We start from the raw sequence: 57,671 nt of genomic DNA, 5'->3' as shown, positions 1-57,671 counted from the left end.
AATCCAGCATATGCCAACTCACGCATTTCTTTGTAAGTCAACTCTGGAATAGAGTGCGGTTCATGTACTACACCTGGGTGGGCTGCGAAAATACCATCTACATCTGTAAAGTTTTCATATAGGTCGGCTTTAACACCTGCAGCTACGATAGAGCCTGTGATATCAGAGCCTCCTCGTGAGAATGTACAAATTTGATTATCAGAGGTGACCCCAAAGAATCCAGGAATAATCAGAACCTCATCTGATTCACGAAGTTCTTCTAACTTATCATATGAACCTGGAAGAATACGGGCGTTGCCTGGCTCACTTGAGACCAAGATACCAGCTTCGCGAGGATGAACGTAGCGTGCTTCAATATCGTTGTTGCGGAAATATTCAGCAATTAATTTTGCATTATTGTCCTCTCCAGCAGCTAGGAAGGTATCATAGAGGAAATTGTTATCTTCGATAGGAAGCGTAGCGAGGTCAGTAATAGCTTTAGAAATGTTTACTATCTCTTTTGATTTGAAACCTAGTTCATCAACCATAGCTTGGTAGCGGTTAATAATCCATTCTTGGTCAGCTTTAACATCAGCACCCTTTATATAGTGTTTGTAGTATTTAATTAGGGCGTCTGTAACTTTGGTATCCTCATCGTTACGTTTACCAGGGGCAGAGACAACGACAAAGCGGCGTTCAGGGTCAGATTTTACAATGTTTAAGACTTTTTCTAATTGTGTTGCTGAAGCGAGTGAGCTTCCGCCAAATTTGATGACTTTCATAGTTACTCCAAAAAATTATAAATTACTCTACAATTATAGCAAAATTCTGACAATTTGTCACATTGTTTTTAAAAACGACTAAGATTTAGTCTGATTATGATACAATAAAGGAAGAAAAGGAGGATATCCCGTGGTAGAGGCAATTATTTTTGATATGGATGGTGTCCTTTTTGACACTGAAAAATATTATTATGATCGACGGGCAAGTTTTTTAGGCCAAAAAGGTATTTCAATAGATCATTTACCCCCGTCTTTCTTTATAGGTGGAAATACTAAGCAGGTTTGGGAAAATATTCTCAGAGATGATTATGATAAGTGGGATGTGTCAACTTTACAAGAAGAGTACAATACTTATAAACAAAATAATCCCTTACCCTATAAAGAATTAATTTTTCCTGATGTTTTAAAGGTTTTAAATGAAGTGAAATCTCAAGGGTTGAAAATAGGCTTAGCCTCTAGCTCAGTGAAAGCAGATATCTTTAGAGCTTTGGAGGAAAATCGTTTGCAAGGTTTCTTTGATGTTGTTCTCTCAGGAGAGGAATTCAAAGATAGTAAACCCAATCCAGAGATTTATTTGACAGCGTTAAAGCAATTAAACGTGCAAGCAAATCGTGCTCTTATCATTGAAGATAGTGAAAAAGGAATTGCTGCTGGAGTAGCTGCAGGTGTAGAGGTCTGGGCGATTAAAGATAATCGGTTTGGTATGGATCAAAGTGCTGCAAAAGGTTTATTGGATAGTCTTACAGATGTTTTAGACTTAATAAATTAGAAAACAACACCGAGCTTTTCTTCTCGGTGTTTTGATGTGTGAAATTAAAAAAATCTAAGTTTATGTTGACCTTTAGGTGGACTATGGTATACTAGGAAATAACTAATAGATAATTTGATTATCAAATTATCTATTAGTCAAATGAAATTATGATAAGAAATCAAATAAGATGCGGTTTTGATATAGTAACTAGTTGTCGGAAGGAGTGCTAAAATGGCTTACGAAACGATTCTTTATAGTGTTGAGGAGGGAGTGGCAACATTAACTCTCAATCGCCCTGAAGTGCAAAATGGATTTAACATTCCAGTTTGTGATGAGATTATGGCTGCAATCGAGGAAGCAGGGCAAGATGCATCTGTGAAGTTCTTGGTTATCAATGCTAATGGGAAAGTCTTTTCTGTCGGTGGAGACCTTGATCAAATGAAAAAAGCTGTTGCTGTAGATGATGTACAATCTTTGGTTCGTATTGCTGAGCAAGTGAATGAAATTTCTTTTGCTCTTAAAAAATTGCCTAAGCCAGTCATCATGGTTGTTGATGGCCCCTGTGCAGGTGCTGCTGCTAACTTAGCAGTTGCAGCAGATTTTACAATTGCATCTGAAAAAGCTAAATTTATTCAAGCTTTCGTAGGTGTTGGTTTGGCCCCTGATGCTGGTGGTCTTTACCTTTTGACTCGTTCAATTGGTATTAATCGTGCTACTCAAATTACCATGACAGGAGAGCCTGTGTCAGCTGAGAAAGCTTTAGATTGGGGAATTGCTTACAAGGTAGTCGATTCAGAAAAGCTTGAGAAAACAGTGAGTCAGTTAATTAAGAAATTAAATCGTTCTTCAGTTAATTCATTCAAAGCAATTAAAGAAATGGTTTGGGAATCTGAATTTGCAGGTTGGGAAAATTATGCTAAGCTGGAGCTTGATTTGCAGAAATCTCTTGCATTTACAGAGGACTTTAAAGAAGGTGTACGTGCTTATAGTGAGCGTCGCCGTCCTAAATTCCAAGGGAAATAAACTTGTTTTCAGAAATTAAAACTAAAGCTTTCAAATTGGACTTGCTAAATTAGTTTGAGTCTGATATAATTTGAAAATCAAATCTTATTGAAAGGAGTCTGGTGTGAATTACGATAAAATTAATGGCTATCTTGTTGATATTTTTAATAACGTCGTTATTATCGAAGAAGCAAGTTTGAAAAATTCAAAGTTTAATGATGTTTCCCTCAAGGAAATGCATACCATTGATGTGATTGGTACACACTCAGATACGACCCCAAGTGCAGTTGCTAGAGAGCTTATGTTAACTCTTGGTACTGTAACAACTTCTCTCAATAAACTTGAAAAGAAAGGATATATTATTCGTACGCGATCATCTGTTGATCGTCGTGTGGTCCATCTATCACTTTCTAAAAAAGGTCGTCTGGTATATCGTCTTCACCGTGGTTTCCATAAATCAATGGTGATGCGGATTACAGAAGGCTTTAACGACGAGGAATTAAAGGTTATGAGCAAGGGCTTGGAAAATCTCCATGCCTTTCTTGAGGAGTTAAAATAATGGCATTTGCAAAAATTAGTCAGGTTGCCCATTATGCACCTGCTCAGGTCGTGACCAATGATGACCTATCTAAAATCATGGATACCAGTGATGAGTGGATTCGCTCACGTACAGGGATTCAAGAACGTCGCATTTCATTAAATGAGAATACCAGTGATTTAGCTACCAATGTTGCTTATCAGCTGTTGGAAAAGTCGGGATTATCTCCTGAAGAGCTAGACTTTGTTTTAGTTGCAACGATTTCTCCTGATAACTCAATGCCGTCAGTGGCAGCACGTGTTCAAGGAACAATTGGAGCAGTTAATGCCTTCGCTTTTGATATTACTGCGGCATGTAGTGGTTTTGTCTTTGCTTTAGCAACCGCAGAAAAATTGATAAAGTCAGGTGCTTACAAAAAAGGTTTAGTCATTGGTGCTGAAGTTCTTTCAAAAACTTTAGACTGGTCTGATCGTACAACAGCAGTTCTTTTTGGAGATGGTGCTGGCGGTGTTTTATTAGAAGAATCTGAAGAAGAACATTTTTTTGGTGAATCTTTAAATACCGACGGTAGCAAGGGCGGTCTTGAGTCAGGAGCCTCTGCAGTTATTTCGCCTTATTCTGATGGTACTGAGCAACCTAATCCCTATATGCAAATGGATGGTAAAGCAATTTTTGATTTTGCTGTGAAGACTGTTTCGAAGAGTATTAAAGCATTGGTTGAAGAAAAAGGTGATCCTGATTACTTCCTTCTTCATCAAGCTAATATTCGTATTTTGGATATTATGGCTAAGAAAATTGATGTCAGTCGTGATAAATTTCTGGCTAACATGATGTCTTATGGTAATACCAGTGCGGCAAGTATTCCAATCTTGCTTTCTGAAAATGTGTCGAATGGGACTCTCCAATTAGGCAGTGATCAAACAATTCTTCTCTCAGGTTTTGGCGGGGGTTTGACATGGGGCAGTCTAATTGTTAAAATCTAGTTATATAAATTATGCACCAGCATAGATTATAAGAAATATATTTATCTTAAAGGAGAAAATAAAATGGCAGTATTTGAAAAAGTACAAGAAATCATTGTTGAAGAACTTGGGAAAGATGCAGAAGAAGTAAAAGTAGAAACTACTTTTGACGAACTTGATGCTGATTCACTTGATGTATTCCAAGTTATTTCAGAAATCGAAGATGAATTCGATATTCAAATCGAAACTGAAGAAGGTCTTAACACTGTTGGTGACCTTGTTGCTTACGTAGAAGAGAAAACTAAATAAGCAGGTCATAGAGAATATTCTTATTAGGGATATTCTCCTTTGTTTATACAATTACTTTGATTATTAAACTATTTATTTGATTAGAAAATCGAAAAAAGGTGAAAAATGAAATCTCGTATTACAGAACTGTTAGGAATTAAATATCCAATCTTCCAAGGTGGTATGGCCTGGGTTGCTGATGGTGACTTGGCTGGAGCCGTTTCAAATGCTGGTGGACTCGGAATTATTGGTGGCGGTAATGCCCCTAAAGAAGTGGTAAAAGCTAATATTGACAGAGTAAAACAAATCACTGACAAGCCATTCGGTGTTAATATTATGCTTTTGTCGCCATTTGTTGACGATATTGTTGACCTTGTTATTGAAGAAGGTGTAAAAGTTGTTACAACTGGTGCAGGAAACCCAGGTAAATATATGGAACGTTTTCACGAAGCTGGAATTACAGTAATCCCAGTTGTTCCATCGGTTGCACTCGCTAAACGTATGGAAAAATTGGGAGCGGATGCTGTTGTCGCAGAAGGTATGGAAGCTGGTGGTCACATCGGTAAATTGACAACTATGGCTCTTGTTCGCCAAGTTGCAGACGCAGTTTCTATTCCTGTAATTGGTGCCGGTGGTGTTGCTGATGGACGTGGTATGGCTGCTGTTCTCATGCTTGGAGCAGAAGCTGTGCAGGTTGGTACGCGTTTCGCTGTTGCCAAGGAATCTAACGCTCACCAAAACTTCAAGGATAAGATTTTGAAGGCTAAAGATATCGATACTGTGATTTCTGCTTCTGTTGTAGGACACCCTGTTCGTGCCATTAAGAATAAGTTGGCTACAGAGTACAATCAGGCTGAAAAAGATTTCTTAGCTGGCAAGAAAACTCAAGAGGAAATTGAAGAGCTTGGTGCAGGTGCACTTCGTAATGCCGTTGTTGATGGAGATGTGGAATATGGTTCAGTTATGGCTGGACAAATTGCAGGTCTTGTTCGTAAAGAAGAAACGTGTGCAGAAATCTTGGAAGATTTGTACACAGGTGCTGCAAAGGTAATTAAAGAAGAAGCTGCTCGTTGGGCAGATGTAAACGTCTAAAAACGTCGAAAGGATTAGGATAGTGACAAAACGTGCGTTCTTATTTGCTGGTCAAGGGGCTCAGAAATTGGGCATGGCGAGCGATTTGTATGCGACTTATCCCGTTGCCAAAGAAACATTTGATACGGCTAGTCGTATTCTAGGTTATGATTTGCGTGAATTGATTGATTCTAACGAAGAAAAACTTAATCAGACACGCTATACTCAACCAGCTATTTTGACAACGTCAGTAGCCATTTATCGTCTCTTGACAGAAAATGGAATCACTCCTGATATTGTTGCTGGCCTGTCTTTGGGTGAATATTCTGCCCTAGTTGCGGCTGGTGCCCTCTCATTTGAGGATGCAGTAGCTTTGGTTGCTAAACGTGGAGAATTCATGGAAACAGCGGCTCCTGCTGGAGGTGGGAAGATGGTTGCTGTCATGAATACAGATTCAAGTTTGATTGAAGAAATCTGTCAAAAAGCATCTGAAAAGGGTGTAGTAACGCCTGCTAACTATAATACTCCAGCACAAATTGTTATTGGTGGTGAAATTGAGGCTGTTGATTATGCTGTGGAATTGCTTAAAGAAGCTGGTGCAAAACGCTTGATTCCTCTTAATGTATCAGGTCCATTCCATACAGCTTTACTTGAATCAGCTAGTCAAAAATTGGCAGAAGAACTGGAGAAAGTGTCATTTAATGACTTTGCTCTCCCTTTGGTAGGTAATACTGAGGCTCAAATTATGAAGTCAGAAGACGTCAAAACTCTTTTGGCTCGTCAGGTGATGGAACCTGTACGTTTTTATGATTCGATTGCCACTATCCAAGAATTTGGTGTAGATGAAGTAATTGAGATTGGTCCAGGAAAAGTTTTGTCAGGTTTCTTGAAGAAAATTGATAAAACCCTACCAACTCATAATGTTGAAGATCAAGCTAGTCTTGATGCCCTTCTTAATGCTTAAAACGAGGTAAACATGGAACTTAAGAATAAAAATGTTTTTGTAACAGGTTCAACACGTGGAATTGGATTAGCTGTGGCACACAAATTTGCTAGTCTTGGTGCCAATGTTGTTCTAAATGGACGTTCTGAAATCTCTGAGGACTTGCTTGCACAGTTTGCAGATTATGGTGTAACTGTTGTAGGTATCTCAGGTGATATTTCTAACGGTGAAGATGCTAAACGTATGGTAGCTGAAGCTATTGAAAATCTTGGTAGTGTTGATGTGCTAGTTAATAATGCTGGTATCACTAACGATAAGTTGATGTTGAAGATGAGTGAAGAAGATTTTGAACGTGTCTTGAAAATCAACTTGACTGGTGCTTTCAATATGACACAGGCTGTCTTAAAACCAATGTCTAAGGCTCGTCAAGGTGCCATCATCAATATGTCATCTGTTGTAGGTATCATGGGGAATATTGGTCAAGCTAACTATGCAGCTTCAAAAGCTGGTTTGATTGGTTTCACTAAATCAGTAGCTCGTGAAGTTGCGGCCCGTGGTGTCCGTGTCAATGCTATCGCTCCTGGTTTCATTGAATCAGATATGACTGACGCTATTCCAGAGAAAATGAAAGATGCTATGATTGCTCAAGTACCAATGAAACGTATTGGTCAAGCAGAAGAAGTAGCTGAAGTTGCAGCATTCTTGGCTAGTCAAGAATATCTCACAGGTCAAACAATCGCTATTGATGGTGGTATGACCATGCAATAATTGATTTTCAATATCAAAAAATCATTTACTAGAATATCCATCCGACAAAAGGAGAATATATATGTCTACAAATCGTGTTGTTGTTACAGGTTACGGTGTAACCTCGCCAATCGGTAATACACCAGAAGAATTTTGGAACAGTCTTCATGACGGTAAGATTGGTATTAAGCCAATCACTAAGTTTGATGCTTCTGAAATCCCGGTCTTTAACGCTGGTGAAATCCAAGACTTCCCATTCGACAAGTATTTTGTGAAAAAAGATACTAACCGTATGGACACTTATTCACTTTATGCGATTTATGCTGCTATGGAAGCTCTTGAAAATTCAGGACTTAACATGGAAGAAGTAAATCGTGATCGCGTTGGTGTTATCGTGTCATCTGGTATCGGTGGTTTGCAAGAACTTGAAGATCAAATTATCCGCATGCATGAACGTGGTATGAGACGTATCAAGCCAATGTTTATTCCTAAAGCTCTCTCAAACATGGGTGCAGGGAACATTGCTCTTAAGATTGGTGCTCAAGGGGTATGTAAATCAGTGACAACTGCCTGTGCCTCTGCCAATGATGCTATCGGTGAAGCCTTCCGTGAAATTAAATTCGGTTTGCACGATGTTGTCTTGGCTGGTGGTGCTGAAGCTTCAATCACTAAGATTGGTATCGGTGGTTTCAATGCCCTTACAGCCCTTTCAACAACAGAAGATCCAGAACGTTCTTCAATTCCATTTGATAAAGACCGTAATGGTTTTGTTATGGGTGAAGGTGCTGGGGTTCTTGTTATTGAAAGCTTGGAACATGCGCAAAAACGTGGTGCCAACATCTTGGTTGAGATTGTTGGTTACGGATCAAACTGTGATGCCTACCATATGACAACGCCAACTCCAGACGGTTCAGGAGCTGCTAAAGCAATTAAATTGGCTATCAATGAAGCTGGTATCAAACCTGAAGATGTTGACTATGTCAATGCTCACGGTACTTCAACACCTGCCAACGAAAAAGGAGAAAGTGGTGCTATTGTGTCTGTACTTGGTAAAGATGTTCCAGTTTCATCTACTAAATCATTTACAGGACACTTGCTTGGTGCTGCTGGTGCCGTTGAAGCGATTGCAACAATCGAAGCTATTCGTCATAGCTATGTACCGAAAACTGCTGGTACCAAAGAATTGTCTGACTACATCGAAGCGAATGTTGTCTACGGTCAAGGTCAAGAAGCTGATATCAAGTATGCCATCTCAAATACTTTTGGTTTCGGTGGACACAATGCTGTTCTTGCCTTCAAACGTTGGGAGGACTAATCTATGAATATTTCTGAAATTAAAGATTTGTTGGCTCAATTTGATGCATCAACTTTACGTGAATTTTCATACAAAAATAACGGTGAAGAATTGAACTTGAGCAAAAATCAAACAAGTTCAGTAACAGCTGCTCCAGTAGCTCCTACAGTTGAAGTAGTTGCGCCAGCTCCTCAAGCTCCAGTTGCTCCAGTAGCAGCACCTGCCGCTGTTGAAACTCCAGCAACACCAGTTGAAGAAGCTTCTGCTCCTGCTCAAGCTGCTGAAGGTGAAGTGGTTGAAAGTCCACTTGTTGGTGTGGCTTACTTGTCTCCATCACCTGAAAAACCAGCCTTTGTTTCTGTTGGTGATACTGTTAAGAAAGGTCAAACGCTTCTTATTGTTGAAGCTATGAAGGTCATGAATGAAGTGCCAGCACCTAAAGATGGTGTTATCACTGAAATCTTGGTAACAAACGAAGAAGTTGTTGACTACGGAAAGGGATTGGTACGCATCAAATGACAATTGATATTAATGCTATTCGTGAGGCTTTGCCACACCGTTACCCAATGCTTTTGGTTGACCGTGTTTTAGAAGTTTCAGAAGATGAAATCACAGCTATTAAAAATGTAACTATCAATGAACCTTTCTTCAATGGACATTTTCCTCAATACCCAGTTATGCCAGGTGTTCTCATCATGGAAGCACTTGCGCAAACTGCTGGTGTTCTTGAATTGTCAAAACCTGAAAATAAAGGTAAGTTAGTCTTTTACGCAGGTATGGATAAGGTTAAATTTAAAAAACAGGTTGTCCCAGGGGACCAACTTGTTATGACAGCTAAGTTTGTAAAACGTCGTGGAACAATTGCTGTTGTTGAAGCGAAAGCGGAAGTCGATGGTAAACTTGCTGCATCAGGTACTTTGACTTTTGCTATTGGAAGCTGATGTTTTGTGAAAATCCTTCTGGCGACAGTCGGAAAGGATTTTTCTTTAGACATTGGTCTATCACATAGAAAGGAAATCAACACAGACTCTTATAAAGATGTCTGATGTTATCTTGTTTTATGTTTAAAAAATTATTGATTGCCAATCGTGGTGAAATTGCAGTTCGTATTATCCGTGCAGCGCGTGAATTGGGAATCCAAACAGTTGCTATCTATTCTGAAGCGGATAGGGATTCTCTCCATACTATGCTTGCTGATGAAGCTATCTGTATTGGTCCAGCAAGATCAACTGATTCTTATTTGAATATGAATCGTGTCCTATCAGCTGCTATTGTGACTGAGGCTCAAGCTATTCACCCAGGGTTTGGTTTCTTGAGTGAAAACTCTAAATTTTCCACTCTCTGTGAAGAAATGAACATCAAGTTTATTGGTCCCTCAGGCAAAGTCATGGACAAGATGGGTGACAAAATCAATGCTCGTGCTGAAATGATTAGGGCCAATGTCCCTGTAATCCCTGGTTCAGATGGTGAAGTCTTTACGGCTGAAGAGGCTTTAGAAGTTGCCAAACGCCTTGGTTACCCAGTGATGCTTAAGGCTTCTGCAGGTGGTGGCGGTAAAGGAATTCGTAAGGTCAACACTGAAGAAGAATTGGCTCCGGCCTTCGAATCTGCGTCACAGGAAGCTAAAGCAGCCTTTGGTAATGGGGCAATGTATATCGAGAAAGTTATTTACCCAGCTCGTCATATTGAGGTTCAAATTTTGGGAGATAGCTATGGTAACATTGTTCACCTAGGTGAACGTGATTGCTCTCTTCAACGTAATAACCAAAAGGTTTTGGAAGAATCACCTTCAGTTGCTATTGGTAAGACACTTCGTCACGAAATTGGTTCAGCGGCTGTCCGTGCCGCTAAGGCTGTTAATTATGAAAATGCGGGTACTATCGAGTTTCTTCTTGATGAAAAATCAGGTCAGTTTTACTTTATGGAAATGAATACCCGTGTTCAAGTTGAGCACCCAGTTACTGAATTTGTAAGTGGTGTGGATATTGTTAAAGAACAAATCCGTATTGCTGCAGGTGAAAAATTATCTGTGACTCAAGACGACATTGAAATTAAGGGACATGCCATTGAGTGTCGTATCAATGCGGAAAATCCTAAGTTCAACTTTGCTCCTAGCCCAGGGAAAATTAGCAATCTCTACCTGCCTAGTGGTGGTGTTGGCCTTCGTGTGGACAGTGCTGTCTATCCAGGCTATACCATTCCACCTTACTATGATTCAATGATTGCAAAAATCATTGTTCATGGAGAAAATCGATTTGAGGCACTCATGAAGATGCAACGTGCTCTTTACGAACTTGAAATCGATGGAGTTGTGACAAATGCTGACTTCCAGTTGGATTTGATTTCAGATCGTAGCGTTATCGCTGGAGATTATGACACATCATTCTTGATGGAAACTTTCCTACCAGAATATCAGAATCGTGAGGAATAAAGTTTATGGGATTATTTGATCGAAAAGAAAAGTATATCCGTATCAATCCTAACCGTTCTGTACGTAATGGGGTTGATCAGCAGGTGCCAGAAGTACCAGATGAGCTTTTTGCCAAATGTCCTGGCTGTAAGCAAGCTATTTATCAAAAGGACTTGGGACAAGCTAAAATCTGTCCAAACTGTTCTTATACCTTTCGTATTTCAGCAAAAGAACGTCTTGATTTAACGGTTGATGAGGGAACTTTCCAAGAACTGTTTACAGGTATTAAAACTGAAAACCCATTAAATTTCCCAGGTTATATGGAGAAGCTAGCAGCTACCAAGGAAAAAACTGGTCTTGATGAAGCTGTTGTGACTGGTGTTGCAACTATCAAGGGGCAAAAAACAGCCTTGGCCATTATGGATTCTAACTTTATCATGGCTTCAATGGGAACTGTTGTTGGTGAAAAAATCACAAAACTCTTTGAGTATGCGATTTCTGAAAAACTTCCAGTTGTTATTTTTACAGCTTCTGGTGGTGCCCGTATGCAAGAGGGAATCATGAGTTTGATGCAAATGGCTAAGGTATCAGCAGCAGTAAAACGTCATTCGAACGCTGGCTTGTTGTACTTGACTGTCTTGACAGATCCAACCACTGGTGGGGTTACAGCAAGTTTTGCCATGGAAGGCGATATCATCTTGGCTGAGCCACAAACTTTGATTGGCTTTGCAGGTCGTCGTGTCATTGAAAATACAGTTCGAGAAACTTTGCCAGATGATTTTCAAAAGGCCGAGTTCCTTCAGGAACATGGTTTTGTTGATGCCATTGTCAAACGTACAGAGTTGGCTGATACTATTGCCACACTCTTATCATTCCATGGAGGTGTTCAATGAGCGACGTAGCACGTATTTTAAAAGAAGCGCGTGACCAAGGCCGTTTAACGGCTTTGGACTTTGCCCACGGAATCTTTGATGATTTCATCGAACTTCATGGTGACCGTAATTTCCGTGATGATGGTGCCGTTATCGGTGGTATTGGTCGCTTAAATGGCCAAGCCGTTACAGTAGTGGGTATCCAAAAAGGTAAAAACCTCCAAGATAATCTCAATCGAAACTTTGGTCAACCTCATCCAGAGGGCTACCGTAAGGCTCTTCGCCTCATGAAACAGGCTGAAAAGTTTGGTCGTCCAGTTGTTACCTTTATCAATACTGCAGGTGCTTATCCTGGTGTCGGAGCAGAGGAACGTGGACAGGGTGAGGCTATTGCTCGTAACCTTATGGAAATGAGTGACCTTAAGGTGCCAATTATTGCCATTATCATTGGTGAAGGTGGTTCTGGCGGTGCTCTTGCTTTGGCAGTAGCTGATAAGGTTTGGATGCTTGAAAATACCGTCTATTCTATCTTGAGTCCTGAAGGGTTTGCAACCATTCTCTGGAAAGATGGTTCGCGTTCAGAAGAGGCAGCAGAGTTGATGAAGATTACATCAGGCGAGCTGCTTAACATGGGAATCGTTGATAAGGTGATCCCAGAACGTGGTTACTTTACTAGTGAAATTATTGAAGCGATTAAGACAGCTATCATAGATGAATTGGCAGAATTAAGCCAATTATCAACAGAAGACTTGCTTGACGCGCGTTATCAACGTTTTAGAAAATATTAAAAAACATTGGGTTATTACTCCCAATGTTTTTTTAGACGGTATGACGTTCGAAGGCTTGGTCTGAGATGCCTTGTTCAAGGATAAGTTTAGCCCATTCCTTAGCTGAATGAAGGCTGTGATCCTTATAGTTACCACAAGATTCAATGGTGGTTCCTGGAACATCTTCCCAAGTAATTTCGTTTGCAATAGCTTCAAGACTAGATTTGATAACTTTGGCAATTTCTGTAGGATCTTGTTTACCCCACATAATCATATGGAAACCTGTACGGCAACCAAATGGTGAGCAATCAATAAGTCCATCGATACGTTGACGAATTAGTTTAGCGAGCAGGTGTTCGATAGTATGAAGACCACCTGTATCGATACTATTTTCGTTAGGTTGGATCAAACGGATATCGAAGTTTGTAATGATATCTCCTTTAGGTCCAACTTCCTCTGAAATAAGACGGACATAAGGTGCTTTAACAATAGTGTGATCAAGTTCAAAACTTTCAACAGTAACGTCCTTTGGCATGATAATACCTCCCTATTCTAATAAAGTTATCATACCATAAAATCAACTTAAAGTTCTAGTATTTATTTGAGTAATAGATGCAAATATGATACACTAGAAGGTGGTTTTCTTTAAGAAAACCTTAGAAAAGTTGAGGTAAAGACATGATAAACATGATAATTTTAGTTGTCTTTGCACTCATTGGTTTAGTCGTTGGATATTTAGCAATTTCTATTAAACTTAGCAAAGCTAAGGAACAAGCAGAAACTACCTTGCTAAAGGCAGAACAAGACGCTGTGAACCTTCGTAGTCAGGCAGAACATGATGCAGACCACCTGCGTGTAACTGCTGAACGCGAAAGTAAGGCTCAACGTAAAGAGTTCTTGTTAGAGGCAAAAGAGGAAGCTAGAAAATATCGAGAAGATATTGAAAAAGAATTCAAATCTGAACGTCAAGAGCTTAAACAAATGGAGAATCGTTTAACAGAACGTGCAACCAGCCTTGATCGTAAGGATGAAAATCTATCAAGTAAAGAACTCGCCCTCGAGAAAAAAGAGCAGAGTCTTGCTGACAAATCTAAACATCTTAATGAGCGTGAAGAGAATGTGACTCAGTTGGAGGCTGAGAAGCAAGCTGAACTTGAACGTGTTGGTCAGATGACCATTGCAGAGGCGCGTGAGGTAATCTTAACGGAGACTGAGAATAATCTGACTCATGAGATTGCAACACGTATCAAAGATGCAGAAGCACAGGTTAAAGATACTGTTGATAAGAAGGCCAAAAACTTGTTGGCTCAAGCTATGCAACGCTTGGCTGGAGATTATGTTACTGAACAAACAGTAACCACTGTTCACCTTCCAGATGACAATATGAAAGGTCGTATCATTGGACGTGAGGGGCGTAATATCCGTACGCTTGAAAGTCTAACAGGTATTGACGTTATTATTGACGATACTCCAGAAGTGGTTGTTCTTTCTGGTTTTGATCCAGTCCGTCGTGAGATTGCTCGCATGACTCTCGAAGCCTTGATTAAAGATGGACGTATCCACCCAGCTCGGATTGAGGAGTTGGTTGAGAAGAGTCGTCAGGAAATGGATAACCGTATCCGTGAATATGGTGAAGAGGCAGCCTACGAAATTGGCGCTATGAATCTTCATCCTGATTTGATTAAGATTATGGGACGCTTGCAGTTCCGTACTTCGTATGGTCAAAATGTCCTTCGTCACTCAGTTGAAGTTGGTAAATTAGCAGGTATCATGGCTGGTGAATTGGGTGAAAATGTGGCTCTCGCTCGTCGTGCTGGTTTCCTTCATGATATGGGGAAAGCTATTGACAAAGAGGTCGAAGGTAGTCACGTTGAGATTGGTACTGAGTTTGCACGTAAGTATAAAGAGCATCCAGTCGTGGTTAATGCCATTGCCAGCCACCATGGAGATGTGGAACCTGAGAGTGTGATTGCAGTTATTGTAGCTGCAGCAGATGCTTTGAGTTCGGCTCGCCCAGGAGCTCGTAATGAATCCGTTGAAAATTATGTCAAACGTCTTCGTGATCTGGAAGAGATTGCATCAAGCTTTGACGGTGTTCAAACAAGCTTTGCCCTTCAGGCTGGTCGTGAAATTCGTATTATGGTTCATCCAAATAAAATCTCAGATGATGAAGTTACAATCTTGTCTCACAAGGTACGTGAACAAATTGAGAAAAACTTGGATTACCCAGGAAATATTAAGGTTACAGTCATTCGTGAATTCCGTGCGGTTGATTATGCCAAATAAGATAAGAGAGCCGAAAGGCTTTTTTATTTTGCACTTGATACTGAAATGTTGTATTCTTTTTGAAAATGTAAGAACTTTCTTATCAAATCGCCTTATTTTGGAAGATTAGTGTTTTATAATGAAATATTTTGATTTTTTTTGACTGTTTTTAGTTGACAGTTATTAAAAATTTAGTATAATAGACATTGTAAACGATTACAAAAGGAGAGATTATGATAAAGTCTGAACGTAAGCAGATTATCTTGTCTCAGTTGAAACAAGATGGTTTTGTCACTTTGGAAAACCTAACTGTTTTGTTAAGTGATACTTCCGAGTCGACGATTCGTCGCGACTTAGACGAGTTAGCGGCAGATGGCCAACTTAAACGTGTTCATGGTGGTGCTGAAAGCATTCATGGTCTAAAGGAAGAAATTGCCAATAGTCAAAAAGCTATTAGAAACGTTAAAGAAAAGGCTCAGTTAGCTGGTTATGCTGCCGATTTAATTAAGGAAGGTGATGTCGTCTTTCTTGAGGCTAGTACAACAAATGAACTTTTGATTTCACATTTGTCTAATCGTCAGGTAACAGTTGTGACTAATTCTATCCATCATGCGGTTAAGCTGGTAGATCTTGGTGTTAGCACTAGGATTGTTGGAGGAAAGGTTAAACATTCAACGGATGCCTCTATTGGAAGTACTGCTCAAGAGCAAATCAGACAACTGAATTTTGATTGTGCTTTCATTGGTGCTAATGGCGTTGATGCTAATTATTTCACCACACCAGACATGGAAGAGGCAGTTATCAAACGGACGGTTATAGCTAATTCGCAAAAAGCCTATGTTCTAGCTGATGCCTCTAAACTTGGTCAGATTACCTATGCTAAGGTAGCCGAGGTTGAGAAAGTAACCATAATTACAAATGCTTCGGAAGAAGAGCTCCTAAAAGAATTAAAAGAGAAAACGAGGGTTATTGAAGTATGATTTATACTGTAACGCTAAATCCATCAATCGATTTCATTGTTCGTATCGATAAAGTAGAGATTGGTGAAGTTAACCGTATGGAGAGTGATGATAAGTTCGCTGGCGGTAAGGGGATTAATGTCAGTCGTATTCTACAACGTTTAGGAATTGACAACACTGCTACGGGCTTCATCGGTGGTTTTACAGGACGTTTTGTGACAGATGGTTTGGATGCAGAAGGCATTAAAACTAAGTTTGTAGCTGTGGATCAAGATACACGTATCAATGTTAAAATCAAGGCTGACCAAGAAACTGAAATTAACGGTACTGGGCCTGTCATCAATGATTATCAGTTGGCTGAGCTTGAAGCTATCCTTTCAAGTGTAAGTGCCGATGATGTGGTTGTTTTTGCTGGATCAGCACCAAGCAATCTTGGAAACAAGGTCTATAACAAATTGATTCCACTAGTGCGTGAAACGGGTGCACAGGTTGTCTGTGACTTTGAAGGTCAAACCTTGCTTGATTCCTTGGCTTACCAACCACTCTTGGTTAAGCCAAATAACCATGAGTTAGAAGCTATTTTCAATGTCAAACTTAATGGTTTGGCTGATGTTGAAAAATATGCGCGTGAACTCCTTGCTAAGGGTGCACAGAACGTTATCATCTCAATGGCGGGTGATGGAGCTCTGCTGGTCACACCAGAGGCTGCTTACTTTGCTAAACCAATCAAGGGAACAGTTAAAAACTCTGTTGGTGCGGGTGACTCGATGGTTGCTGGTTTCACTGGTGAGTTTGTTAAATCAGGTGATCCGATTGAGGCTCTCAAGTGGGGAGTAGCCTGCGGAACATCTACAGCTTTCTCAGATGACTTGGCAACAATTGAATTTATTGAAGAAACATACAATAAAGTTGAGGTAGAAAAACTATGAAAATTCAGGATTTACTGAACAAAAAAGTCATGTTGCTTGACCTTCAAGCAACTACAAAGGAAGCTGCTATCGATGAAATGATTAACAGCTTGGTTGATAATGGTGTCGTGGCTGACTTTGATGTTTTCAAAGCAGGCATTATGGCTCGTGAAGCACAAACATCAACTGGTTTGGGTGATGGAATTGCTATGCCGCACAGTAAAAATGCTGCAGTAAAAGAAGCAACTGTACTTTTTGCTAAATCTAATAAAGGTGTAGATTACGAATCACTTGATGGTCAACCTACAGACCTCTTCTTTATGATTGCTGCTCCAGAGGGAGCAAATGACACTCACTTGGCAGCCCTAGCTGAGTTGTCAAAATACCTTATGCAAGATGGTTTTGCAGATCGTTTGCGTAAGGTAACTTCTCCAGATGAAGTGATTGCTGCTTTTGATACGGGTGAAGAAGAAGCACAGGCTGAGGAAGCTAAGAAAGCACAAGCTGTTAAAGAAGCAGCTTCAAGCGATAAACCACTTATCGTAGCCGTAACAGCTTGTACAACCGGTATTGCTCACACTTACATGGCTGAAGAATCACTAATTAAAACAGGTGAAGAAATGGGTGTCAATGTTCGTGTTGAAACTAACGGTGCTTCAGGTGTCGGAACACCATTGACTGCTGAAGAAATCAGTAAGGCTGTAGGTGTTATCGTAGCGGCAGACAAGGCAGTTGAAACAGCACGTTTTGATGGTAAAAAATTGCTTTCTAAACCAGTCGCTGCAGGTATTCGTCAACCTCAAGAATTAATCCAAAATATCTTGGATGGTAAGGCTGAAGTCTTCCATGCCGAAAATGCTGGATCTGCTCAAGAATCAAGTGAGAAATTGAGCCTCGGTGGTGCCTTCTATAAACACTTGATGAGTGGGGTATCACAAATGCTCCCATTCGTTATCGGTGGTGGTATCATGATTGCGCTTGCCTTCTTGCTTGACCAAATTATGGGTGTTCCTAAAGATCAATTGTCACAACTTGGTTCTTACCATGAAATTGCTGCTCAATTCAAAGCAATTGGTGGTGCGGCCTTTGGTTTCATGCTTCCAGTACTTGCAGGTTACATTGCTTACTCTATCGCTGAGAAACCAGGTTTGGTATCAGGTTTCGTAGCTGGTGCTATTGCTTCAAGTGGTGCAGCCTTTGGTGGTGTTCCATTTGCTTCAGGCGGTAAAGCAACCCTTGCCCTTGTTGGCGTATCTTCAGGTTTCCTTGGAGCTCTTGTTGGTGGTTTCCTTGCAGGTGGTGTTATCCTAGTTCTTCGTAAACTCTTGGCAGGTATTCCACGTGCCCTTGAAGGAATCCGTTCTATCTTGCTCTTGCCACTTCTTGGTGTATTTGCTACAGGTTTCTTGATGTTGGCAGTGAATATCCCAATGGCAGCAATCAATACTGGTCTTAATAACTTCTTGTCAAGCTTGTCAGGGAGCTCAGCAGTGCTCCTTGGTCTCCTTGTCGGTGGTATGATGGCAGTGGACATGGGTGGACCAGTTAACAAAGCTGCTTATGTCTTTGGTACAGGTACTCTCGCAGCAACAGTAACTTCAGGTGGTTCAGTTGTTATGGCAGCAGTTATGGCAGCCGGTATGGTTCCTCCATTGGCAGTCTTTGTAGCGACACTCTTATTTAAAGATAAATTCACCGAAGAAGAACGCAACTCTGGTTTGACAAACATTGTTATGGGACTCTCATTCATCACTGAAGGTGCAATTCCATTTGGTGCAGCTGACCCAGCACGCGCTATCCCAAGCTTTATCGTTGGTTCAGCTCTTACAGGTGCTCTTGTAGGTATGGCTGGAATCAAATTGATGGCACCACACGGAGGTATCTTCGTTATTGCCCTCACTTCAAATGCTCTTCTTTACCTTCTCTTCATCTTGATTGGTGCTGTGGTATCAGGTATCCTCTTTGGATTCCTTCGTAAACCACTTGATAAATAAGATATGATCAAACAATCTCGTTGTGACGGGATTGTTTTTTGGTGTCGTAGCAGATTTTTGTCAGGGTACCTATTTTATGATACAGTATAGGCAGAAATGGTTTATCTAGTAGCTAATGCTCTGTATAAAGAAACATAAGAGGTGAATTATGGTAAAAGAATACGATTATATTGTCATCGGTGGGGGTTCTGGTGGTGTTGCTAGTGCTAATCGTGCCGCTATGTATGGTGCTAAGGTTATTCTCTTTGAAGGAAAAGAGGTCGGTGGTACCTGTGTTAATGTGGGTTGTGTACCTAAAAAGGTCATGTGGTATGGTGCTCAGGTTGCTGAGACCCTTCACCGTTACGCAGGAGAGTATGGTTTTGATGTGACGCTTAATAAATTTGATTTTGCGACGCTTAAGGCCAATCGTCAGGCTTATATCGATCGTATCCATGGTTCTTATGAGCGCGGTTTTGATAGCAATGGTGTTGAACGTGTTTACAAGTATGCAAGATTTGTTGACCCTCATACGGTTGAAGTAGCGGGTGAACTTTATACAGCACCACATATCCTAATTGCAACAGGCGGTCATTCTCTTTATCCAAATATTCCAGGCAGTGAATATGGAATTACCTCAGATGGTTTCTTTGAGTTAGATGAGGTGCCAAAACGTACAGCTGTTATTGGTGGTGGCTATATTGGAGTTGAAGTTGCCGGTGTTCTCAATGCTCTTGGAAGTGATACTCATCTCTTTATTCGTAAGGATCGCCCATTGCGTACCTTTGACAAAGACATTATCGATGTTTTAGTTGATGAGATGGCTAAGTCTGGCCCTACACTTCACATGCATGCTAATGCAACAGAGGTAGTAAAAAATGCAGACGATTCTCTGACTATTAGCTTTGACAATGAAGAAACTATTACAGTTGATTGCCTTATCTGGGCTGTCGGACGTGCAGCGAATACTTCTGGCTTTGGTCTTGAAAAGACAGGCGTTGAGTTGACTGAACGAGGTAACATTTATTCAGACGAGTTTGAAAATACATCTGTTCCTGGTATCTATGCTCTTGGAGATGTGACTGGTAAACTTGATTTGACTCCAGTTGCAGTGAAGGCTGGTCGCCAATTGTCAGAGCGACTTTTCAATAATAAAGTTGATGCTAAACTTGATTATACAGATGTAGCTACTGTGGTCTTTAGTCATCCGGTCATTGGTGCTATTGGGTTGACTGAGGAAAAGGCAATTGCCAAATATGGTTCGGAAAATATCAAGGTCTATAAATCTAGTTTCACTCCAATGTATACGGCTCTTGGAGATAATCGTCAGCCGTCAACCATGAAATTAGTAACGCTAGGTGAGGATGAAAAAATCATCGGTCTTCACGGTATTGGGTATGGTGTCGATGAGATGATTCAAGGATTCTCTGTGGCTATTAAGATGGGAGCAACTAAGGCTGATTTTGATAATACGGTTGCCATTCATCCAACAGGCTCAGAGGAATTTGTAACGATGAGATAGAAAAGTGAAGTCTGTTAACTGAGAGTTTCAGGCTTTTCTTTGTGTTTAAATAGCAGCCTACACTCTGTGTAAAACTGTAGACTGTCTAAATAAAAAAGGCCTTCAGGCCTTTCATTCGTTAATTAAGTAGTTTCTTAATTCTGAAATAAAGTAAAGAGATCCAGTGACGACAAATAGATCGTCAGAATTTGCTGATTCAGCTTGTGCTAGCCAGTCTCTATAGTCGGCTACACGTTTGAAGTGTTGGGGATATTCATTCAAAGGCAGTGCCTCAAAAAAGTCAAAGCTGGTTACCGTTATATCATAATCTTTCAATTCCTCTAGTAAGTCTGCCAATGGCTTTCGTCTAAGTCCTGCAAAGAGGATATGTATCCTACGATTAGCGAAGTTATCTTTTAGTACCTGTTTTAAGCTGGCAATTCCTTGAGGGTTATGAGCACCATCTAGATAAATGTTATCTCCTATCCACTCACTACGACCAGGCCAATGCGTCTCTACGATTCCCTCTTGGATGCTCTTATCGGTAATCTTAGAAAATGTTTGAGCTAGGAGATGGGCAGCAGTGACAGCTAGCCCAGCATTGTTTTCTTGATGCTGTCCTAACATTGGAAGTTTAAGCTTTGGACTTTCCCAATGGTCATAAGAAACTTGGATCGTTTGATTGTCCCTTGGAAGCAGCTGAATTTCCCTATCAATGACGGCTAAAGGAGCTTGTAGGTCATGTGATTTTTTGTTGAAGAAATGTTCAACTTCTGTAGAGACACGACCAAGTAAGATAGGTGTATTTTCTCGCATGACGCCTGCCTTATGATTGGCAATGTCCAAAAGGCTATTGCCCAAAGTTTCAGTGTGATCAAAGCCGATTGAAGTACAGATGACAAGCTCTGGAGAAAGGACATTGGTTGAATCAAGTCGTCCACCAATTCCGGCTTCAATGATAGCAATATCAACCTGTTTAAGGTCAAAGTAGAGGAACATGAGTAAGGTGACCAATTCAAATTCTGTTGGTCGCTCAAAAGCAGTGTGCTCTTCTAAATCATCGAGAAGAACCTGAGCTTTCGCAACAATGTTAATTAGATCCTTGTCTGGAATCTCTGTGCCGTTGATACTAATACGTTCGTTAAAGCGAGTAATATAAGGGGAGGTGAAAGTCCCGACCTGATAGCCTGATTTTGTTAGGATATTTTGTAGGTAGCTAGTTGTTGATCCCTTACCGTTGGTACCGACGATATGCACCGTTGGATAGTGAGATTGAGGATTTCCTGCCTGTTTCAAGAGCCAACGCATACGTCCGAGTTGAGGGCGACGTCCATTGCCTTTGAAGGAGTGGATGAAATTTAGAGTTTCTGTATAGTTCATAGGATTATAGAAAAAAGGCAGGGGTTTCCTAACCTTTTCTTTGTTTTAGTTGGAAACAGCGCCACTAGTTGTGGCGTCACCAGTTGTCGTATTGCCAGTTGTTGTGTCTGCAGTGGCTGCGGATGAAGAAGTAGTTGTATTTCCACCAGTTGTTGTGTCTGCTGATGAAGAATAGGTGTTATTACCAGCTTGGCTGCTTGTTTCTGTTTCTGAGTCAGTTGCATTACCATAGCTAGATGAGGCGACACTTGATTCTTGGGTCTTATTGTTGCCTTCTTTAATGACTACAGTTGACTGATTGGATGATGAATCAGAAGTGTCCTTATTCTTAGATGATGTGAAATTCATGATAGTGATGGAAGCGACAATGATTGACAAGATTGTCCCGACAGCAGTAAGTACTTTTTGGAAGGCAGTGAAGCCTTTTGTAACGTGTTCGGTCACCATTGGTGCAGATTTTTTTTCTTCTTTTGATGAATGGTTACGGCGTGAGTAATTTTCAGACATGATGCTCTCCTTAAAAATATTTCGTACTCTCTATTATATGATTTTCTCGCAAAAATTGCTAAAAAAATTATGCTATAATAAATAGTAAATAAAAATCGAGGAAAAATCATGATTTATTTTGATAATTCAGCCACGACGATGCCTTATCCAGAGGCACTTAGAACCTATCAAGAAGTGGCTACTAAAATTTTTGGGAACCCATCCAGCCTACACCAATTAGGAACATCTGCGACACGTATTTTGGAGGCTTCTCGTAAGCAAGTTGCGGACCTCATTGGAAAATCAGCCGATGAGATTTTCTTTACGTCTGGTGGAACCGAAGGCGACAACTGGGTCATTAAAGGAGTGGCTTTTGAAAAAGAACCTTATGGCAAACACATTATTGTTTCTGATATTGAACATCCTGCGGTGAAAGAGTCTGCCAAATGGCTTTCAGAGCATGGTTTCGAAGTGTCCTATGCACCAGTTAATGAGCAAGGATTTGTGGATGTTGAAGCTCTTGCTGGATTATTACGCCCTGACACGATTTTGGTTTCGGTTATGGCTGTTAATAACGAAATCGGTTCAATCCAACCTATCCAAGAAATTTCAGATCTTCTAGCTAATGAGCCGACCATATCTTTCCATGTGGATGCTGTTCAGGCCATTGGGAAGATTCCTGTATCAGCTTATTTAACCGACCGTGTTGACTTTGCAACTTTTTCTGGTCATAAGTTCCATGCTGTTCGTGGTGTCGGTTTTGTCTACAAGAAGGCAGGGAAAAAGATTACGCCACTCTTAACCGGTGGTGGGCAAGAAAAAGATTTTCGTTCAACAACTGAAAATGTTGCCGGGATTGCGAGTATGGCTAAGGCTTTGCGCTTGGTAACTGACAAAGAGGGATTTTCTCTTTCTAAAATTGCTAAGATGAAAAAGATTATCTTTGACGAATTGGCTAAGTACGAGGATATTACTATTTTCTCAGGCGAGGGTGAAGACTTTGCTCCCAATATTTTGACCTTTGGAGTTAAGGGAGTTCGTGGTGAAGTGGTTGTCCATGCTTTTGAAGAGCATCAAATCTATATTTCAACGACCTCAGCATGTTCATCTAAGGCGGGGAAACCAGCGGGGACCCTCATTTCTATGGGCGTTCCAACAAAGTTAGCCCAAACGGCTGTTCGTATCAGTCTTGATGATGATAATGATATGGGACAAGTAGAACAGTTTCTCACGATTTTCAAGCAGGTCTATGCTAAGACGCAAAAAGTAAGATAGCAAGATTAATCGATTAAAAAATAAAACTAAATTCAAGTTTAAAGGGAAAAGGAATGACATTAACGTATTCAGAAATTATGGTTCGCTACGGTGAATTGTCAACTAAGGGCAAAAACCGTATGCGTTTTATCAATAAACTCAGAAATAACATCAAAGATGTGTTATCTATCTATCCAGAAGTTAAAGTGACTTTTGACCGAGACCGTGGACATATCTACCTCAATGGTACAGACTACGAGCCAGTAGCAGAGTCTTTGAAGCAAATTTTTGGGATTCAGGCCTTTAGCCCTGTTTACAAATTTGAAAAAGATGTCGAAGTATTGAAAAAAGCTGTTCAAGACATTATGACTGGCCTCTATCGTGACGGACTTACCTTTAAGGTGACTGCTAAACGTAGTGATCACGACTTTGTTTTAGATAGTCGCGAGCTCAACCTTACTTTAGGAAATGCTGTATTTGATGTATTGCCTGACATTAAGGCCCAGATGAAGGGACCGGATGTCAACCTCAAGGTAGAAATTCGTGCCGAGGCAGCTTATATTTCTCATGAGGAAATCAAAGGAGCAGGTGGACTACCTGTAGGGACTGCTGGTAAAGGAATGCTCATGCTTTCAGGTGGGATTGATTCGCCTGTTGCAGGTTATTTAGCCCTTAAACGTGGTGTGGATATTGAGGCTGTCCACTTTGCAAGCCCACCTTATACAAGTCCTGGTGCACTTAAAAAGGCTCAAGATTTGACCCGTAAGTTGACCAAGTTTGGTGGTAATATTCAGTTCATAGAAGTACCATTTACTGAGATTCAAGAGGAAATCAAAGAAAAAGCACCAGAGGCTTATTTGATGACCTTGACACGTCGCTTCATGATGCGTATTACAGACCGAATTCGTGAAGAACGCCGTGGTCTCGTGATCATCAATGGTGAGAGTCTTGGACAGGTTGCCAGTCAGACGATGGAGTCTATGCAGGCTATCAATGCTGTAACCTGTACGCCCGTGATTCGTCCAGTTGTCACTATGGATAAGTTGGAAATCATTGATTTGGCACAAAAAATCGATACCTTTGATATCTCCATCCAACCTTTTGAGGATTGCTGTACCATTTTTGCACCTGACCGTCCAAAAACTAATCCAAAAATCAAGAACGTTGAACAATATGAAGGTCGTATGGATGTTGAAAGCTTAGTTGAACGTGCGGTTGCAGGAATCATGGTGACTGAAATCACACCTATTGAAGAAGCGCAAGACGAAGTGGATACACTTATTGAAGACTTACTTTAGTCTAGGAGGATATAGTGACAGTTTGGTATTGCCCAGGTATCATTAGAGTTAGCTATATCGAAAAAGAAATGTCGATGTTAAACTTTTACCTAGAAAGGAAACTGCATGACTGTTTATAACATCAATTTAGGAATCGGTTGGGCATCAAGTGGTGTTGAGTATGCTCAGGCCTATCGTTCTAGAATTTTCAAAAATACAGGTATTAAGGCTAAGTTTGTCTTTATGGATATGTTCTTGCAGGACAATCTTTCTGATTTGACCCGTAACATGGGGTTTTCAGATGAAGATATCATCTGGCTTTATAGCTATTTTACAGACCTTAAGATTGCCCCAACGACCTATACTATCAAGGATTTGGAAAAGGAAATTCCTTATGACATCACGCGTCGCGAGATTAATGGCAAAGTGGTTAAACTTTTTTGTGCCAAGGAAGATATTTTCTACGCCGCTTATTTGCGTAAAGAGGGTGAAGATATTGTCCATCGTGTGGAAAAAGTATCGCGTGGTTGCCTAATTCGTAAAGACTTTTATTCTTATACTAAGATGTTTACAGAGTACTACACACCGGTAGACAATAAGGCCCACCTCTACCAACGCCGTTTCTTCAATGAAGATGGCAGTATTGCTTATGATGAAATTGTTGATGGCAAGGATAGTGTCTTCCGTTTCCCAGATAAGATTTTGTCTTCTAAGCATGAGTTTATCGCTTACTTTATGTCTCAATTAGGTCTAACTGATCAAGACATTGTCATTTTGGACCGTGCAACTGGTACGGGACAGGCTGTTTTCCGTAATACTAAACCAGCTAATCTTGGAGTTGTTGTCCATGCAGAGCACTTTAGTGAAAATGCTGTGACAGACAAGAATATTCTTTGGAATAACTTCTATGAGTACCAATTCAGCAATGCAGATAAGGTTGATTTCTTCATCACAGCGACAGAACGTCAACGTAGCATTATGCTAGATCAGTTCAACAAATATACACCATTTAAACCTCATATCGTAACGATTCCTGTGGGAAGTGTGGATAAACTGAGAGAGCCTGAAGGAGAGCGTAAACCATTCTCAATCATCACAGCTTCACGTTTGGCCAATGAAAAGCACGTGGATTGGTTAGCCAAGGCTGTTGTTAAGGCCAAAGAAAGTCTGCCACAAGTGAACTTTGATATCTTTGGTACAGGTGCTGAAGAAGCTAAGCTTAAGGCCATTATTGAGGAGAATCAAGCTCAGGATTATATCCATCTCAAGGGGCACCAAGATTTAACAGAAGTCTACAAGGATTACGAACTTTACCTATCAGGTTCTAAGAGTGAAGGTTTTGGATTGACACTTCTAGAAGCTGTTGGATCAGGCCTTGGTATGATTGGTTTTGATGTTCGTTATGGAAATCAAACTTTTATCAAGGATAATGAAAATGGTTACTTAATCCCTCGATTTGAAAAAGATGACGAGCCTGCTATTGTGGCTGCCTTGGCAGATAAAATTGTAGCTTTCTTCAATCGTTCAGATTTAGATCATGTTCATCAAGTTTCTTACGATATCGCCAAAGGCTTTTTAACAGAGAAAATTGAGCAGAAGTGGCTTAACTTGGTAAAGGAGATGACTAATCATGATTAATTTATTTGAAAACTATAGTCAAGGTAGTTGGGATCTCCATTACTCGCTCATTGTCGCTGGCTATGTGAATACAACAGTTTGTCTTTCAGATGATGGCTTTTTACCTAGTGATGTGACCTCACCTTACCTTTATTTCACAGGTTTTGATAAGGTTCAAGGTTCTGCACTTTACTTTAATCAGGTACCCGTGCCTGATTACTGGGAAATTATAGGAACGAATAGTAACGCGGAAATCTTCCGTTTTGATAAGAAACGTGGTCATATTCATTATGCGCATCCTGCTCACCAACGTCTAGTTAAAGCTGTGGATTGGTATGATGAGTCAGGTCGCTTGCGCGTGACTGATCGCTACAATAACAAGGGTTACCGTTTCTCACAAACAACCTATAATGTTAAGCAAGAAGCGACCATTACGAGCTATTTCACTCCTGACAACAAGGAAGTTATCGTCATCAACCATTTGACTAAAGACGTTATCTTGAATTGGAAAGACAAGGTCTACATTTTCAAAAACAAATCTGAATTTGTAGTCTTCTATCTTAAAGAAGCCGGTTATGATTTGAGTCGTATTCTATACAACTCATTGGCGACACCTTTCTTGACAACTATGAATCTTCCGAATTCTGGTCAAGATGTCCTCTTCTGGCAAGAACCGATTACTGATTCCGTTCCTGGGAATATGCGTCTCCTTCTTGATAGCAATCACCGTCAAACTAAGATTGTCGTGCAAGAATACGCAGCCTACACAAATCTTCTAAGACTGATTAGTCCAGAGCAGGCTTCTCGCGTGGCCTTCCTTGGATTCATGTATCCATTTGCCCGCCAGAACAACTTCCAAAATCAAGCGCTTATCTTGACTAACTCAGATCAGATTGAACATTTGGAAAGCATTGTCAGTGAAGTGCCTACCATGCATTATCATGTTGGGGCAATCACAGAAATGTCAAGTCGTTTGATGGATTTGGCTAAATATAGTAATGTTAGCCTTTATCCGAATATTACAACAGAACAGGTTAAGCGTCTCTATCAAGAGGCTGATTTCTATTTAGATATTAACCATCAAAATGAAATCTTGTCAGCGACACGTGCTGCCTTTGAAAATAACCTGCTTATCCTAGCTTTCACGAACACAAGCCATGGTCCTGAATATACCGCGCCAAGTAATATCTTCTCACCAATGAATGCCGGGCAATTTAAGCAAACCCTTAAAGAAGCCTTGGGCAACCGTGACTTCCTTAGTCACTTGCTTGATCGCCAACGTGAGCACGCTCATGTAGCAACACCAGAAGATTATAAGAAGGTTATTGGTTAGGAAAATGACATTAGAGGTTCGTAACATTTATCCTCTGACAGCAACATTTAAGAAGGTCGCTTCGCTTTATGAAGCGGCTTTTCCTGTGGAGGAGAGATTACCACTTTGGCAATTGTCTTGGAACAGCTTGAAAAGAGGACAATCTTTCTTGGCATATTTTGATGGGAAAGTTTTCATTGGTCTGACCTATACCATTTATACTGACAACTTGGTTTACCTACTCTTTCTTGCGGTTGAGGAAAGTAAACAGTCTCAGGGATACGGCAGTCAAATTTTGGCACAAGTTAAGGAAGAAGCAGGGGGACGACCATGTGTGCTTACGATTGAACCTATGGATGAGGAGCAAGTCTCTAATCGGGGGCAACGTTTAAAACGTTTAGCATTTTATGAACGAAATGGCTATCAGCTATTGAATCATTTCTATTTTGAAGGAACTGAACGTTATCAAATTTTGACAACGGATAGGAGTCTCTCCTTAGATGCTTTGGAGCAGGAACTAGCTAAGACCTTTTTGGGAAAATATGCTATAAGAGTTGAGTAGGCTAATCCTTACTTGGCTAAACTTCAATGAGCAGAATAAGAATAATCAAAATAACTTTTTCTCTTGTCATTAGAGGGAAAAAATGATAGAATTGTAACGTTGACTAAATGCACGTCCTGTGCAACCGCACGACTACTGTTTGCAAGTGGGTTCGTTCCCGCAGTACTAGGCGAGTCTTCACAGAGGGGAACCTCAGACACATTAAAAATTTTAATAGGAGGTGCATCATGAGCACATACGCAATCATCAAAACTGGTGGAAAACAAGTTAAAGTTGAAGTAGGTCAAGCGATCTACGTTGAAAAAATCAACGCTGAAGCTGGATCAGAAGTAACTTTTAACGAAGTTGTTCTTGTCGGTGGTGATAAAACTGTAGTAGGTACTCCAGTTGTTGAGGGAGCTACTGTTGTCGGAACTATCGAAAAACAAGGTAAACAAAAGAAAGTTGTCACTTTCAAATATAAACCTAAAAAAGGTAGCCACCGTAAACAAGGTCACCGTCAACCTTATACAAAAGTTGTTATCAACGCTATCAACGCGTAAGTTAGCGACTAATCACTAAGAAAGGACACAATCTTATGTTGAAAACTCTTGAAAACTTGCAACTTTTCGCCCACAAAAAAGGTGGGGGTTCTACTTCCAATGGTCGTGATTCACAAGCTAAACGTCTTGGTGCTAAAGCAGCTGATGGACAAACTGTATCAGGTGGATCAATCCTTTACCGTCAACGCGGTACACACATCTACCCAGGTGTAAACGTAGGCCGTGGTGGTGACGATACACTCTTCGCTAAAGTTGAAGGTGTTGTACGTTTCGAACGTAAAGGTCGCGACAAAAAACAAGTATCTGTATACCCAGTTGCTAAATAATTAAGCTAAAGTCTGCACTTTTGTGTAGGCTTTTCTTTATGAAAAAGGAGAATTCTATGCCTTTAAATCACTACCAACAAGAAGTGGGACCAAGTCTAGCGGATGCTAGTCCAGGTAAGATGCCAGATGTTGCCCTATTAGAAGGTCGTTATTGTAGCGTTGAACATTTGACAGTGGCAGAGCATTATAAGGATATTTTAGACTTTTATTTTACTAATCAGATTCTCTCTGATTGGACCTATATGTATGCGGAGCCTTTTGAATCTGAAGAAGCTGTACGTCAGTGTTTGGAGGATTATGAGAAATCCCAAAATCCTTATTTCTTTGCCATCAGGGATAAGGCTTCAAGTAAAGTTCTAGGAACCTTCTCACTCATGGCTATTACACCGAAAAATCGCAGTGTTGAGATGGGGCGAGTGATTTTGGCACCTACTTTACAAAAGACTCGAGCAGCTACAGAAGCTCAATACCTACTTATGAAATATGTCTTTGAAGATCTTAACTATCGCCGTTATGAGTGGAAATGTGATAGTCTCAACCGTCCTTCTGCCAATGCTGCCATACGTTTAGGGTTCACCTATGAGGGGCGTTTTCGTAATCATGCTATTTATAAGGGACGTAGTCGAGATACGGACTGGTTCTCGATTATTGATAGTGAGTGGCCAAGACTTAAAGAACGATTTGAGAATTGGTTAGCTCCTGAGAATTTTGATGAACAGGGACAACAGAAACGTTCTCTGAGGGATTGCTAGCTATTAATATAAGGGCTCTTTTCTGGTGAAGGAGCTCTGTTTTAGTAGTCTGAAGGTCAAGTCCAAGTTTTTAGTTTGCTAATGCTTATTATCACTGTCAAAATCAGTTTAAATGCTCATTTTTCTGTCAATAATATTCCCATAATAAAGCATATTTATGCTATAATAAAGAGTAATTTTATCAAGGAGAATAATGACTAATGGATTTAATTCGCGAAAAAGTATTTGTTAACCGTTACCACTATGATGTTCGTAACCATGAGTGGGAAAAAGAGAATGGTGTTCCTAAAACAAATGTTGAAGTAACGTTTCAGTTGCACAATAAAGATAAAGAAGCTAGCAATACGTCGGTTGTAGCTGTTTTGCAATTTATGATTGTTCGTGATGAGTTTGTTATCTCAGGGATTGTTTCTCAAATGAACCATATTCAAAACCGTATCGTCAATAAACCAAAAGATTTCTCACAAGAAGAAGCTGAGTCTTTGGCAGCACCGCTATTGGATACACTTCAGCGTTTGACTTATGAAGTGACTGAAATCGCCTTGGATCGTCCAGGAATTAACTTGGAGTTCTAAGATGTCTTTAGCAGTTATTACGGATTCATCGGTTAATCTACCTGCTGAAATTCAGGGACATGCTGATGTTTATATTTTAGATATTCCGGTTATCATTGAGGAACAGCCTTTTGTTGAAGGAAAGAACTTGGATGTGAATCAGTTTTACGAAAAAATGGCAAACTCTGAGGAACTGCTCAAGACGTCACAACCCAATCTAGCCGACTTGGATAACTTTCTCATGGAGTTGGGGGAGAAAGGGTATACCCATGTCATTGGGCTTTTCCTTTCTTCGGGGATTTCTGGTTTTTGGGCTAATAGTCAGTTTTTGATTGAAGATTATGCCAAGTTGAAGGTTGCTTTTCCTGATACTAAAATCACGGCAGCTCCTATGGGTGCCATGGTTAGAAACGTTTTGCATTGGTCAGAGCAAGGGATGTCATTCGAGAATATTTTGAAGAAGCTCGAGGAGCAAGTAGAGAACACGACGGCTTATATTCTTGTGGATGATCTTAATCACCTTGTTAAGGGTGGTCGCTTGTCGAATGGCTCAGCGATTTTGGGGAATCTTTTGTCTATCAAACCCATTTTACATTTTAATGCTGAAGGCAAAATCGTTGTTTTTGAAAAGGTACGTACAGAGAAGAAAGCTGTGAAACGCTTGGTTGCCCTAGCCGAAGACAATCGTGAAATGGAGCTTAGCATCCTTCATACTAATGCTCCTGAAAAGGCTGAGGCTCTTAAAAGTCAGCTGGAAGCTCAAGGGATTACTGTTTCATCGGTGGTATCCTTATGTGCTGTGATTGCGACGCACTTGGGCGAGGGAGCGCTGGTGCTAGGTCTAACACCTAAATTTACCAAATAAGTACGATACATCTGGAATCAGGCTTGCCTATGAGCAAGATCAATAGAGAGGAAAAATGATATGTCTATTAAAGTTATTGTTGCCGGATTTAAAGGAAGAATGGGTTCAACTGCGGTTGAAATGGTTAAGGGAGATGATGAATTGACCTTGGCTGCCTTGCTTGACCCGTTTGCGGCAGAAAAAGAAGTGGATGGTGTTCCTGTCTTCACGGATAAAGCTGATTTGGTTGGCTTTGATGCAGATGTTTGGGTAGATTTCACCATGCCTGCTGTTGCTTATGAAAATACCCGTTTTGCCTTGGAAAATGGCTTTGCACCGGTTGTAGGAACAACAGGCTTTACTGAAGCACAAATTCAGGAATTGACAGACCTTTCTAAAGACAAGTCTATCGGTGGATTGATTGCTCCTAACTTTGCTATTGGTGCTATCCTTCTTATGAAGTTTGCGGCAGAAGCTAGTAAATATTTCCCAGATCTTGAAATCATTGAGCTTCACCACGATAAAAAGAAAGATGCGCCATCAGGTACAGCAGTGAAAACAGCTGAACTTATTCGTGAGGTTCGCGAAACGAAACGTCAAGGTGCTGAGGATGAGGTGGAAACACTTGCTGGAGCACGTGGCGCTGAGTTTGATGGTTTCCGTATTCACAGTGTGCGTTTGCCAGGTCTTGTGGCTCACCAAGAGGTTATCTTTGGTGCCCAGGGAGAAGGATTGACCTTGCGTCACGATTCTTATGACCGTATTTCTTTTATGAGCGGGGTCAATCTCGGTATTAAAGAAGTGGTTAAACGTGATCAGCTTGTTTATGGTTTGGAACATTTACTATGAAATTAAGTTATTTGCCTTCTGAGTTTCAGAGGGCTTTACCAATATTAGAGAAGATTAAGGCTGCGGGTTTTGAGGCTTACTTTGTTGGTGGTTCGGTGCGAGATGCCCTTCTTAACCGTCCCATTCATGATGTAGATATTGCTTCGTCTTCGTATCCTGAAGAGACCAAGCAAATTTTCGAGCGTACGGTGGATATCGGTATTGAGCATGGGACTGTTTTGGTCTTGGAAAATGGCGGTGAGTATGAGGTGACGACCTTCCGAACAGAGGACGTCTATGTGGATTACCGTCGTCCGTCTAGCGTGTCCTTTGTGCGTTCATTGGAAGAAGACCTCAAGCGTCGTGATTTTACAGTCAATGCTTTTGCTCTTAATGAAAATGCTGAGATTATTGATAAGTTCAATGGTCTTGCTGATTTGGACAACCGTGTCTTAAGGGCTGTTGGTAAGGCTGAGGAACGCTTTAACGAGGATGCTCTTCGTATCATGCGGGGCCTACGTTTTACAGCGAGTTTAGACTTTGATATCGAAGAGAAGACTTTTCAGGCTATGGCCAGCCATGCTCCTCTTTTGGAAAAGATTTCGATTGAGCGAAGTTTCATCGAGTTCGATAAGTTGCTTTTGGCACCGCATTGGAAGAAAGGGATCAAGGCACTTCTAGCAACTAAGGCTTATCAGTACCTTCCAGATTTTCAAGAAACTGCTGAAGAATGGCAGGATTTTGTGGCAGACTATGTGGAGGGCTTTAGATTTACAAGTTCTGAGCAGGCCTGGGCGGCAACTCTTCTGGCTCTCAAGCACGATAATCCACGCTCTTTTCTTAAAAAATGGAAGACATCTGTTAATTTCCAAAAGACAGTTCAGTCCTTGGTTGACATTTTCAATTTCCGTTTGGAGAGAGCTGTGACTAAGCAAGATGTTTATCAGTATGGTAAGGAACTCTTAGAGGAGGCTGAAACCTTGAGACGGGCTCAGGGCTTGGACGTCGATTATGAGCGTATTGCCGAGTTGGATGGTCAGTTGCTCATCCATGATAAGCACGAAATCGTTGTGAATGGTGGCACACTGATGAAGGAGCTAGGATTCAAACCTGGTCCGGACCTTGGTCGTGCACTTAAGGCTATCGAAAATGCCATCGTTGATGGTCAACTAGCTAATGCCGAGGAAGCCATCATGGCCTTTGTTCAAGCGATGAAATAAGTCTAAAGACGTTATAAAAATGACACACCGCTACAGAGCATGCGTAGAATCCGTAGCGGTGTTATTTGTAAAAAGGAAGTAAGATGTCAGATTTTATTGTTGAAAAATTAACCAAGTCCGTTGGTGATAAGACGGTTTTTAAAGAGATTTCATTCATTATCCATGATCTGGATCGTATCGGGATTATTGGTGTCAATGGGACTGGTAAGACAACTTTGTTAGATGTTGTATCAGAGCGTATTGGTTTTGATGGTGACGTGTCACCTTTTACCAAGGCTAATGGTTATAAGATTGCTTATTTGACTCAGGAGCCTGAATTTGATGATAGCAAGACAGTGCTTGATACGGTCTTGTCATCAGACCTTCGTGAGATGACTTTGATTCGTGAATACGAGACCCTCATGGCGGATTATTCTGAGGATAATCAATCTCGTTTAGAAAAGGTTATGGCTGAGATGGATAGTCTTGATGCTTGGTCCATTGAGAGCGAGGTTAAGACAGTTTTATCTAAGCTAGGTTTGTCAGACCTCTCTCAAAAGGTCGGGGACCTCTCAGGTGGTCTCAGACGCCGTGTGCAGTTGGCTCAGGTTCTCTTGAATGATGCTGATCTTTTACTTTTGGACGAACCAACCAACCATTTGGATATTGATACCATTGCTTGGTTGACGAATTTTCTCAAATCTTCTAAAAAAACGGTCCTCTTTATTACCCACGATCGTTATTTCTTGGACAATGTAGCCACACGTATCTTTGAGCTAGACCAGGCTAATCTGATTGAATACCAGGGGAATTATCAAGACTATGTGCGTCTAAAGGCCGAACAAGATGAACGAGATGCAGCAGCTCTTCACAAGAAAAAGCAACTCTATAAGCAGGAGTTAGCATGGATGCGAACGCAACCACAGGCACGTGCAACCAAACAACAAGCTCGTATCAATCGCTTTAAGGATCTTAAAGGTGAGGTTCACCAAACGGTCAATAATGACGATCTTGAAATTAACTTTGAGACCAGCCGTATTGGTAAGAAGGTGGTTAACTTCGGCCATGTCGATTTTGCTTATGAAGATGGCAAGCAAATTCTCAGTGATTTCAATCTTATCATGCAAAATCGCGATCGTATCGGTATTGTTGGGGATAATGGTGTCGGGAAATCGACCTTGCTCAATCTGATTAATGGTGATCTTGTGCCTTCAGCTGGTATTCTAGATATTGGTGAGACGGTACGTATTGGTTATTTCTCACAGCAAATTAAGGACATGGATGAGAGTAAGCGTGTCATTAACTACTTGCAAGAAGTTGCAGATGAAGTTAAGACAACGGTTGGAACAACCAGTATCACAGAGCTCTTGGAGCAATTCCTTTTCCCTCGTTCTACTCATGGGACACAGATTGCCAAGCTCTCTGGTGGGGAAAAGAAACGTCTCTATCTACTTAAGATTCTGATTGAAAAGCCTAACGTTCTGCTCTTGGATGAGCCTACAAATGATTTGGACATTGCAACTTTGACGGTTTTGGAAAACTTCCTTAATGGTTTTGGCGGCCCTGTCGTTACCGTAAGTCACGACCGCTATTTTTTGGACAAGGTAGCTAACAAGATTCTAGCCTTTGAAGATGGCGGTGTGCGAGAGTTCTTTGGTAACTACACTGACTACCTTGATGAAAAAGCCTTCTTACAAGAGCAATCAGTCCTCCTCGAGAGGGAAAAAAAGCAAGCTAGCGTTAAAGTTGAGAAAGTCAAAGAAGACAAAAAACGCATGAGTTACTTTGAAAAACAAGAGTGGGCGACTATCGAGGATGAGATTGCCGACCTTGAAGCTAAAATCGAAGAGATTGAAGCAGCCATGCTTGAAAATGCTAGCGATTATGGACAGTTAGCTACCCTTCAACGTGATTTGGAGTCTGCCAACGAAACTTTACTTGAAAAGTATGAACGTTATGAGTATTTGAGTGAGCTAGAAGGATAAGCTCTTTAGTAATCAAAGTATGACAAAAGCCCTGCATATGCAAGGCTTTTTTATATTATTACGTAGTGAGATAACTTTGTTCTACCACAAGCGGAATGAGAATGAGAGGACTGAGACACCCGCAAAGATAATTAAGGAAGCTACCAAGCGCCCAATAAGAAAGGCTGAGAAAAACGGGGCACTAAAAAGTAGGAGACCGAATACCAGACAAATCAAGGCGATTGATAGGGCAGGTTGTCCTGAGAAGCCGAATTGACGTTGGCGATAAGCTTGAAAGCCTTGTGTAAAGGCTGAGACAAGAAGCCACCAAGCGATAATGGTTACAGCTACACCTGAGAGTACCCATGCTGATGTCGATAGCAAAATAATCCCAAAAACAATGGAAATGATACTCTGAAGCAGTTGGAAGAAGGAGCGGTTTTCGTTATCACGTTTGAAATAAACCATGAGACTTGAAACACCAGAAATGAGCATCACTAGAGCAAAAAGCCAACCAACAATGGCAAGAAGGTTTGTAGGATTAGCGAAGAAAAAGACACCCAAGAGAGTGATGAGAATCCCACTAATTAATGTAAAACTTTTCATACGATACCTCTTATTAATTTTTCTTAATACTACTATGTAAGGTAAAAATTGTCAAACAAAGACCCACTTTAGATTGGTTGGATCTGATAAGTGTAGGTAGCAGCCCTTTTAGTTTTGGTAGCTACTTGGCGTCCTGTTTTTTGGAAAAGATGCTTAAAGCGGCGTAAGAAATTTGTGGAGTCCATCTTAAGGTATGTTTCATTAAATGTCCCAAACAGTTGACGGTAGGTGGTCAAGGTACTTTCCTCTGGCATAATGTTGAGGATAGTTGGGTAGTATTCAAGTCTCCCCTTAATACGTTCCATAGCAATCAAAAGGATTTCCCAGTGGTCAAAGGCGAGGTCATCATGTGACAGCGTCTTGTCACCGTCAGTAAGCTGCAACTTGCCATTGACCATAGCGATATCTAACCAATGCGTAGATGCTGCATCATCGGCAGCCTTATCCATTTGAATATCATTAAAAGTCATGAAACAGAGGTACGCTATTGTAATGGTCCACATACGAGGATCTCGATAAGGTGTTCCTACTGTAACGAGTTGCTCGATGTGATCAGTGTTCAGCTGAACTGATGTCTCCTCACGTACTTCGCGACAGACAGCCGTATTGAGGTCTTCTTGCTCCTGAACGAAGCCACCACTAAGAGCATATTTTCCCATGTAGGGATGATTTTTTCGTTTGATAAGCAAGGTTTGGACTCTTCCTTCAAAATATCGGAAGATGACCGAGTCTACAGTTACTGAGGGTTTGGCATACTTATCCACTTCTTCTCTACTGTAGATTTCCAGGAAGTCTTTTTCGATACCAGAGTTTTCGAAGGTTTTAGACATATTTTTAGCCTCCTAGTCTATATTGTTAATTTTGAGTGAAAATGATTTTGCTGAAGCAATCCATTAGATTTCGATATGCAGACGTTCTTTAATTGCCTTCTTGGCGTAATGGTAGTTGTCAGCAAAAAAACTGTCACTATCACTGTTTTCTCCTAAAATAACGATTTTATCCTTGAATGGTGATAGTAGGTTCAAGAGATGCTTGGTAAACCAATCCCGTGTTCGGTTATCAGCCATAGTCATGTCACGAAAACCATCATCTACATAGTTTGATTTTGGCGGTATCACAAAAATCAAATCCCACTTTTCACGAGCTTGGGTTACCTGATAGAGTCGATCTAACATATCGAACTCTTCTTGTGAAATGTTTTCTTTTAAATAGTAGTCGATATATACCTTAGTGACCGTTGAGTTGGTATCTGCAAAAATAAGCCCTGAGTGTTGCCCGTTGTCAATAATCTCAGCTGTCTGGGCATATTGATCGGTTAAGAGGTGAATATAATCATTGGTATCTAACTCGTCATCTCGGACATTATACTTTTCTTGATATTCTCTGGCATATTCAAGTGAGCAAGGGGCGTTGTAAGTGCGAGCCAAATCCTTAACAAGGGTTGTTTTTCCTCCACTGGCAGATCCGACAACTAGGATCTTACGAGTAAAGTGGCGACGGAAAGGTTTGGTGATAAACCGCCAATTTTCCATAGGATTATCGCGAATCTCAGTAGCAGAGATATTGATAATAGAACGTTCGATGAGCTCTACCTGAGCTTGAGGGTAGTAGCGATTGAGCTCGATCACGTACTCTGGCTCTCCAACATAGAAGGTAATCTTTTCAGAACTATCCGTATTCTTAGTGATAAGCTCTTTGACGCGGCTAACCCATAGCACCCAACCTTCTGGATAGGGAGGCATATCAGCTTCGTCCAGTTTATCCACAACGACTAGTTCATCATCGTAGAAAACTTCACGGACATAACGAAAGCGTCGGTTGAGCGACAGGCCTGTGCGTGTCCCACGATCTTTTTGTGTGTTGCCGCCACTTACGATGACAAGGACGTTGTCGTTAGCGCGTTTTGCCTTTGTGATGAGGTCGACATGTCCTACATGCATTGGTGCAAAGGTTCCAAAAACAATACCAATACTCTTTCCTGATAAATGTTTTCTTTTCATAGGCTTATCCTTTTTTAATATAGTAAATTTACTATATTAATGGTAACATAGTTTCGAGGTAATGTAAATAGATGAAATAGTAAAATAACTAAATTGTTTTTTCAAATAAATTCAGCTTCAAGTCTTTAAATAAGGAGAAAATTTTTGAAAGAACACCCCAAAAAGGTAATGCGCTTACATTGCTGACGTGATAGGTTTTTACAAAAGAGGAAGAATTACCCATGTAATAAAATATAACATGCAAATCGAAAAAATGACAAAAAACACTTGACAAGAAGATTCTGAAAATTTATACTATTCATGTAATTAAATTACTAAGGTAATTATTTGAAAGGAAACATTGATATGACAACAGGTAAAGAGTACGTTGCTAGCGTTTTTGAAAAAGTGAAAGCTCAAAATGGCCATGAGGCTGAGTTCCTTCAAGCAGTTGAAGAAGTTTTCGATTCACTTGTTCCTGTCTTCGATAAATATCCTAAATATATTGAAGAAAACCTTTTGGAACGTTTGGTTGAACCAGAACGTATCGTTTCATTCCGTGTGCCATGGGTTGACGATAAAGGACAAGTACAAGTAAACCGTGGTTTCCGTGTACAATTCTCATCAGCTATTGGTCCTTACAAAGGTGGTCTTCGTTTCCACCCATCTGTAAACCAATCAATCATCAAATTCCTTGGTTTCGAACAAATCTTTAAAAACTCATTGACTGGTCAACCAATCGGTGGTGGTAAAGGTGGATCAAACTTCGATCCTAAAGGTAAATCAGATAACGAAATCATGCGTTTCTGCCAAAGCTTCATGACTGAATTGAGCAAACACATTGGTGCAGATACAGACGTACCTGCAGGTGATATCGGTGTTGGTGGACGTGAAATTGGTTACCTCTACGGCCAATACAAACGCCTTCGTAACGAGTACACAGGTGTCCTTACTGGTAAAGGTTTGAACTGGGGTGGTTCACTTGCTCGTACAGAAGCAACTGGTTACGGTGCCGTTTACTTTGCAGAACAAATGCTTAATGCACGTGGTGAAAACTTTAACGGTAAAACAGCAGTTGTTTCAGGTGCTGGTAACGTTGCCATCTACGCTATCGAAAAATTGCAAAGCCTTGGTGCCAAAGCGGTAACATGTTCTGACTCATCTGGTTTTGTTTATGATCCAGATGGAATCGACGTTGACTTGTTGAAAGAAATCAAAGAAGTTAAACGTGAACGTATCGTTAAATATGCAGAAGCTCGTCCAAATGCAACCTTCACACCTGCTGGTGGTGAAAAGACAGTTTGGTCAGTTAAAGCTGACTTGGCATTCCCATGTGCAACTCAAAATGAATTGGATGAAACAGATGCAGAAACACTTGTAGCAAATGGTGTATTGGCTGTTTCAGAAGGTGCTAACATGCCTTCAACTTTGGGAGCTATTGATGTCTTCCTTAAAGCTGGTGTATCATTTGGTCCTGCCAAAGCTGCTAACGCTGGTGGTGTTGCTGTATCAGCTCTTGAAATGGCGCAAAATAGTGGACGTACATCATGGACATTCGAAGAAGTTGATGCTAAACTCTACGATATCATGAAAGGTATCTACGAAAATGCTGCAGCAGCTGCTAAAGAATTTGGTCATGAAGGTAACCTTGTTGTAGGTGCCAACATTGCTGGATTCCTTAAAGTTGCAGATGCTATGTCAGCACAAGGTATCGTTTAATTGATAGACTATTACCGATAGCCTCTCAATAAAATAAGAAAAGAAGCCTGCGGGTTTCTTTTTTTGTCTGTTTTACTAGATGGTAGGCCTTTTGATATAATAGGTCAAGGTGATTAATATGAAAAGGGAGTAAATAGATGATAAAAACAATCGTAAAGGATGTCTTTTTCCTTGGACAAAAATCGACAGAAGCGACTAAAGAAGACCTCTATTTAGCAAAGGATTTACGTGATACACTGGAGTTTCATAAGGATGCCTGTGTGGGTATGGCTGCCAATATGATTGGAGTTAAAAAGCGTGTTATTATCGTCAATATCGGTTTTGTTAATCTAGTCATGTTTAATCCTGTTTTAGTCAGCAAGTCCTCACCTTTTCAAACAGAGGAGTCTTGCTTGTCTTTAGAAGGAAGTCGTCCAACCAGACGTTATGAGTCGATTGAGGTTGCTTATTTAGATGAACAATGGATGCTTAAACAGTTAAATTTTTCTGGAATGCCAGCCCAAATTATTCAACATGAATTGGATCATTTGGAGGGGATTATTATTTAGATAGCCTAGCCCAAGCGGTCTAGGCTATTGAGTTCAAAGCCTTAAAAACCAAAGTTGCGGGAGTGAGAGTGGAAAGCAATTTTCTTTCTCGCTCTTTTTTTAGTTCTCATAAGAACTTTTTTCTTGACAATAGTTCTCACAAGAACTAAAATAGTTTCCATGAGAATTATTCAAGGAGGAGCTTGCGATGCATGAGAAAGATCCTTTTAGTGAATTCAGAGAATTCATCAATACTATGGAATCTCGCGTGCAAGAGTTGGGTAAAGCGTATGGTGTTGAGCATTTAGCTGGCCCGCAAGGATTTGCCGTCAGGTACTTGTTTGAGAATCAAGATAAAGAAATATTTATCAAAGATATTGAGAAAAGACTATCTATTTCCAAGTCAGTGGCTAGTAATTTGGTCAAACGTATGGAGAAAAATGGTTTTGTTGAATTGGTGACATCTGATAAGGACAAACGCTACAAGTATGTTCATCTGACAGACTTGGGTGAAAAGAAGGCCCAAGATGTCGGATATTTCCGAGAGGCTATCCATGAACAGTTGTTAGATGGTATTTCGAAAGAAGATGCTGAAACAGCTTTTCGAGTCTTTCACCAAATTCGTATGAATTTAGAAAAAAATAAGGAGTAACTTATGTTTAAAATCTTTAAACGTTTAACGACAAAAGAGTTAATCATGATTGTCTTAGCGGTGATTTTTGTTTGCTTGAACGTCTATCTAAACTTGAAAATTCCAGACTATATGTCTGATATTACGACACTCTTATCAACTAAGGGAACTAAGGCATCGGATATTTTTGCTTGGAATACGGATGCCCCAGGGATGCGAATGCTTTTAATGTCCTTTGCGGGCTTTATGGCCTCTGTAGTGGTTGGTTTTCTAGCTGCCAGAACAGCAGCAAGTTTTACTACTCGTCTTCGTGATGATATCTTTCATCAGGTTCTAGATTTTTCGGATGCCGAGATTAAGAAATTCTCTATTCCTAGTCTTTTGACCCGTACGACAAACGATATTACACAATTACAGATGGTACTGACCATGGGCCTACAGGTCATTACACAGGGCCCTATCATGGCTATTTGGGCGATTACAAAGATTGCTGATAAAAATGGGAACTGGCTTCTTGCCTTGCTTGTGGCTGTGGCAGTAATTGCCATTCTCATGCTCTTCCTCTTGATTATGGTCATGCCTAAGCAACGCTTGATTCAAACTCTGACAGATAAACTTAATAGCGTAACGCGTGAATCTCTTACTGGGATTCGTGTGGTGCGTGCCTATAACGCTGAAAGTTATCAAGAGGATAAATTTGAAAAGGCCAATACTGATTTGACCCAAAACAATCTCTTTATCGGTCGTTCTTTTGCCTTACTGACACCGGTGATGACTGCTGTATCTAGTGGTTTGACGCTAGCTATTTATTGGATTGGTGCGCATCTAATTGAAGATGTTAAGATTCCAACAGATCCAACTAAGATTGCTGGTGCCATGGAAAACAAGGTCCATCTCTTCTCAGACATGGTGGTTTACTCATCTTATGCCATGCAGGTTGTTATGGGATTCATGATGATAATTGTTGTCTTCTTCCTTCTTCCACGAGCAGTTGTAGCAGCTGGACGTATCAATGAAGTTTTAGATACTCAATCTTCAGTTTCTTACCCTGAACATAGTTCTGAAAAGCCTAAAGAAGTGGGTATTGTCGAATTTGATGATGTTTCCTTCCGTTATTCTGAAACTTCAGAGCCTGTTTTGGAGCATGTTAGCTTCAAAGCTAAAAAAGGAGATACGGTTGCTTTTATTGGTTCGACTGGCTCTGGTAAATCAACACTTGTCAACCTTATCCCACGTTTTTATGATGCCACGCAAGGAACTATCAAGGTTGACGGTGTAGATGTGCGACATTATGACCATGAAACTTTGCACAATATAGTCGGTTATATTCCACAGAAGGCTGTGCTTTTCTCAGGTGATATCACGTCAAATATGACGATGGGAACGAGTAATAACAGTCCCCTTGATGATTCTAAGATTTGGGAAGCTCTCGAATTGGCTCAAGGAAAAGATTTTGTTGAAAATAAAGAAGGTCAACTTAAAGCAGAGGTTGCCCAAGCCGGGTCTAACTTCTCAGGTGGACAGAAACAACGTTTGGCTATTGCGCGTGCCTTGGCACGTAAGCCTGAAATCTTGATTTTCGATGATTCTTTCTCAGCCTTAGACTATAAGACCGATCGTAAGTTACGTCAAGAACTGGCTGAAAAAACACAAGATTTGACCAAGTTGATTGTTGCCCAACGCATCTCTACTATTATGGATGCTGACCAAATCTTGGTTCTTGATCAAGGTAAGGTCGTTGGTCAAGGAACCCACAAGGAACTCTTGGCTAACAATGAGGTTTACCAAGAAATTGCCTATTCACAATTGTCTAAGGAGGAGTTAGAAAATGGAAAATAAGCCAAAAACATCATCCTATAAACGCTTAAAACCCTATATTAAAGGTTTCCAAATTCCGTTTGTCCTTGCGATTTTTGGAGCAATTATTTCAGCTGTCATTACAGTTATTGGACCAGATAAGCTTAAAGGAATTACCAATACTATTACTGAAGGTATCACACCTACAAAAATGGGGACGATTCCAGGCATTGATTTGGACAAGGTAGCAAGTATTGCTATGACCTTGGCTGTTTTATATGTTATTTCAGCCATTGTTGGTTACTTACAAAGTTTTACGGTTGCGACGGTTACACAACGCTTTTCACAACGTTTCCGTACAGCTATCCAAAAGAAAATCAACAGTGTCCCTCTTAATTATTTCGACAGTCATTCTCAAGGAGACACACTCTCTCGTGTGACTAATGACGTTGACCTTTTGGGACAATCGCTTAGTCAAGGTCTGGGTACTCTAATTACTTCAAGTATTCTCTTGGTAGCAGCCATTATTATGATGTTCTACTCAAATGTCACTATGGCTTTCACTGCGATTGGTTCTGTCTTGATTGGATTTGTTCTAGTAGCCTTTATCATGGGCTTCTCGCAACCACTTTTTAAACGCCAACAAGAAAATTTGGCTAACATTAATGGGTACATTGAAGAAATCTACACAGGTCAAGCAGTTGTAACGAGCTACAATGCATCTAAAGAAAGCAGTCAAGCTTTCAAGGGGCTTAATGATAAGCTCTATAAATCTATGTGGCAATCACAGTTTATCTCTGGTATTATGATGCCACTTATGATTTTCATTGGGAACTTTGGTTATGTCATGGTCTGTCTTGTGGGTGCTATCAAAGTTATTGACGGTAGCTTGACTATTGGTGATGTGGTAGCCTTCATGACCTATGTTCGTATCTTCTCACAACCTCTTTCTCAAATTGCACAAGGAATTACACAACTCCAATCATCCATTGCAGCCATTGGTCGTATCTTTGAATTTTTGGAAGAAAAAGATATGGACGACGAGTCAGCTAAGACAGCTGAGTTGACAGATACTAAAGGTCAAGTAGTCTTTGATCATGTTTCCTTTGGTTATACTCCTGAAAAGACTATTATTCATGACTTTTCAGCTCTTGCTAAACCAGGTCAAAAGATTGCGATCGTTGGTCCAACGGGTGCTGGTAAGACAACCATTGTTAACCTGCTCATGAAATTCTATAATATTGATCAAGGCCGTATCACCATTGACGGTGTGAATACGAACGACATGAAACGTGAAACCGTTCATGATCAATTCTCTATGGTGCTTCAAGACACTTGGCTTTTTGAAGGTACTATTCGTGATAATTTGATTTACAACCAAGAGAATATTTCTGATGAGCAAGTTATTGCTGCAGCTAAGGCCGTGGGTGTTCATCACTTCATCACCACACTTCCAAAAGGTTACGATACCTATTTGGATGATTCTGTTACTTTATCAGTTGGTCAGAAACAACTTTTGACCATTGCGCGTGCACTTCTTAAGGATGCTCCTCTTCTTATCTTGGACGAGGCAACATCATCAGTTGACACACGAACAGAAGAATTGATTCAGAAGGCTATGGACAAGCTTATGGAGGGTCGTACGTCCTTTGTCATTGCCCATCGCTTATCAACCATTCGAAATGCCAACCTTATCCTTGTGATGAAAGATGGTAACATTATTGAACAGGGAAATCATGATGAGCTCATGGCAGCAGAAGGTTTCTATGCCGATCTTTATAATAGTCAGTTTACGGAAGAAGTGGCCTAGGATATTCTTAGAAAATTATAAGATTTAACAAAATTCCATAAAATGTATGGCTGTAACTCATGCGTTTTATGTTATACTGAGAAAAAACAGACAGATTAGGAGACCAAGATGCAATATCGCAAAGCAAGACAAGATGAAGTTTAAAAAGTGGCATAAGTGTGCGCAGATGCTTTTGAAGATTATCCCTGCCTTTTGATGAATGCTAGTAATTTAAAGAATCCTAAACAGTATGATGAGTTTGTCTTAGCTTTGCAGAAGATCCGTTTAGCTATAAAAATGGACTCTTGTTTGATGGATGAAGAGGATGGTCGCATTGTTGCAGCAGCTATTTTACAGCATTAGACGGAGTCTATGCTTAAGAACCTTCAGAATGGGGCGACTAAGCTTTTCCGTTTTATAAGCATTACTAGGTTGTTCAAGTATTTTAATTTCGTTGAAGAGTCTGAAAGACACCTGGAAGATTCTGCAGAGTACGACTGGTACCTGATGATGTTGACAGTGACTCCGGAAGAATGACTACAAGCAATGTGGTTATAAGGTCTTGGCTTACGAGAAACACAAATTGGACAACTGGCCTTTTGTCAAATCTCTTGATGAATAGCCTTGTGCTATTTAACTTAGATAAGCAAAATGAATCTGGCTTCGGCTGGATTTTTTTCTTAGCTTTAGAGTCCTTCTTGTCTGGCTCATTCCTTATTTTTAAGCCTAACTATGCTATAATTAGGAAACGCTATTAGAGGAGGTTTATATGTCAACTCCAAGTATCTATGGGGAATATGCTCAGTATCTCCCCAAGATTTTACAAGAAATAACAGACCCAATTATTGCGGCTAATATTACTAGCAAAAAAGAAACAGGTTTCAAACTCTATGAGCATTTCATTTCACGAATTAAAGAAAGCGATTCTATGCGTGAAAAGTGTCGTAGGAAAAATTTGCCTGAGACCAGTCGGTCTGCTCTCAAGGAAATTCGTGACAGTATTGGGATTCGAATTGTTTGTGGCTTTGTCGATGATATTTACAAAACTATTGATGTCATCAAGGCTATCCCTGACGTTTCTATCTATAACGAGAAAGATTATATTCTAAATGCCAAGCCAAATGGCTATCGCTCTTACCACCTCATTTTGCAAATGGAGACGGATTTTCCAGATGTTCTAGGCAATGATAAAGGGACCTATTTTGTTGAGGTTCAGCTTCGGACCATTGCTCAGGATTCCTGGGCCAGTTTGGAGCATCAGATGAAGTACAAGCACGACATCAAGAATCCAGAAATGATTACCCGTGAGCTTAAGCGCTGTGCGGATGAATTAGCTTCATGTGATTTGACCATGCAGACCATCCGTAACTTAATTCAAGAAGGAGGGGACTAGAATGGCTTTGAAAATTTTACTAGCTGAGGATGAAGAGGCTCTTTCCCGAGTTTACAAGGCAGCCCTAGAGCATCAAGGTTATGAGGTGGATCAAGCATTCAATGGGCAAGAGGCAGTAGACCTAGCTGCACAGAATGCTTATCAAGTAATAATTATGGATATTATGATGCCCATAAAAACAGGTATCGAGGCATTGAAAGAGATTCGCTCCTCTGGGGACAGGACGCATGTCATTATGTTGACAGCTATGGCTGAAATTGATGATCGCGTGACAGGACTTGATGCTGGGGCGGATGATTACTTGACCAAGCCGATTTCCCTAAAGGAACTTTTGGCTCGTCTACGGTCGCTAGAGCGTCGTGTTAGTGAAACTTTTACCTCCAAAATTTTGACCCTTGGTTCTGTTCGCTTGGACCAAGAGGAACAAGAGTTGGTAGCTGGGAACGCTATTCGACTTTCAAGCAGAGAGACCAAGTTAATGGCCCACTTCATGCTCAATCCTGCCAAGAAATTAACCACTGATCACCTTTTTAAAACTATCTGGGATGATGAGGAAGATGTGGACGAGTCAATTGTCTGGGTCTATATTTCCTACCTGCGCCAGAAATTGCAAGCCATTCAAGCGGATATTAGTATTCTTGGTGAAAAGGGTGGCGACTTCTGCCTTCTGCAAGATTAGAAAGGAGTAGCCATGTTTAGACGTTTACGACTTCAGTTTATAATGATTACTTCTTTGGCTATCCTCTTTATCTTGATCTTTACGGTGGGAATCATCAACACTGTGAGGTCCTTTCAGACGGAGCAGGAAATTAGCAAGGTCCTCAACATACTCACAGAAAATAATGGAAGCTTCGGAAAAATCAAAAAAATTGAGACTAATCAAGGGCGCGAGATTCCATCAGATAGCTTTCGTTTTTTCAGTTTGACCTTGTCTGACGATAAGGTTGTTAGCCAGGATACCAGCCATACATCCCTAATAAACGACGAGGAAGCGGCTAGATATGCTCTGACAGTTAGTCGCTTGACCAATAATCTTGGAACGATTAGAGAAAAAATATCAATCTGAGTTATCAGGTTAGCAAAGTCAGCAGAGATAAAATCCTTGTAGTTTTTTTGGACACGTCTTCTTATTACAATTCTTCCCAAGCCTTGTTCAGTCTTTCTATTCTTTTATCACTGTTTGCTTTTATCTTTTTTGTCGTCATTGTCAGTGCTTTGTCAGGAATTGTCATTCGTCCCTTTATTCGAAACTATGAAAAGCAACGGCGTTTTATCACTAATGCTGGTCATGAATTGAAAACCCCATTAGCTATTATTTCTGCTAATACGGAGTTACAGGAACTCATGACAGGGGAGAATGAATGGACTAAGTCAACTAATGACCAGGTGGCACGTTTGACCAATCTAGTCAATTCTCTTGTGGCTCTATCTCGTCTGGAAGAGCAGCCGGACATGGTTCTTCAAGATGTGGATTTTTCCTATATTACAGAGGATGCAGCCGAGGACTTTAAGGGACCTGTCGTCCGAGATGGCAAATCCTTCGTTATGGATATCGCCCCAGATATCCATGTAAAGGCTGAGGAGAAGTCTCTCTTTGAACTTGTAACTCTCCTTGTGGACAATGCTAACAAGTATTGTGATCCAGAAGGGACGGTTACTGTAAGACTTCGTCAGATTGGAAGAACGCGTAAAAGGGCTCGTTTAGAAGTGTCAAACACCTATAAAGAAGGTAAGGAAGTTGATTATAGTAAGTTTTTTGAGCGCTTTTATCGTATTGATGAGTCCCATAATAACAAAGAGCACAGTGGTTTTGGCATAGGTCTATCCATGGCGCAAAGCATGGTTAAATTATTTAAAGGGCGAATCTTTACCTCCTATAAAAATGACACCATCACCTTTACAGTTATCTTGTAAACATATTTTTTTAAAATATTTGACTAGGTGAAAATCCTAATTTATGATAAAATAGTAAGGATGAAGATTTAGTGTTCGCTTTGTCATAAAGAGACCATTTGTCAATCTGGAAAGAGATTTATCCCCTTCTTAATACGATGGTCATTTACGGATTAGGAATGATAAATCTGAGCCAAGAATAAAATCAGAAAAACAACATAGTTAATAGGGAGAAATCATGGTAGAACCAAAATACAAACGTGTCCTCATTAAACTTTCAGGTGAAGCTTTGGCTGGTGAGCGTGGTGTTGGGATTGATCTTCCAACCGTACAGACAATGGCTAAAGAAATAGCTGAAGTCGCAGAATCAGGTGTTCAAATCGCCTTGGTTATCGGTGGTGGTAACCTTTGGCGTGGCGAACCTGCAGCTGAAGCAGGAATGGATCGTGTTCAAGCAGACTATACGGGAATGCTTGGTACAGTTATGAATGCCCTTGTTATGGCTGACAGTTTGAAACAATTGGGTGTCGATACACGTGTTCAAACAGCGATTGATATGAAATCTGTGGCAGAGCCTTATATTCGTGGCCGTGCCCTTCGTCACCTTGAAAAAGGGCGTATTGTTATCTTTGCAGCTGGTATTGGTTCACCATACTTTTCAACAGATACAACGGCAGCTCTTCGTGCCGCTGAAATCGAAGCCGATGCTATCCTTATGGCTAAAAATGGTGTTGATGGTGTCTACAACGATGACCCTCGTAAAAACGCTGATGCTGTCAAATTTGACGAATTGACACACGTAGAAGTTATCAAACGTGGTTTGAAAATTATGGATGCCACAGCTTCTACCCTTTCAATGGATAATGACATTGACCTTGTTGTCTTTAATATGAACGAACCAGGAAATATCAAACGTGTTATTTTTGGTGAACACATTGGGACAACCGTATCTAACAAAGCAGAATTACATAAATAAGAAAGAGAGAACTCATGACAAACGCAATTATTGAAAAAGCAAAAGAACGTTTTGCCCACTCACACGAGTCATTGGCCCGTGAATTCGGAGCTATCCGTGCAGGTCGTGCCAATGCATCACTTCTTGACCGCATCACTGTGGAATACTATGGTGCTCCAACACCACTTAACCAATTGGCTTCAATCACTGTTCCTGAAGCACGTGTTCTTTTGATTTCACCATTTGATAAAGGATCAATCGCTGATATCGAACGTGCCATTAATGAATCTGACCTTGGCATCAACCCAGCTAACGATGGCTCTGTAGTCCGCTTGGTTATCCCAGCACTTACAGAAGAAACTCGTAAAGAGTTAGCCAAAGAAGTGAAAAAAGTCGGTGAAAATGCTAAAATCGCTATCCGTAACATCCGTCGTGATGCAATGGATGAAGCTAAAAAGCAAGAAAAAGACAAAGAAATCACAGAAGATCAATTGAAAGCTTTGGAAAAAGATATCCAAAAAGCAACTGATGACGCTGTTAAGAAGATTGACAGCATGACAGCAGAAAAGGAAAAAGAACTTCTTACTGTTTAATCAATAGAAAAATAAGGAGAGTGGGACAGAAGCAAAAGAGCATGGACTATGTTAGCTTCCTTGTCCGACTCTCTTTTTAGAGGAAAAAAGATGAATACATTACTTGGAACGATCATTACTGCCCTAGTAACTGATGAAAATGATAAATTTTACTTTGTACAAAAGGACGGTGTGACTTTTGCCTTGTCTAAAGATGAGGGAGAACACGCCATTGGTGACATGGTGATAGGCTTCGCCTATACAGATAGTAAGCAAAAATCACGTCTGACTCAAAAGGAAATCAAGGCAACTCGCGATTCTTATGATTGGGGAGAGGTCACTGAAGTCCGCAAAGATTTAGGTGTCTTTGTAGACGTAGGAATTCCAGATAAGGAGATTGTTGTCTCTCTCGATGTTTTGCCAGAACTCAAAGAGCTTTGGCCTAAGAAGGGGGATAAACTCTACATCAAACTCGATGTTGACAAAAAAGACCGTATTTGGGGACTTCCTGCCGAACCTGAGGTCTTTCAACGCATGGCTGGACCTGCTTACGATAATATGCAAAACCAAAAATGGCCAGCCATTGCCTACCGTCTTAAACTGTCAGGAACCTTTGTCTATCTGCCAGAGAATAACATGCTTGGCTTTATTCATCCATCAGAACGTTATGCTGAGCCGCGCTTGGGTCAAGTCCTTGAAGCGCGCGTGATTGGTTTCAGAGAAGTTGACCGCACCCTTAACCTTTCTCTTAAACCACGTTCTTTTGAAATGCTCGAAAATGATGCTCAGATGATTTTGACCTATTTAGAGAGCAATGGTGGCTTTATGACTCTTAATGATAAATCATCACCAGCAGATATCAAGGCGACCTTTGGTATTTCTAAAGGACAATTCAAAAAAGCTTTGGGTGGTCTGATGAAGGCAAAAAAAATCAAACAAGATCAGTTTGGAACAGAATTAATCGGTTAGGAGAAGGCATGAGAAAATCCTTTTATACTTGGCTGATGACTCAACGTAATCCAAAATCAAATGAACCAGTGGCAATCTTAGCCGATTTGGCTTTTGAAGATTCAACCTTTCCTAAGCATACCGATGATTTTGAAGAAGTTAGTCGTTACTTGGAAGATCAGGCTAGTTTCTCTTTCAATCTAGGCCAGTTTGACCAGATTTGGGAAGACTATCTAGCACATTGATAGGGATAAGGTTTTACCATAGGTGTAATCGTTTTTTACAATTTTTATAAAGCGGTTAGCATTTGAATTGGGATGAATTGTTACATGTTTTTACAAATATCTCAGATGTTTTTCAATAAATTAGGCTTGTTACAACTAGTTAGTAATTGCTTTAAAGAGCAGTAAGTCACAACTTTTTTGATGGAAAGTGTGGTATTATTGTAGATATTAAAATTGTTAAAAAGGGATGAATTATAGATGTTATCAAAATCTAAAACTACAAAGGCACTTCTTTACTCGACTGCAGCACTTTCACTTTTTGCTGCTAGCCACGTACATGCCGATGAAGCTTCTAACTGGACAGCACGTTCAGTAGATCAAATCAAGGCAGATATCTCTGTAAATGATAATCAACAAACTTACACTGTTCAATATGGTGATACTTTAGGTAGTATTGCTGAAGCGATGGGAATCGATGTGAATGTTTTGGCTAACATCAATCAAATTACAAACATTGATTTGATTTACCCTGGAACAGTCTTGACAGCAACTTACAATTCTGATAATCAAGCAGTCTCTGTTAAAGTTGAAACTCCAGCTTCAGAAACATCAACCACACCTGTAGTTGCAGAAGCTAATTTGACAACTAACGAAGTGACTGTAAATGGTCAATCTGTAGTTGTAGCGGACTTGACAGCTCCAGTTGAAACAGTAAGCACAACAGCTACTCAAGTACCTGCTACAGAAGCATCAACTCAAGCTGTTTCAGAAGTAACAGAAGCTATCGCATCAGTATCAGAAGCACCAGCATACGCAGAAACTGAACAACCAGTTGCTGATGCTATTGATCATGTAACTGCGTCAGCAGAAACTACTCCAGCTGCTGAAACACCAGCACAACCTGAAGTAAAAGAAGAAGCTCCAGCAGCAACGTCAGAAGCGTCTTCAGAAGCACCAGCAACTTCAGAGGCACCAGCAGAACAGCCAGTTGCAGAGCCAGCAGCAACATCAGAAGCTGCCTCAGAAGCACCAGCAGCTTCAGAGGCGCCAGCAGAACAGCCAGTGGTAGAACCAGCAGCAACATCAGAAGTAGCATCAGAAGCACCAGCGGCTTCAGAGGCACCAGCAGCACAACCTGCATCAACAAATACACTTCCAACGGATCCACACCTTCAACCACAAGCTGAAGCTTTCCGTCAAGATGTAGCAGCAAAATTTGGTCTTACTGATATCGGTGGTTACCGTGAAGGTGACCCACAAGACCATGGTAAAGGACTTGCCGTTGACGTTATGGTACCAGTTGGTTCAGAAGTTGGTAATCAGGTTGCACAATATGCTGTAGACAATATCGCAAATGCAGGTATCTCATATGTCATCTACAGACAAAAATTCTATGCACCAGTAAACAACATCTACGGACCAGCCAATACTTGGAACCAAATGCCTGATCGTGGTAGCGTTACTGAAAACCACTATGACCACGTTCACGTATCATTCAATGCATAATTAAGAATTACAAAAAGTCACGCCTGGCGTGATTTTTTTGATATAATGGAGAAAAATACGAAAGAAAGAGGAACTCTATTTGCAAGAGTATTCTGTTGAAATTACCCTAAACCACCCAGATGACGTCTTGTCGCTTTTCGGGACTAATGAACGACATTTAAAACTCATTGAAGAAAACCTAAATATTATTATCCATGCCCGAACAGAGCGTGTGCAAGTCCTTGGGGATGACGAAGAAAGTGTCGAATTGGCCCGCTTGACCATTCAAGCCCTCCTTGTTTTAGTGGAGCGTGGGATGCTAGTCAACACTTCAGATGTTGTCACGGCCTTAACCATGGCTCAAGATGGTTCGATTGATAAGTTTGTTGCTTTATATGAAGAAGAGATTATCAAGGACAACAGTGGTAAGCCTATTCGAGTTAAGACCCTAGGGCAAAAGGTTTATGTTGATAGCATTAAAAGCCATGATGTGGTCTTTGGGATTGGTCCAGCTGGTACAGGTAAAACCTTTTTAGCGGTCACTCTTGCAGTAACAGCTCTTAAACGTGGCCAGGTGAAACGTATTGTTCTAACACGTCCGGCTGTTGAGGCAGGTGAAAGTCTTGGTTTTTTGCCTGGTGATCTCAAGGAAAAGGTAGATCCTTACCTTCGTCCCGTCTATGATGCTCTTTATCAAATTCTTGGTAAAGAGCAAACGACTCGTCTTATGGAACGTGAAATTATTGAAATTGCGCCACTCGCCTATATGCGTGGTCGTACTCTTGAAGATGCCTTTGTTATCCTTGATGAAGCGCAAAACACAACCATCATGCAGATGAAGATGTTCTTAACGCGTCTTGGCTTTAATTCTAAGATGATTGTCAATGGAGATATGAGCCAGATTGACCTTCCACGTCGTGTAAAGTCAGGTCTTATTGATGCTATGGAAAAACTAAAAGGAATCAAGGCCATTGATTTTGTTCATTTCACTGCTAGTGATGTCGTCCGTCACCCAGTTGTTGCTGACATCATTAATGCTTATGAAAAAGATGCACCTAAAGTTGACTTTGAGGCGAAACCAGAGCAATCTAATGAGGTTGAAGAAGCATCAGGATTGACCGAATACCCAGTCATTGGTGTTGAGGATGTTAAAAAGTAAATAGATGAAAAGAGGTTTGAGAGTAAGTGTTTTCTACCTCTTTTTTTCTTTTCTAGTCCAGTAACAGATTTTCTCTCTATTTTTGGTAAAATAGTACTAAAGAGTAGGCTAATATGGGGGAAAGATTTTGAAAGTATCAAGAGAGCTATATTCCAGATGGTGCCTAGCAGATGGTAAAAGACGAAGCTACTTAGGCATATTCAAATGAATTGGTAAATTTGACTTAGTGGAGAGAAAATAATGATAACTTGTATAAAGATTTTCTAGTTGTTGAGAACATGAAATGTCAATTTTATTATCTTTCTTATAGGGATGGGGAACCTTTTGTTTTACTATTTGAGCATGACGAAAAGCTACCACAGACTTTTGACCCCCATACAGGAACTTTGAAACAGGATTCAACAGTCTCTGAATATAAAGCCTTAGTGATTTCTCATATTGATAAGCTTTCTAAAAAGGGAGAGGAGTATTCAAGAGTAAAAGAAGTATCTGTCCGAAGGTGTGTGGATGTTTATAAAAAATGTTGACGCAAAAACGAACTTATGAAAAGCGTCCCAATGCTATCGTTCTGATTGTTTATGCTAATGATGGACATATTGAGTCGCGTAGAACTTTTAAACGATTGACTTCAGAGGAAGTTAAAGGGCTCATAAGTGGTTATGAGTGGGATTATAAGTATGCCTTGGATCATCATAAGGACTGAGATCAATATGGAAATTATCTCATCTGGCGCTGATAAGTAAACCGACCAAGCAGTTTTTTTTACTATGGAGAATAATATCCTAAAGATTTATTAAAGAAACTTACAGTCTTTATGATAATTGTCAAATACTATTTGGCCATTTATTTTAGTACAATAGGATAGTAGACCAATAAAAAAGGAGATTATTATGAACCAGCAAGAGTGGATTGAGTACTTTGAATTAGTCAACGGTCGTAAACCAACTCCGGCAGAGTTATCTCAAGCTCAAGCAACAGGCGAGTTTATCCTTGAGCGACCTAACGTTTTAAGCTCAAATGGACAAATGAGGGAGCAAAGACCGATTAAGCCAGCTGAACCTGTGATTGCTATGACGCAACAGCCTCAGTTTGCCCAAACAGTAGCAACTTTCCAACAAGTAGTTCCCCCTAAAAAAGGTATGTCTAAGAAAACTAAGATTATTTTGGCATCGTTCTTAGGATCCTTGGTAGCGATTTCACTTATCGTTGGTGGCTACTCACTATGGCGTTACCAATCAGGTAAGATTGCGGATGGAACATACGAGGTAGTAGCCTATTCTTATCGCGATGATGATAAAGACAAGATGGTTGATGGCATAAATGAATACAAGGACGAAGATTTGGATTTGCAGTCTTTTGTGGTTGTAAAGAATAATCAATCTAGAACCTACAATTTAGTAGAGGGTGACAATAAATCATATGTTAGTTTGATGGACTATGAGATAGATATTCCTCAGATATTTGATCCGTGGAATAAAACACAAAGTCAAGCTTTAAATGCGGACCAAGTCGAAGATATCACAAAAGACTTCATGAAAAAGATGAGAAAAGACTATTCGTTCTATACCAAAGAGGCAGCTGACAAAGTCGTTAAAAAAACAACAAGAGAATATAAAGATACCTTGAGGGAAAAACGTACTTATGTCAAACATGGTGATGAATACACTCTGACTACTTATGGTGAAAAAGGGAAGCTTGAGTCACGTATTACCTTTAAACGTCTAAGTAAATCTGATACAGACAAACGTTGGAATGATTATGAAGACGCTGTCAAGGATTATAAGAAAGAGCTGAAGTCTTATAGTGATCAATATGATAACTACAAGGATTACTTTGATTATGGTTATGGCTATAGTGACGACTATGGTAGCGATTCAAAATCAAGCTCTAGTGGTAGCAGTAGCAGTAAAAAGAGCGTTGATAGAATTTAACATTCATAAGTTTAATAAAGCAGTATCAGGCTTAAAGTCAGGTACTGTTTTTTCTTTTTATGAAAATGGTCAAATAGATTTTTGGCATTTTTCTGCTAAAATAGGAGTATCAATGAAAAAAGGGACTTTTATGAACGAAACAGAATGGTTAGATTATTTCGAAACAATCAATAATTGCAAACTAATCGAAGAAGAAATTCAACAATCCAAAGCGAACAGCGAATTTATAGCCTCAGAGCCTGTGGCAGAGAATAGTCAGCCACAAGTTTAGATGAGTGAGCCAGTAACTGAATAAGTGACACCAGTTGTGGCATCTAAAAAAGTCTATATTAAGACTTATAAGGAATTTCTTAAAGAGACGGTTCACTATAAGGTTAATGCCGATAAAATCAATGTCCTTACCTATGATAAAAAAGGCAAACTTTCAGAAGAAAAAGTCTTTAAAGGTCTAACAAAAGAAGAGAAAAAACTGGATTACGACTATGAGCGTGATGATAGGGACGATAAAAAACTTTCATTTCTAGGTGAATATTAAAAGATCAAAAATCAGCTAGTCTGGTTTTTTTAGTGTTTAAAACGTGCTATAATAAGATGTTATATCATCAGTGTTAGCCCATTTGTTAACACATGAAAGGAAATTAAAATGACAAAAACATTCTACATCACAACACCTATCTACTATCCATCTGGTAAATTGCATATTGGTTCTGCCTATACTACCATTGCCTGTGACGTCTTGGCACGTTACAAACGCATGATGAACTATGATGTCTTCTACCTTACTGGGCTTGATGAACACGGCCAAAAGATTCAACAAAAAGCTGAAGAAGCAGGAATCACACCACAAGAGTATGTGGATGGTATGGCTGTTGGTGTTAAGGACCTCTGGCAACTTTTGGATATCTCATACGATAAATTCATCCGTACGACTGATGATTACCATGAAAAAGTTGTTGCTCAAGTTTTCGAGCGTCTCTTGGAACAAGGGGATATCTACCTTGGTGAATATTCAGGTTGGTACTCAGTGTCAGATGAAGAATTTTTCACCGAAAGTCAGTTGGCAGAAGTTTACCGTGATGAGCAAGGGAATGTCATTGGTGGTGTGGCTCCATCAGGACATGAAGTGGAGCTAGTTTCTGAAGAATCCTATTTCTTTAAACTTAGCAACTACGCAGACCATTTGACTGACTTCTTTAAAGAACACCCAGAATTTATCCAACCTGATGGTCGTATGAATGAAATGCTTAAAAACTTCATCGAGCCAGGCTTGGAAGACTTGGCGGTATCACGTACAACCTTCACTTGGGGAGTTAAAGTACCATCAGATCCAAAGCATGTTGTTTATGTGTGGATTGATGCCCTTATCAACTATATTACCGCCCTCGGTTATGGGCAGGATGAGCATGGTAATTTTGACCTTTTCTGGCAAAATGATGAAAACCATGAAATCATCCACATGATTGGTAAGGATATCCTTCGTTTCCACTCAATCTACTGGCCAATCATCTTGATGGCACTTGATTTACCATTACCTACACGTCTTGTTGCTCATGGTTGGTTTGTCATGAAAGACGGTAAGATGTCCAAGTCTAAAGGAAACGTCATCTATCCAGAAATGTTGGTAGAGCGCTTCGGTCTTGATCCACTTCGTTACTACCTCATGCGTAGTCTTCCAGTTGGTTCAGATGGTACCTTCACACCAGAAGACTATGTGGCTCGCATCAACTATGAGTTGGCTAATGATCTAGGAAACCTCCTCAACCGTACAGTTGCTATGATTAACAAGTATTTCGGTGGTCAAGTGCCTGTATATGTTGAGAATGTTACAGACTTTGATGCTGATTTGGCTAAGGTTGTGGCTGAAAATATTGAAGAGTTCCACAAACAAATGAATGCTGTGGATTTCCCACGCGCCTTGGATGCCGTTTGGAACATCATTTCACGTACCAATAAGTATATTGATGAAACAGCTCCTTGGGTCCTTGCCAAAGAAGATGGTGACAAGGAACAATTGGCAGCAGTGATGGCTCACTTGGCGGCTAGCCTTCGTGTGGTAGCTCACCTCGTCCAACCATTCATGATGACCACTTCAAATGCCATCATGGAACAGCTCGGATTGCCAGTGGTATTTGACCTTGAAAATCTCGAACTTTCAGGTTTCCCAGAAAATGTGACAGTCGTTTCAAAAGGAACTCCAATCTTCCCACGTCTTGACATGGACGAAGAAATTGCCTACATCCAATCTCAAATGAACGCAGGCAAACCACAAGAAAAAGAATGGAACCCCGAAGAAATCGAACTTAAATCTGAAAAAGACCAAATCAAATTTGAAGACTTTGACAAGGTTGAAATTCGTGTTGCTGAAGTTAAAGAAGTTGAAAAAGTGGAAGGTTCAGACAAATTACTTCGCTTCCGTCTTGATGCTGGCGATGGTGAAGACCGTCAAATCCTCTCAGGTATCGCTAAATTCTATCCAAACGAACAAGAATTGGTCGGCAAGAAACTTCAAGTTGTGGCGAACCTCAAACCACGTAAGATGATGAAGAAATATGTCAGCCAAGGTATGATTCTTTCTGCTGAACATGACGGTAAACTCACTGTCTTGACAGTAGATCCATCTGTTCCAAACGGAAGTGTGATTGGGTAACAGTAATTCTGTTTTATAGTATTTCCTTAAGTGGGAGTGGGAAAACGAATTGATTTTGAATGATAAGTCTTCTGTTCCTTTCCTTATTTTGATTTCGCCGTATACCCCTACTCACCTAAGAGTAATCAAAACAAGATATTTTTAACATTAAAACGAGTTCAGTCGAACTCGTTTTTTTATGCACTATATTTCAATAAATGTTTAATCTGTTCTACGCTTCCATCAGGTCCATAGGTATTAGAGTATCTGTTTAGTTTACTAATAGCATCAAGGTCTCCTTAGTGTTGGGGTAGTAAGCTATCTCGGATTTCTTCGATAAATGCTTGAATAATTGTAGATTGTTTTTGTTTATTGTTGGTTACAAAACCCAAAGTGTGCTTGGGACTATCCTTAAGTGGGATTAGGACAATCTGATCCTTGATAAAACTGTTGACAATACCAAGGCCAGAAGCATAACTATCAGAGGAACATAGCAGATTCATGACACTGCCTCGGTCATTACTGTAG

At 40.4% G+C, this 57,671-nt stretch carries 58 protein-coding genes, 2 pseudogenes and 1 other annotated feature (1 of these 61 only partly in view); of the genes and pseudogenes, 52 read left to right on the top strand and 8 right to left on the bottom strand.

Going from position 1 to position 57,671, the window contains the following annotated elements:
* Positions 1-761 carry the 5' portion of an aspartate kinase gene (locus HMPREF9425_RS07290; protein ID WP_003097874.1) on the bottom strand. 598 nt of this gene lie to the left of the window's left edge, so only the first 761 of its 1,359 coding nucleotides appear in the window; the start codon lies at positions 759-761; its stop codon lies off the left edge, out of view.
* Positions 762-891: 130 nt separating this feature from the next.
* On the opposite strand from HMPREF9425_RS07290, the gene HMPREF9425_RS07285 reads away from it, so the two are divergent.
* The 14 genes from HMPREF9425_RS07285 to HMPREF9425_RS07220 all read left to right on the top strand — a co-directional run bounded on the left by HMPREF9425_RS07285 (position 892) and on the right by HMPREF9425_RS07220 (position 12,427).
* Complete coding sequence (locus HMPREF9425_RS07285) at positions 892-1,530, top strand: HAD family hydrolase (RefSeq protein ID WP_003097873.1); 639 nt, start codon at positions 892-894, stop codon at positions 1,528-1,530.
* A 213-nt stretch (positions 1,531-1,743) separates the two neighbouring features.
* Positions 1,744-2,535, top strand: a complete 792-nt coding sequence (locus HMPREF9425_RS07280) for an enoyl-CoA hydratase (RefSeq protein ID WP_003097871.1) — start codon at positions 1,744-1,746, stop codon at positions 2,533-2,535.
* Between the two features lie 103 nt (positions 2,536-2,638).
* Positions 2,639-3,073 carry a fatty acid biosynthesis transcriptional regulator FabT gene (gene fabT / locus HMPREF9425_RS07275; protein WP_003097868.1) on the top strand — a complete coding sequence of 145 codons (435 nt, stop codon included), beginning with the start codon at positions 2,639-2,641 and terminating at the stop codon, positions 3,071-3,073.
* Complete coding sequence (locus tag HMPREF9425_RS07270; protein ID WP_003097866.1) at positions 3,073-4,035, top strand: beta-ketoacyl-ACP synthase III; 963 nt, start codon at positions 3,073-3,075, stop codon at positions 4,033-4,035. The genes fabT and HMPREF9425_RS07270 overlap by 1 nt, the downstream gene beginning before the upstream one ends.
* 63 nt (positions 4,036-4,098) lie before the next feature.
* A complete protein-coding gene (locus tag HMPREF9425_RS07265) occupies positions 4,099-4,323 on the top strand; it encodes an acyl carrier protein (protein WP_002885495.1) in 225 nt (74 codons plus the stop codon).
* 105 nt (positions 4,324-4,428) lie between these two features.
* Positions 4,429-5,394, top strand: coding sequence for an enoyl-[acyl-carrier-protein] reductase FabK (gene fabK, locus HMPREF9425_RS07260; protein ID WP_003097864.1), 966 nt, complete (start codon positions 4,429-4,431; stop codon positions 5,392-5,394).
* Between the two features lie 22 nt (positions 5,395-5,416).
* Complete coding sequence (fabD, locus tag HMPREF9425_RS07255; RefSeq protein WP_003097862.1) at positions 5,417-6,337, top strand: ACP S-malonyltransferase; 921 nt, start codon at positions 5,417-5,419, stop codon at positions 6,335-6,337.
* A gap of 12 nt (positions 6,338-6,349) precedes the next feature.
* A complete protein-coding gene (gene fabG, locus HMPREF9425_RS07250) occupies positions 6,350-7,084 on the top strand; it encodes a 3-oxoacyl-[acyl-carrier-protein] reductase (protein WP_003097860.1) in 735 nt (244 codons plus the stop codon).
* Between the two features lie 61 nt (positions 7,085-7,145).
* Positions 7,146-8,378, top strand: coding sequence for a beta-ketoacyl-ACP synthase II (gene fabF, locus HMPREF9425_RS07245; RefSeq protein WP_003097858.1), 1,233 nt, complete (start codon positions 7,146-7,148; stop codon positions 8,376-8,378).
* A gap of 3 nt (positions 8,379-8,381) precedes the next feature.
* Entirely contained in the window at positions 8,382-8,876 is a 495-nt protein-coding gene (accB, locus tag HMPREF9425_RS07240; RefSeq protein ID WP_003097857.1) for an acetyl-CoA carboxylase biotin carboxyl carrier protein, read from the top strand.
* Positions 8,873-9,298: a 3-hydroxyacyl-ACP dehydratase FabZ gene (gene fabZ / locus HMPREF9425_RS07235; protein WP_002885470.1), complete on the top strand. Its 426-nt coding sequence runs from the start codon at positions 8,873-8,875 to the stop codon at positions 9,296-9,298. Before accB ends, fabZ begins: the two co-directional genes overlap by 4 nt.
* Positions 9,299-9,417: 119 nt before the next feature.
* Positions 9,418-10,788, top strand: coding sequence for an acetyl-CoA carboxylase biotin carboxylase subunit (locus tag HMPREF9425_RS07230; protein ID WP_003095475.1), 1,371 nt, complete (start codon positions 9,418-9,420; stop codon positions 10,786-10,788).
* Between the two features lie 5 nt (positions 10,789-10,793).
* The gene (gene accD / locus HMPREF9425_RS07225) at positions 10,794-11,660 is read left to right on the top strand and encodes an acetyl-CoA carboxylase, carboxyltransferase subunit beta (RefSeq protein ID WP_003097855.1); all 867 of its coding nucleotides are present in this window, start codon (positions 10,794-10,796) and stop codon (positions 11,658-11,660) included.
* The gene (locus HMPREF9425_RS07220) at positions 11,657-12,427 is read left to right on the top strand and encodes an acetyl-CoA carboxylase carboxyl transferase subunit alpha (protein ID WP_003097852.1); all 771 of its coding nucleotides are present in this window, start codon (positions 11,657-11,659) and stop codon (positions 12,425-12,427) included. Before accD ends, HMPREF9425_RS07220 begins: the two co-directional genes overlap by 4 nt.
* Positions 12,428-12,458: 31 nt before the next feature.
* Here HMPREF9425_RS07220 and HMPREF9425_RS07215 read toward each other — a convergent pair whose 3' ends face one another.
* On the bottom strand, positions 12,459-12,941 hold the full coding sequence (locus HMPREF9425_RS07215) for an S-ribosylhomocysteine lyase (RefSeq protein WP_002885585.1): 483 nt from the start codon (positions 12,939-12,941) through the stop codon (positions 12,459-12,461).
* 143 nt (positions 12,942-13,084) lie between these two features.
* On the opposite strand from HMPREF9425_RS07215, the gene HMPREF9425_RS07210 reads away from it, so the two are divergent.
* The 5 genes from HMPREF9425_RS07210 to gorA all read left to right on the top strand — a co-directional run bounded on the left by HMPREF9425_RS07210 (position 13,085) and on the right by gorA (position 20,033).
* Entirely contained in the window at positions 13,085-14,692 is a 1,608-nt protein-coding gene (locus HMPREF9425_RS07210; RefSeq protein WP_003095429.1) for a ribonuclease Y, read from the top strand.
* Positions 14,693-14,904: 212 nt separating this feature from the next.
* On the top strand, positions 14,905-15,651 hold the full coding sequence (locus HMPREF9425_RS07205) for a DeoR/GlpR family DNA-binding transcription regulator (RefSeq protein WP_003095433.1): 747 nt from the start codon (positions 14,905-14,907) through the stop codon (positions 15,649-15,651).
* On the top strand, positions 15,648-16,559 hold the full coding sequence (gene pfkB, locus HMPREF9425_RS07200) for a 1-phosphofructokinase (protein ID WP_003097849.1): 912 nt from the start codon (positions 15,648-15,650) through the stop codon (positions 16,557-16,559). Before HMPREF9425_RS07205 ends, pfkB begins: the two co-directional genes overlap by 4 nt.
* Positions 16,556-18,532 carry a PTS fructose transporter subunit IIABC gene (locus HMPREF9425_RS07195; RefSeq protein ID WP_003097847.1) on the top strand — a complete coding sequence of 659 codons (1,977 nt, stop codon included), beginning with the start codon at positions 16,556-16,558 and terminating at the stop codon, positions 18,530-18,532. The genes pfkB and HMPREF9425_RS07195 overlap by 4 nt, the downstream gene beginning before the upstream one ends.
* A gap of 148 nt (positions 18,533-18,680) precedes the next feature.
* Complete coding sequence (gene gorA / locus HMPREF9425_RS07190) at positions 18,681-20,033, top strand: glutathione-disulfide reductase (RefSeq protein WP_003097845.1); 1,353 nt, start codon at positions 18,681-18,683, stop codon at positions 20,031-20,033.
* Positions 20,034-20,144: 111 nt separating this feature from the next.
* On the opposite strand, the gene HMPREF9425_RS07185 is transcribed toward gorA, so the two are convergent.
* Positions 20,145-21,392, bottom strand: coding sequence for a bifunctional folylpolyglutamate synthase/dihydrofolate synthase (locus tag HMPREF9425_RS07185; protein ID WP_003097843.1), 1,248 nt, complete (start codon positions 21,390-21,392; stop codon positions 20,145-20,147).
* Positions 21,393-21,437: 45 nt separating this feature from the next.
* Positions 21,438-21,899, bottom strand: coding sequence for a DUF6556 family protein (locus HMPREF9425_RS07180; RefSeq protein ID WP_003097842.1), 462 nt, complete (start codon positions 21,897-21,899; stop codon positions 21,438-21,440).
* A gap of 108 nt (positions 21,900-22,007) precedes the next feature.
* On the opposite strand from HMPREF9425_RS07180, the gene HMPREF9425_RS07175 reads away from it, so the two are divergent.
* From HMPREF9425_RS07175 to HMPREF9425_RS07115, 13 genes are all read left to right on the top strand, one after another.
* Positions 22,008-23,153, top strand: a complete 1,146-nt coding sequence (locus tag HMPREF9425_RS07175; RefSeq protein WP_003097840.1) for a cysteine desulfurase family protein — start codon at positions 22,008-22,010, stop codon at positions 23,151-23,153.
* A 53-nt stretch (positions 23,154-23,206) separates the two neighbouring features.
* Positions 23,207-24,430: a tRNA uracil 4-sulfurtransferase ThiI gene (gene thiI, locus HMPREF9425_RS07170; RefSeq protein WP_003097838.1), complete on the top strand. Its 1,224-nt coding sequence runs from the start codon at positions 23,207-23,209 to the stop codon at positions 24,428-24,430.
* Positions 24,431-24,535: 105 nt separating this feature from the next.
* A complete protein-coding gene (gene gtfA, locus HMPREF9425_RS07165) occupies positions 24,536-26,047 on the top strand; it encodes an accessory Sec system glycosyltransferase GtfA (protein WP_003097835.1) in 1,512 nt (503 codons plus the stop codon).
* Positions 26,040-27,359, top strand: a complete 1,320-nt coding sequence (gene gtfB / locus HMPREF9425_RS07160) for an accessory Sec system glycosylation chaperone GtfB (protein WP_003097834.1) — start codon at positions 26,040-26,042, stop codon at positions 27,357-27,359. Before gtfA ends, gtfB begins: the two co-directional genes overlap by 8 nt.
* 4 nt (positions 27,360-27,363) lie before the next feature.
* A complete protein-coding gene (locus HMPREF9425_RS07155) occupies positions 27,364-27,900 on the top strand; it encodes a GNAT family N-acetyltransferase (RefSeq protein ID WP_003097832.1) in 537 nt (178 codons plus the stop codon).
* 112 nt (positions 27,901-28,012) lie between these two features.
* Positions 28,013-28,087: a sequence feature (ribosomal protein L21 leader region), on the top strand.
* Between the two features lie 40 nt (positions 28,088-28,127).
* A complete protein-coding gene (gene rplU, locus HMPREF9425_RS07150; protein WP_002885597.1) occupies positions 28,128-28,442 on the top strand; it encodes a 50S ribosomal protein L21 in 315 nt (104 codons plus the stop codon).
* A 35-nt stretch (positions 28,443-28,477) separates the two neighbouring features.
* Positions 28,478-28,768 carry a 50S ribosomal protein L27 gene (gene rpmA / locus HMPREF9425_RS07145; RefSeq protein WP_002885483.1) on the top strand — a complete coding sequence of 97 codons (291 nt, stop codon included), beginning with the start codon at positions 28,478-28,480 and terminating at the stop codon, positions 28,766-28,768.
* Between the two features lie 56 nt (positions 28,769-28,824).
* Entirely contained in the window at positions 28,825-29,520 is a 696-nt protein-coding gene (locus HMPREF9425_RS07140) for a GNAT family N-acetyltransferase (protein ID WP_003095639.1), read from the top strand.
* 200 nt (positions 29,521-29,720) lie between these two features.
* Positions 29,721-30,095, top strand: coding sequence for a DUF1149 family protein (locus HMPREF9425_RS07135; protein ID WP_003095516.1), 375 nt, complete (start codon positions 29,721-29,723; stop codon positions 30,093-30,095).
* 1 nt (position 30,096) lies between these two features.
* Positions 30,097-30,939 carry a DegV family protein gene (locus tag HMPREF9425_RS07130; RefSeq protein WP_003097827.1) on the top strand — a complete coding sequence of 281 codons (843 nt, stop codon included), beginning with the start codon at positions 30,097-30,099 and terminating at the stop codon, positions 30,937-30,939.
* Between the two features lie 60 nt (positions 30,940-30,999).
* The gene (gene dapB, locus HMPREF9425_RS07125) at positions 31,000-31,767 is read left to right on the top strand and encodes a 4-hydroxy-tetrahydrodipicolinate reductase (protein ID WP_003097825.1); all 768 of its coding nucleotides are present in this window, start codon (positions 31,000-31,002) and stop codon (positions 31,765-31,767) included.
* A complete protein-coding gene (locus tag HMPREF9425_RS07120) occupies positions 31,764-32,966 on the top strand; it encodes a CCA tRNA nucleotidyltransferase (RefSeq protein ID WP_003097824.1) in 1,203 nt (400 codons plus the stop codon). The genes dapB and HMPREF9425_RS07120 overlap by 4 nt, the downstream gene beginning before the upstream one ends.
* Positions 32,967-33,049: 83 nt before the next feature.
* Positions 33,050-34,930, top strand: coding sequence for an ABC-F family ATP-binding cassette domain-containing protein (locus tag HMPREF9425_RS07115; RefSeq protein ID WP_003097822.1), 1,881 nt, complete (start codon positions 33,050-33,052; stop codon positions 34,928-34,930).
* Between the two features lie 81 nt (positions 34,931-35,011).
* On the opposite strand, the gene HMPREF9425_RS07110 is transcribed toward HMPREF9425_RS07115, so the two are convergent.
* From HMPREF9425_RS07110 to HMPREF9425_RS07100, 3 genes are all read right to left on the bottom strand, one after another.
* The gene (locus HMPREF9425_RS07110) at positions 35,012-35,515 is read right to left on the bottom strand and encodes an HdeD family acid-resistance protein (RefSeq protein ID WP_003095580.1); all 504 of its coding nucleotides are present in this window, start codon (positions 35,513-35,515) and stop codon (positions 35,012-35,014) included.
* Between the two features lie 68 nt (positions 35,516-35,583).
* Complete coding sequence (locus HMPREF9425_RS07105) at positions 35,584-36,345, bottom strand: NUDIX domain-containing protein (protein ID WP_003097820.1); 762 nt, start codon at positions 36,343-36,345, stop codon at positions 35,584-35,586.
* 63 nt (positions 36,346-36,408) lie between these two features.
* Positions 36,409-37,515, bottom strand: a complete 1,107-nt coding sequence (locus HMPREF9425_RS07100; protein ID WP_003097817.1) for an AAA family ATPase — start codon at positions 37,513-37,515, stop codon at positions 36,409-36,411.
* A 345-nt stretch (positions 37,516-37,860) separates the two neighbouring features.
* Here HMPREF9425_RS07100 and gdhA point away from each other — a divergent pair, with 345 nt between their 5' ends.
* The 20 genes and pseudogenes from gdhA (at position 37,861) to metG (ending at position 57,164) form a co-directional block, all read left to right on the top strand.
* Positions 37,861-39,213, top strand: a complete 1,353-nt coding sequence (gene gdhA, locus HMPREF9425_RS07095; protein ID WP_003095495.1) for an NADP-specific glutamate dehydrogenase — start codon at positions 37,861-37,863, stop codon at positions 39,211-39,213.
* A gap of 137 nt (positions 39,214-39,350) precedes the next feature.
* Entirely contained in the window at positions 39,351-39,761 is a 411-nt protein-coding gene (locus HMPREF9425_RS07090; protein WP_003097815.1) for a peptide deformylase, read from the top strand.
* A gap of 187 nt (positions 39,762-39,948) precedes the next feature.
* On the top strand, positions 39,949-40,392 hold the full coding sequence (locus HMPREF9425_RS07085) for a MarR family winged helix-turn-helix transcriptional regulator (RefSeq protein ID WP_003097812.1): 444 nt from the start codon (positions 39,949-39,951) through the stop codon (positions 40,390-40,392).
* Positions 40,393-40,395: 3 nt separating this feature from the next.
* Entirely contained in the window at positions 40,396-42,210 is a 1,815-nt protein-coding gene (locus HMPREF9425_RS07080) for an ABC transporter ATP-binding protein (protein WP_003097810.1), read from the top strand.
* Positions 42,200-43,978 carry an ABC transporter ATP-binding protein gene (locus tag HMPREF9425_RS07075; RefSeq protein WP_003097807.1) on the top strand — a complete coding sequence of 593 codons (1,779 nt, stop codon included), beginning with the start codon at positions 42,200-42,202 and terminating at the stop codon, positions 43,976-43,978. Before HMPREF9425_RS07080 ends, HMPREF9425_RS07075 begins: the two co-directional genes overlap by 11 nt.
* 156 nt (positions 43,979-44,134) lie before the next feature.
* Positions 44,135-44,320 carry a hypothetical protein gene (locus tag HMPREF9425_RS07070; protein WP_037621567.1) on the top strand — a complete coding sequence of 62 codons (186 nt, stop codon included), beginning with the start codon at positions 44,135-44,137 and terminating at the stop codon, positions 44,318-44,320.
* 406 nt (positions 44,321-44,726) lie between these two features.
* Positions 44,727-45,350: a GTP pyrophosphokinase gene (locus HMPREF9425_RS07065; protein ID WP_003095383.1), complete on the top strand. Its 624-nt coding sequence runs from the start codon at positions 44,727-44,729 to the stop codon at positions 45,348-45,350.
* Between the two features lies 1 nt (position 45,351).
* Positions 45,352-46,029 carry a response regulator transcription factor gene (locus tag HMPREF9425_RS07060; protein WP_003097797.1) on the top strand — a complete coding sequence of 226 codons (678 nt, stop codon included), beginning with the start codon at positions 45,352-45,354 and terminating at the stop codon, positions 46,027-46,029.
* Positions 46,030-46,041: 12 nt separating this feature from the next.
* A pseudogene (locus HMPREF9425_RS07055) lies at positions 46,042-47,264 on the top strand (sensor histidine kinase).
* Between the two features lie 217 nt (positions 47,265-47,481).
* Positions 47,482-48,219 carry a UMP kinase gene (gene pyrH / locus HMPREF9425_RS07050; RefSeq protein WP_003095632.1) on the top strand — a complete coding sequence of 246 codons (738 nt, stop codon included), beginning with the start codon at positions 47,482-47,484 and terminating at the stop codon, positions 48,217-48,219.
* A 14-nt stretch (positions 48,220-48,233) separates the two neighbouring features.
* Entirely contained in the window at positions 48,234-48,791 is a 558-nt protein-coding gene (gene frr / locus HMPREF9425_RS07045; RefSeq protein ID WP_003095421.1) for a ribosome recycling factor, read from the top strand.
* 90 nt (positions 48,792-48,881) lie between these two features.
* Complete coding sequence (gene cvfB / locus HMPREF9425_RS07040) at positions 48,882-49,739, top strand: RNA-binding virulence regulatory protein CvfB (protein WP_037621565.1); 858 nt, start codon at positions 48,882-48,884, stop codon at positions 49,737-49,739.
* Between the two features lie 8 nt (positions 49,740-49,747).
* Entirely contained in the window at positions 49,748-49,963 is a 216-nt protein-coding gene (locus HMPREF9425_RS07035) for a YozE family protein (protein WP_003095562.1), read from the top strand.
* Positions 49,964-50,200: 237 nt separating this feature from the next.
* Positions 50,201-51,448, top strand: a complete 1,248-nt coding sequence (locus HMPREF9425_RS07030) for a LysM peptidoglycan-binding domain-containing protein (protein WP_003095370.1) — start codon at positions 50,201-50,203, stop codon at positions 51,446-51,448.
* Positions 51,449-51,527: 79 nt separating this feature from the next.
* The gene (locus tag HMPREF9425_RS07025; RefSeq protein ID WP_003095658.1) at positions 51,528-52,586 is read left to right on the top strand and encodes a PhoH family protein; all 1,059 of its coding nucleotides are present in this window, start codon (positions 51,528-51,530) and stop codon (positions 52,584-52,586) included.
* A gap of 520 nt (positions 52,587-53,106) precedes the next feature.
* Positions 53,107-53,289 carry a hypothetical protein gene (locus HMPREF9425_RS10400; RefSeq protein ID WP_003097781.1) on the top strand — a complete coding sequence of 61 codons (183 nt, stop codon included), beginning with the start codon at positions 53,107-53,109 and terminating at the stop codon, positions 53,287-53,289.
* A 187-nt stretch (positions 53,290-53,476) separates the two neighbouring features.
* On the top strand, positions 53,477-54,517 hold the full coding sequence (locus tag HMPREF9425_RS07015; RefSeq protein ID WP_003095655.1) for a hypothetical protein: 1,041 nt from the start codon (positions 53,477-53,479) through the stop codon (positions 54,515-54,517).
* Entirely contained in the window at positions 54,450-54,788 is a 339-nt protein-coding gene (locus HMPREF9425_RS07010; RefSeq protein ID WP_128637831.1) for a hypothetical protein, read from the top strand. The genes HMPREF9425_RS07015 and HMPREF9425_RS07010 overlap by 68 nt, the downstream gene beginning before the upstream one ends.
* Positions 54,789-54,812: 24 nt before the next feature.
* The gene (locus tag HMPREF9425_RS07005) at positions 54,813-55,052 is read left to right on the top strand and encodes a hypothetical protein (protein WP_003095552.1); all 240 of its coding nucleotides are present in this window, start codon (positions 54,813-54,815) and stop codon (positions 55,050-55,052) included.
* A gap of 108 nt (positions 55,053-55,160) precedes the next feature.
* A complete protein-coding gene (gene metG / locus HMPREF9425_RS07000; protein WP_003097774.1) occupies positions 55,161-57,164 on the top strand; it encodes a methionine--tRNA ligase in 2,004 nt (667 codons plus the stop codon).
* A 278-nt stretch (positions 57,165-57,442) separates the two neighbouring features.
* Here metG and HMPREF9425_RS10395 read toward each other — a convergent pair.
* Positions 57,443-57,671, bottom strand: a pseudogene (locus HMPREF9425_RS10395) (LysR family transcriptional regulator); the annotation flags it as partial.

The organism is Streptococcus vestibularis ATCC 49124 (assembly GCF_000188295.1).
Classification (GTDB): Bacteria; Bacillota; Bacilli; order Lactobacillales; family Streptococcaceae; genus Streptococcus; species Streptococcus vestibularis.
This window is presented reverse-complemented; position numbering and strand designations above follow the sequence as displayed.

Bases quoted from the DNA above. Each gene is read 5' to 3' on its own strand.
- HMPREF9425_RS07080 (WP_003097810.1), top strand. From the start codon at position 40,396: ATGTTTAAAATCTTTAAACGTTTAACGACAAAAGAGTTAATCATGATT.
- HMPREF9425_RS07110 (WP_003095580.1), bottom strand. From the start codon at position 35,515: ATGAAAAGTTTTACATTAATTAGTGGGATTCTCATCACTCTCTTGGGT.
- cvfB (WP_037621565.1), top strand. From the start codon at position 48,882: ATGAATACATTACTTGGAACGATCATTACTGCCCTAGTAACTGATGAA.
- HMPREF9425_RS07065 (WP_003095383.1), top strand. From the start codon at position 44,727: ATGTCAACTCCAAGTATCTATGGGGAATATGCTCAGTATCTCCCCAAG.
- fabG (WP_003097860.1), top strand. From the start codon at position 6,350: ATGGAACTTAAGAATAAAAATGTTTTTGTAACAGGTTCAACACGTGGA.
- frr (WP_003095421.1), top strand. From the start codon at position 48,234: ATGACAAACGCAATTATTGAAAAAGCAAAAGAACGTTTTGCCCACTCA.
- HMPREF9425_RS07010 (WP_128637831.1), top strand. From the start codon at position 54,450: ATGGTAGCGATTCAAAATCAAGCTCTAGTGGTAGCAGTAGCAGTAAAA.
- rplU (WP_002885597.1), top strand. From the start codon at position 28,128: ATGAGCACATACGCAATCATCAAAACTGGTGGAAAACAAGTTAAAGTT.
- HMPREF9425_RS07130 (WP_003097827.1), top strand. From the start codon at position 30,097: ATGTCTTTAGCAGTTATTACGGATTCATCGGTTAATCTACCTGCTGAA.
- HMPREF9425_RS07015 (WP_003095655.1), top strand. From the start codon at position 53,477: ATGAACCAGCAAGAGTGGATTGAGTACTTTGAATTAGTCAACGGTCGT.
- pfkB (WP_003097849.1), top strand. From the start codon at position 15,648: ATGATTTATACTGTAACGCTAAATCCATCAATCGATTTCATTGTTCGT.
- HMPREF9425_RS07215 (WP_002885585.1), bottom strand. From the start codon at position 12,941: ATGCCAAAGGACGTTACTGTTGAAAGTTTTGAACTTGATCACACTATT.
- accB (WP_003097857.1), top strand. From the start codon at position 8,382: ATGAATATTTCTGAAATTAAAGATTTGTTGGCTCAATTTGATGCATCA.
- gtfA (WP_003097835.1), top strand. From the start codon at position 24,536: ATGACTGTTTATAACATCAATTTAGGAATCGGTTGGGCATCAAGTGGT.
- HMPREF9425_RS07105 (WP_003097820.1), bottom strand. From the start codon at position 36,345: ATGTCTAAAACCTTCGAAAACTCTGGTATCGAAAAAGACTTCCTGGAA.
- HMPREF9425_RS07270 (WP_003097866.1), top strand. From the start codon at position 3,073: ATGGCATTTGCAAAAATTAGTCAGGTTGCCCATTATGCACCTGCTCAG.
- HMPREF9425_RS07210 (WP_003095429.1), top strand. From the start codon at position 13,085: ATGATAAACATGATAATTTTAGTTGTCTTTGCACTCATTGGTTTAGTC.
- HMPREF9425_RS07195 (WP_003097847.1), top strand. From the start codon at position 16,556: ATGAAAATTCAGGATTTACTGAACAAAAAAGTCATGTTGCTTGACCTT.
- HMPREF9425_RS07180 (WP_003097842.1), bottom strand. From the start codon at position 21,899: ATGTCTGAAAATTACTCACGCCGTAACCATTCATCAAAAGAAGAAAAA.
- HMPREF9425_RS07120 (WP_003097824.1), top strand. From the start codon at position 31,764: ATGAAATTAAGTTATTTGCCTTCTGAGTTTCAGAGGGCTTTACCAATA.
- thiI (WP_003097838.1), top strand. From the start codon at position 23,207: ATGACATTAACGTATTCAGAAATTATGGTTCGCTACGGTGAATTGTCA.
- HMPREF9425_RS07060 (WP_003097797.1), top strand. From the start codon at position 45,352: ATGGCTTTGAAAATTTTACTAGCTGAGGATGAAGAGGCTCTTTCCCGA.
- dapB (WP_003097825.1), top strand. From the start codon at position 31,000: ATGTCTATTAAAGTTATTGTTGCCGGATTTAAAGGAAGAATGGGTTCA.
- HMPREF9425_RS10400 (WP_003097781.1), top strand. From the start codon at position 53,107: ATGTTGACGCAAAAACGAACTTATGAAAAGCGTCCCAATGCTATCGTT.
- HMPREF9425_RS07265 (WP_002885495.1), top strand. From the start codon at position 4,099: ATGGCAGTATTTGAAAAAGTACAAGAAATCATTGTTGAAGAACTTGGG.
- metG (WP_003097774.1), top strand. From the start codon at position 55,161: ATGACAAAAACATTCTACATCACAACACCTATCTACTATCCATCTGGT.
- gorA (WP_003097845.1), top strand. From the start codon at position 18,681: ATGGTAAAAGAATACGATTATATTGTCATCGGTGGGGGTTCTGGTGGT.
- HMPREF9425_RS07185 (WP_003097843.1), bottom strand. From the start codon at position 21,392: ATGAACTATACAGAAACTCTAAATTTCATCCACTCCTTCAAAGGCAAT.
- HMPREF9425_RS07205 (WP_003095433.1), top strand. From the start codon at position 14,905: ATGATAAAGTCTGAACGTAAGCAGATTATCTTGTCTCAGTTGAAACAA.
- HMPREF9425_RS07175 (WP_003097840.1), top strand. From the start codon at position 22,008: ATGATTTATTTTGATAATTCAGCCACGACGATGCCTTATCCAGAGGCA.
- accD (WP_003097855.1), top strand. From the start codon at position 10,794: ATGGGATTATTTGATCGAAAAGAAAAGTATATCCGTATCAATCCTAAC.
- fabF (WP_003097858.1), top strand. From the start codon at position 7,146: ATGTCTACAAATCGTGTTGTTGTTACAGGTTACGGTGTAACCTCGCCA.
- HMPREF9425_RS07030 (WP_003095370.1), top strand. From the start codon at position 50,201: ATGTTATCAAAATCTAAAACTACAAAGGCACTTCTTTACTCGACTGCA.
- gtfB (WP_003097834.1), top strand. From the start codon at position 26,040: ATGATTAATTTATTTGAAAACTATAGTCAAGGTAGTTGGGATCTCCAT.
- gdhA (WP_003095495.1), top strand. From the start codon at position 37,861: ATGACAACAGGTAAAGAGTACGTTGCTAGCGTTTTTGAAAAAGTGAAA.
- HMPREF9425_RS07090 (WP_003097815.1), top strand. From the start codon at position 39,351: ATGATAAAAACAATCGTAAAGGATGTCTTTTTCCTTGGACAAAAATCG.
- rpmA (WP_002885483.1), top strand. From the start codon at position 28,478: ATGTTGAAAACTCTTGAAAACTTGCAACTTTTCGCCCACAAAAAAGGT.
- HMPREF9425_RS07135 (WP_003095516.1), top strand. From the start codon at position 29,721: ATGGATTTAATTCGCGAAAAAGTATTTGTTAACCGTTACCACTATGAT.
- HMPREF9425_RS07100 (WP_003097817.1), bottom strand. From the start codon at position 37,515: ATGAAAAGAAAACATTTATCAGGAAAGAGTATTGGTATTGTTTTTGGA.
- HMPREF9425_RS07140 (WP_003095639.1), top strand. From the start codon at position 28,825: ATGCCTTTAAATCACTACCAACAAGAAGTGGGACCAAGTCTAGCGGAT.
- HMPREF9425_RS07155 (WP_003097832.1), top strand. From the start codon at position 27,364: ATGACATTAGAGGTTCGTAACATTTATCCTCTGACAGCAACATTTAAG.
- HMPREF9425_RS07035 (WP_003095562.1), top strand. From the start codon at position 49,748: ATGAGAAAATCCTTTTATACTTGGCTGATGACTCAACGTAATCCAAAA.
- HMPREF9425_RS07230 (WP_003095475.1), top strand. From the start codon at position 9,418: ATGTTTAAAAAATTATTGATTGCCAATCGTGGTGAAATTGCAGTTCGT.
- fabZ (WP_002885470.1), top strand. From the start codon at position 8,873: ATGACAATTGATATTAATGCTATTCGTGAGGCTTTGCCACACCGTTAC.
- HMPREF9425_RS07280 (WP_003097871.1), top strand. From the start codon at position 1,744: ATGGCTTACGAAACGATTCTTTATAGTGTTGAGGAGGGAGTGGCAACA.
- HMPREF9425_RS07085 (WP_003097812.1), top strand. From the start codon at position 39,949: ATGCATGAGAAAGATCCTTTTAGTGAATTCAGAGAATTCATCAATACT.
- HMPREF9425_RS07220 (WP_003097852.1), top strand. From the start codon at position 11,657: ATGAGCGACGTAGCACGTATTTTAAAAGAAGCGCGTGACCAAGGCCGT.
- fabK (WP_003097864.1), top strand. From the start codon at position 4,429: ATGAAATCTCGTATTACAGAACTGTTAGGAATTAAATATCCAATCTTC.
- HMPREF9425_RS07075 (WP_003097807.1), top strand. From the start codon at position 42,200: ATGGAAAATAAGCCAAAAACATCATCCTATAAACGCTTAAAACCCTAT.
- HMPREF9425_RS07115 (WP_003097822.1), top strand. From the start codon at position 33,050: ATGTCAGATTTTATTGTTGAAAAATTAACCAAGTCCGTTGGTGATAAG.
- pyrH (WP_003095632.1), top strand. From the start codon at position 47,482: ATGGTAGAACCAAAATACAAACGTGTCCTCATTAAACTTTCAGGTGAA.